Genomic DNA, 57,671 nt, shown 5'->3' with positions numbered 1-57,671 from the left:
AATGATGATCGATGTGATGCCCTTGCCTTTGAGGCCAAGGATCAGGTCCAGCAGGTGCTGGGAATCGGATTCGTTCAAGGCGGCGGTGGGCTCGTCCAGGATCAGCAGCCGAACGGACTTGTTCAGTGCCTTGGCGATTTCCACCAACTGCTGCTTGCCGACGCCGATTTCCTTGATGGGGGTGTCAGGGTCCTCGCGCAGGCCTACGCGGGCCAGCAGTTCCATGGAACGCTTACGTGCTTCCGCCCAGTCGATCACACCCCATTTGGTGGGTTCGTTGCCCAGGAAGATGTTCTCCATGATGGACAGTTCCGGGATCAGGGCCAGTTCCTGGTGGATGATCACGATGCCGGCTGCTTCGCTTGCGCGGATGTCCTTGAACTGCTGCGTCTCGGCCTGGTACACGATGTCGCCCGTGTAGCTGCCGTAGGGGTAGACGCCGGACAGGACCTTCATCAGGGTTGATTTACCGGCCCCGTTTTCTCCGCAGATGGCATGGATTTCTCCGGCCATCACGCGCAGGCTCACATTCGACAAGGCCTTCACGCCCGGGAATTCCTTCGTGATCGAGCGCATCTCCAAGAGGATGGGATCACCTTGCGTGTCGAGGGATGTCATCAGCCCTTACGCCTCCAATGCATGACTTCGTTGTCGGCCCCGCAATGGCGAGGCTGTCTGATCAAAAAGTAAACTGGATCACCCGTCTTGTCGTCAAGACTTGAACGCATGATCCAGCTAACGATTTCGTTACCTACCGGTAATACCGGCATGTTGGAACACCAGGGCGGCTGCTCCAAGCGCTTCCGCACGTGCCCCAAGGGAGGACATTGCGAGGTGGGTCGTCTCTCCCACAACGGGTACTGCATGGCGTATCAAGCCCCTTCGAATGGGGTCCAAAAGGAGGTCACCGAGGCCCGCCAACGGACCGCCCACAACAATGACTTCAGGGTTGATGAGGTTGGAAACGTTGCCCAGCGCGCGGCCTACCGCCAGCCCGGCGTCGTCCACTACGCGTTGGGTGGCGGAGTCCCCGGCGAGGCAATTGCGGACGATGTCCTGCGGCGTCAGCAACCCTTCCTGGCCGCGCCCCAACAGCTCGATCATGGTGGTGGTGGACGCGATGGTTTCAAGGCAACCCCTGTTGCCGCAGCGGCATACCAGGCCGTGTTCGTGGATGGTGGCGTGGCCGATTTCTCCGGTGATGCCAACGTTGCCGTAGTAGGGAAATCCGTTGAGGATCAGACCGGCGCCGATGCCCGAACCGATCTTGAGGAACATCAGATTGGAAACTCCGCTGTGCGGCCCCCAGGTCACCTCGGAGAGTGCGCCCAAGTTCGCGTCGTTATCAACAAAAACGGGGCAGTTCAGCGCTTCCTCAAGCCGGTGGAGGATGTCAATGCCCACCCATTCGGGCAGGATGGCACCTTGCGCCACGGTGCCGGATCGACGGTCAATAGGGCCCGGAATGCCCGCACCGGCTCCCACTACTGCGGTGCGGTCAATGCCGTTTTCACGGAGCAATTTTTCCAGCAGCAGGACGGCGGCGGCGATGCCTTCCTCAGCCTGATGGCCCAGCGGCAATTCGATGTAGTCCTCGGCAATGACGTGATAGCCCAGCGAGGCAAGGACCACCCGCAGATGGCGGCGTCCAAAGTCGATTCCGACGGCTACCGCACCGTTGCTGTTCAACCGCACGTTGGTTGCCCGGCGTCCGGAACTCGTGGTGGGCTCCGTGGACACCAGCCCGGCATCCTGCATGATTTTGACGATGTTGGAAACTGTGGCTGTGGAAAGCCCGGTCTGCCGCGAGAGCTCAGCTTGCGTGGAGGGCCCGCTCAACAGGCATTCGATAATGCGCTGCTGGTTCAGGTGGCGCAGAGCGGACTGTGAGCCGGGTTTTCGTGGGTGGCTCTTCGTTGAGCGCTGCGTTGCGGGCATGACAAGAAGATTGCCCCACAAGCGAGCTTGTAGTCAAGAAGTGAACACAAGGAGTCAACTCTCACCGACATACTCCAACGCAAGAACGCTTGCTACGCACCCCTTGTGGGGCCTGCTGTGCGTGCTTAGATCCCGGTTTGGGGCGTAGAGCGGGCCCCGCAACGCGAGCCCTGTTCCTTGTGGGGCCTGCTATGCGCGCTTAGATCCCGGTTTGGGGCGCAGAGCGGGCCCCGCAGCGTGAGTCCTGTTCCTTGTGGGGCCTGCTATGCGCGTCAAGATCCCGGTTTGGGGCGCAGAGCGGGCCCCGCAACGCGAGTCCTGTTTCTTGTGGGGCCCGTTATGCGCGCTTAGATCGTAGGTTGGGACGCAGGGCGGGCCCCGCAACGCGAGAGGCGGGGGCAATGCGTCCCGCTTCGGCGGCGTGCAGGTCCAATTGCCCCGCTCCTTGCGTCCCGGCGAGGCCTACGCTTGAAGAAGAAACCTCTCGGGCCCATGAGTGAGGCATCGGGAACAGGCGAAACCAAGGTGGTAATGATGCTGCTCTCAGTCCTGCAGGCGAACGCTTCAGTCATGGACGTTGAGGCGAACCTGCGCACAATCGACGACGCCGCACAGCGCGCCGCCCACGCAGGGGCCGGGTTGCTCCTCACTCCGGAGTTGTTCCCCGTGGGATATGCCCCTCTGCGGCTGCATGCCGAACTGGACCCTGCCACCCTGCCTGGCATTCGCCAACGTTTGGCTGACATCGCGCGCCGGCACAAGATCGGTCTGGTGTACAGCCTTCCGGCGCTGAGCCGGCAGGAAGCCGTCAACCAACAACAGGCCACGCACGACGACGCCGCGCAGCCGCCTCACGCTAATGCCGGCTGGAACATCACGGCTACTCTGCTGGACGCCTCCGGCGTCGAGGTCCTCAACTACGCGAAGGTGCATCTCTTCGGCCCCGAGGAGCACAAGGCGTTTGTGGCCGCCCAAGAACCTCCCGCCGTCGTGGATTTCAACGGGATCCGTACGTCGATGCTGATCTGCTACGACGTCGAGTTCCCCGAAGCGGTGCGCGCCGCAGCCACCCGCGGCGCTGAACTCCTACTGGTGCCGACAGCCCTTTCCGCCGGGTTCGACAACGTGCCGCAAGTACTCATCCGAGCCCGTGCCCTGGAGAGCCAACTCAACGTGGCCTACGCCAACCACTCCGGACATGAGGATGTGTACAACTTCCTGGGCGGCAGTGTGGTGGCAGGACCGGACGGTTCCCTGCTTGCAGCGGCGGGAGAGTCCGCTACCCTCCTGTTCGCCGAGGTTGGCACAGAAATGGTGAAAGCTGCACGCAACGAAGTCCCGTACCTGCGTGAGCGCAGGCCGGACCTGTATGGGGAGTGGGACAGGCGCGCCTAGTCGACCGTCCCCTCCGCAGGAAGGCCAGCCACCAGTTCGTCCACGTACTGCAACGCGAACCACAACTCGGCGCGCACCTGTGCCTGGTTAAGGTCCATGTCCAACAGCTCCCCGAGGACGCCAATCTGCCGCCGGACGCTGTTCCTGTGCAGCCCCAACAGCTTGGCGGAACCGTCCCAGCTGCCGTTTTCGCTGAGCCATCCCCGGAGCACAGCCAACAGTGGGTCCCGGCGGTCCGGTTCCAGCGCGAGCACGGGCGCCAGGAGCCGCTCAGCCAGAAGCGTCCCGGCTTCGCGCCCCAAAAGCCCGGCGACGGACCAGGTCACCTCGTCCACGCGTGCGCTCTTACCGGTGGTCACCACACGGCTTCGCAGGGAGCTGGCCCTTTGATAGGCGGCCTGCAGCCCAAGCAGTTCTGTCGGCTCGCCAATCACCAGCCGCCAGCCAAGTTTCTCCACATCGGAGAGCAGTGAGTCGTCCACCTTGAACCGGGTAATGGCGGCGAAGCCGTAGTCGGTGATTTCCACCAGCTTGGTGTCGAACAGCCTCCGCCATTGCAGGAGCTCACGGACCGGGCCATCGTCCGTAGCGCCATCCACCCTGACACCCTGTACCACGCGCATCTGCCCGGATCTGGTGGACGATAGGCTCTGGGCCAGCAGGTCTTTGAGGCCGTTGACGTGTTTGGTGGAGCCGGACACCAGCGAATCCGGGTGGAGCAGTACCGCGGTGGCCAGCTGGCTGGGAGCCAACGAGCCGCTGGTCCGCTGCCGCACCAGCAACTCCAACAGTCCCACAGCGGACTGCACCACGTTGTTCTGGGCGGGCGTCAGTGGTGTGTCCGAGCCGAGGATCAACGCGCCCAAGTTCGCGTCCTTGGTGCTGCGCAGCGGGTGCCCGAACACCAAAGCTGAGCCCGGTTGTTCGAAGCCGTCCATCTCCACCCGCGGACCGCTGCCGGAAAGGAGGCGCTCCAGCATCGGCGCCAACAAAGAATGCTCGACGCCGGTGCTGCCGCCGGCGTCCTGCCCGGCGGCTCGGTGACCGGCGGCTCCCTGCCCGGCGGCCCTGTGCCCGCGCGCCCGGACCCGCCCATCGGCCCCCACAAGGACTGCCCACACCGGAACCCGCTGAACAAGTGCGGCGAGAAGTTCGTGCTCGGGCCTGGGGGAGAGAACCGCCCGCATCAGTTGCCGGTTGGTCTCTGCCAGCTGCCGGAAAGCCTTCGCATTGTCGGTTTCCAGGAGTTGGGAAAACTCCAGCCCGATCGCAGCGAACGGCACGGACTCCGGCACCTCGAACAAGGTGAGGTTGTGCTTCCTGCAGGCGTCCAGCAGGACGTCAGGGACGGCGTCGAAATAGGGCCTGATGCCAAAGCCAAGGGCCGCTACCTTGGCGCCAACAAGTCGCTGAACATAGGCGTCCACCTTGGCCGCCGAGCCGCCCTCCCCAAGGAAAGGCAACCCGGCGGTGAGGAGGAATTCACCCTCCGGCAGGTAAGGCGTGGGGTCCTCAAGCTCGCTCGGTTCCACCCACCGCAGCAGCGAGGCGCCGCTGCCGCCGTCGTGAAGCATTTTCAACTCCGGCGGCAGCTGCTGTAGGAACTGCTCGAGCGTGACGAAACTCAGGCGGGCGGTGGCGGGCTCAGGCGTCATTGACCTGCCCGGCGACGGCCGGCTCCTGGTAGTCGGGGCACTCGTAAGCACTGGAAGCGTAGGCGCGCGGCAAGCGCGGGGCTATTCTGTTGATGATCTCGTCGCCGTGGCTGCCAATGGCCGCGCCCCAGTCGTCCGCGCTCGCAGCGCCGCAAGCAGGATCACCGAACAACACCGCGGTATCACCCACAGATATTCCTGAAGCGTCCGGGCCCAGATCCACCATGAACTGGTCCATGCACACCTTGCCGATCACCGGCACGCTGCGGCCTGCAATGTTCACTACCGAGCGGCCGCTGATGCCCTTGGGGATGCCGTCCGCATAGCCGAGCGGGATGAGGCCAAGGTAGCGGGGCTCGTAGGTGATTGCTTGGTGTTCGTAGCTGACGCCGGTGCCTGCGGGGACCTTCTTGACCATGACCAAGGGGGCTGTCACGCTGAGCGCCGGCCGCAATCCGAAGTCGGCCGGGTTCAGGTGGTCAGCCGGAGCAAGCCCGTAGATGGCCAGTCCTGCGCGCACCATGTCGAAGTGGAATTCGGGCCGGTCCAGGATGTTTGCGGAGCTGGATACGTGCCGGAGTTCGGGGCTGAGCCCCGCTTCGCGTGCCTCGCGGACGGCGTCCTCGAACTCAGCGACGGCGGTGGCATTACCCGGGTGGGCGGGGACATCGGCCCAGGCCAGGTGGGTCCAGAGTCCCCGTACTCGAAGTGTGCCGTCGAGCTCGGCCTGCCGCGCCTGCGCCACAAGTTCAGGCCAGTCTTCCTTCCGTGCACCGCCGCGGCTCAAACCGCTGTCCAGTTCCAAATGCACGACGGCGGGACGGCCAAGGCGCTTGGCGATCCCTGCCAGCACCTGAAGTTGGCTGACGCTTCCGAGGGAAACATCAATGTCATTTTCAAGCGCCTCAAGGATGGTGGCGCTGGTCTGGGATGCCAGATAGAGCCAGGAAAGTATAGGCACGGTGATTCCCGCTTGGCGGAGCGATATGGCCTCGCTGAGCTGGGCCGTCCCCAGCCAGTCCGCGCCGGCGTCCACTGCTGTTTGGGCCACTTCAACCAGTCCGTGGCCGTAGGCGTTGCCCTTCACTACTGCCATGAAAAACGGCGCCTCGGTGCGCTTCTTCAGGGCTCTGACATTCTCTGAAATGGCGGACAGATCCACGGTGACCTGGCCGGAAAGGGCCGCCGGAGCTGCCTCTTGATAGTGTGCATTACGTCTCATGCTTGAACACTATAGGTCATTTTGCACCATGATGAGAGATGGCTCACATGCCAGTCTTGTGGAGGGGAAATCAAAACCACTTTGAAGGGACGTCAAGGGTGACTGTGCCTGTGAACACCAAAAACCCGGCAGCGGCAAGCGGCTCAAGGCCGAGCCTGGGCGCGCAACTTCTGCGCCGCAAGCCCATCGGCCAGATGGTCAACGAGGCCGGAAGCGGCGAAGGCGGTACGCCGTTGGTCCGCAGCTTCGGGGTCCTCCAGCTGACCATGATCAGCGTTGGTGCCACGCTTGGCACCGGCATCCTGGTGATCCTTGGCGAGTCCGTGCCGCTGGCAGGTCCCGCAATCTGGATCTCGTTCGTGATTGCGGGTTTGGCTGCGCTGCTCTCGGCTGTGTCCTATGCCGAAATGGCCGGGCTCGTGCCGGTGGCAGGCTCGTCCTACTCCTACTCCTACGCCACCATGGGTGAAGGCATGGCGTGGATCTGTGGTTGGTGCCTGGTGCTGGAATACGCCGTGTCCGTGGCCGCCGTTGCCGTTGGCGCCGGGCAATACGTGAACGAGACCCTCGCCGCCTTCGGCCAGGTCCTGCCTGAGGCAATGAGCCAGCCACCGGGAGACGGCGGCTTGGTGAACGTTCCGGCCATGGTGATCGTGGTCCTTGCCATGGTGCTGCTGGTCCGGGGAGCCCGGGAGAGCGCCTGGATCAACACCGCCATTGTGATCATCAAGGTTGGCATCCTGATCTTCTTTTGCGCAGTAGCCTTCACTGCCTTCAACGCAGGCAACTTCGAGCCGCTGCTGCCCATGGGCGCAGCAGGCGTCTCTGCCGCAGCATCCAGCGTCTTCTTCTCCTACATTGGCTTCGACGCCGCGTCCACAGCCGGTGAGGAAGCAAGGAACCCCAAGCGCGACCTGCCCCGGGCCATCATGCTCTCCATGGTGATCGTCACCAGCATCTACGTCCTGGTTGCCGTGGCAGCCATCGGTGCACGCCCCTGGAATTGGTTCGACGGGACGGAAGCTGCTTTGGTGCAGATCCTGCACGAGATCACCGGCCAACCCTGGATTGCCTTGGTCTTCTCCATCGGCGCGGTGCTGGCCATCGCCAGTATTGTGCTGACCGTGCTCTACGGCCAAACCCGCATCATGCTCTCCATGTCCCGCGATGGAATGGTTCCCAAAGTCTTCGGCCGTGTATCCCGCCGCACCGGCACCCCGGTGGCCGGCACGCTGATCATCGGCACCGCCGTCGCCCTCACCGCAGGTTTGGTCCCGCTGGGCGCCCTGGCTGACGCCACCAGCATCGGCACGCTCTTTGCCTTCGCGCTGGTCAACGTGGCCGTCATCTACCTCCGACGCAACCGCCCGGACCTCGAGCGGAGCTTCCGGGTGCCGCTGTACCCCATCACGCCGATCCTTGGCACCCTGATGTGCGCGTATCTGATGCTCAACCTCGGCGCCGATACCTGGATCACCTTCGGTGTTTGGATGCTGGTGGGCGTCGCCATCTACTTCGGCTATGGACGCCGGAACTCCAAGGTAGCCGCGCTCAGTGAGCAGGACTACCGTGAACTAACCACCAGGGCCGTGAGCCCGGAACCTGTGAAAGCAGAAAACTCATGACCATCGCCACCGAACTTCCGCTCGCCGGGCCGGCCGCCCCGGACGCGGCCCCCATTACTATGCTGAACCCGGACTTCCCGTTCAGCTACGACCACTACCTGGCGCACCCGGACGGGCTCGGCGCGGTTCCCGAGGAGCTCTACGGCACGGAGGTTGCCATCATCGGCGCCGGCCTGTCCGGGCTGGTCACTGCCTATGAACTGATGAAACTCGGCCTCAAGCCAGTAATTTACGAGGCCGACCAAATCGGTGGCCGTCTGCGGACCGCCAGTTTCCCCTCCGCACCGGGCATCGTGGCGGACCTTGGCGGCATGCGGTTCCCCGTCTCCGGCAAGGCGTTCTACCACTATGTGGATCTGCTGGGGCTGGATACCCGGGAATTTCCCAACCCCATGGCGCCTGCAACGTCCAGCACCGTGATCGAACTCGCCGGTAAGAAGCACTACGCCACCACGTCAGATGAACTGCCGGAGTTCTTCCGCGAAGTTGCCGACGCCTGGAAAGCAGCAGTCAATGACGGCGCCGCCTTCGCCGAAATGCAAGAGGCCATCAAAGCCCGCGACACCAAGCGGATCAAGGAACTCTGGAATGCCCTGCTGCCGGAGTTGGATGAGCAAACCTTCTACGGGTTCATTGCCGCCAGCAAGTCCTTCAAAGAGGCTGGCTTTGCCCACCGCGAAGCGTTCGGCCAGGTAGGTTTCGGCACGGGTGGCTGGGACACTGACTTCCCCAACTCCATCCTCGAAATCCTCCGGGTGGTCTACACCGACGCGGACGACCAGCACCGCTCCATCTCCGGGGGAGCGCAAAGGCTCCCCGAGGCACTGTGGAACCACGCGCCGTCGGGCGTTAAGTACTGGCCGGAAGGCACGTCACTGTCGTCACTGCACAGCGGCTCGCCCCGCGGAGCCGTGGACAACATTCGCCGGTCAGAAAACGGGGACCTGGTTGTCCGCGAGAACTGGGGACGCGAAGCCAGCTACCAGGCCGTAGTGACCACCTGCCAATCCTGGCTGCTCTCCACGCGCATCCACACCGAGGAAGCGCTGTTCCCGGCAGAACTGTGGACGGCGATCGAGCGTTCGCACTACATGCAGTCGTCCAAAACGTTCGTCATGGTGGACCGCCCGTTCTGGAAGGACGTCGATCCGGAGACCGGACGCGAAGTCCTCTCCATGACGCTCACCGACCGCCTCAACCGGGCCACATACTTGCTCGACGACGGCCCGGACAAGCCCGCAGTGATGCTCCTGTCCTACACGTGGAACGACGACGCCCTGAAATGGTTGGCCCTCACCGCGGAGGAGCGCGTCAAGCTCATGCTGCACTCGCTGGAGCAGATCTACCCGGGCGTGGACATTGCCAGCCACATCGTGGGACAGCCCATTACAGTGTCCTGGGAAGCGGATCCCAACTTCATGGGTGCGTTCAAGGCCAACCTGCCCGGGCACTACCGCTACCAGCAGCGCCTCTTCACCCACTTCAAGCAGGACCAGCTGCCGGAGCACCAGCGCGGAATCTTCCTCGCCGGGGATGACGTCTCCTTCACCGCCGGCTGGGCAGAAGGCGCCATTACCACGGGCCTGAACGCCGTGTGGGGAGTGGTGAACCACCTGGGTGGCTCGTCCGCTGCCGGGAACCCCGGACCGGGCGACCTCCTGGACGAGCTCGGCCCCATCAGCCTGGACTAGCTTCCTTACGTTGCGAGGCCCGCTTTACGCCCCAAACCCCTAGGTGAGGGACGCAGAGCGGGCCTCGCAACGCATCAGTTAAGCGTGCATTTCCCGGTGCGCCGCTGCGAGCTCCTTGTAATGGGCGGCGTTGTGCTTCACGCCCTCGAACTCTTCCTCGGTCAGTTCACGGCGGACCTTGGCAGGTACCCCGGCTACGAGGGAGCGGGGCGGGATGACCGTGCCTTCCAAAACCACGGCACCGGCGGCGATGAGCGAGCCCGTGCCGATCACCGCGCCGTTGAGGATGGTGGCGCTCATGCCAATCAGGCAGTCGTCCTCCACAGTGCATCCATGGACCACGGCGCTGTGCCCCACGGAGACACGCTCGCCCACAGTGCAGGGAAAGCCGGGGTCCGCGTGGAGGACTACGTTGTCCTGGAGGTTGGACCCTGCGCCCACGCTGATCGCGGCCGTATCTGCCCGGACGGAGACGCCATAGAAGGCGCTGGAGTCCTGGGCCAACGTTGCCTTGCCGATGATCGATGCCGTAGGTGCCACAAAGGCGGATTCGTGGATGGCCGGAGTGTCCCCGGCAAAAGTGTAAGAAGGAGCCATGCAGCCCAGCCTATTGCCCAGCTGGGGGACAGCACACGTCGTAATGGGCCGTCATTGGAGCGTTTGCTGTCCTCTAGTTGGGTTCAGGGGTGCGGAGGACCAGGAATTGGTAGTGCTGTGACCAGTTTCCCGCTCCAGGCCCGGACTCCACCCCCACACCCTCCGGCCACGTTCGGAAGTGCTCCACCGATCCGTGCTCGCCAAAGATCCGCCGGACGGTGTCGTCGCTGCGCCGGCTGAAGAACCGACGCGGTTCCTCGAGGTCTTCCGGGTTCAGGACTTCACAATCCTCACCTGACCAGAGCCCGACGGCGATCGGCGAACCAGGTGCGGTGACCCGCACAAGTTCGCGGACGACGTCGTGAATTCCCGTGTTGGGGACATGCAGGAGCGTGCTCATGGTCCATGCGGCCGAGAACACAGCATCCGGAAACGGCAGGCTGCGGCCGCTGGCAACGGTAGCGTCCAACCCTGCCGTGCGCGCCAGGTGAACGCTCTCCGAGGACAGATCCACGCCGGTGTAGTGCAACCCGGCGCGGACAAAATCCAGACCCTCCACACCGGTGCCGCACCCCAGTTCGAACAAGGAATGACGGTGTTCGGATTTCAGGAGCCGGACGAACCATGCTCTGCACTCGACGCGGTGCGGCGTCAGTGCCCGGGTGTTCCGCACAGATGCCTGGCGGTCGTAGAAGACAGCCAGATCATCTTCGTGATCCGCCTCAGGGATGCCACGCATACCCTCAGCATAGAAGGGGCGCTAGTTGAACACCACGGTACGGGTGCCGTCCAGCAGAACCCGGTGTTCGGCATGCCATTGGACCGCCTGGGCCAGGGTTCGGCCTTCCACGTCACGGCCCATCTGGACGAACTGTGCGGCCGTGCGGGCGTGGTCCACACGGATGACTTCCTGCTCGATGATCGGCCCCTCGTCGAGGTCCGCCGTCACATAGTGGGCCGTGGCGCCGATGATCTTCACACCACGCGCATGAGCCTGGTGGTACGGCTTGGCGCCCTTGAAGGAGGGCAGGAATGAGTGGTGGATGTTGATGGCCTTGCCGTTCAACTCCGTGCACAGATCGTTGGAGAGGACCTGCATGTAACGGGCCAGGACGGTCAGTTCCACGTCGTGTTCGGCGATCAGCTTCAGCAGCTCCGCCTCGGCCTGCGGCTTGGTTTCAGGTGTCACCGGAATGTGGTGGAACGGGATGCCGTAGAACTTCGCCAACGGCTCAAGGTCGCGGTGGTTGGACACAATGGCCGGAACCTCGATCGGCAACGTGCCGGTGCGCTGCTGGAAAAGGAGGTCGTTGAGGCAGTGCGCGTCCTTGGAGCACAGGATCATGGTGCGGACCTTTTCGCCCACCGGGTTGATCTTCCAGGTCATGCCGAACGATTCGGCGACGGGCCGCAGCGCGGCGCTCAGTTCCGCCTGGGTGCTCGACGTCGTTGCCTCCACGCGCATGAAGAAGTTGCCTGTGCTGGGGCTTCCGTACTGCTGGGAGTCGGCAATGTTGCAGCCGGCCGCAAGGAGGGCTCCGGCTACCGCGTGGACGATGCCGGGACGGTCGGGGCAGGAGAGTGTTACAACGAAAGCGGTGGAGTCAGTCACACGATCAAGCCTACCTGTGCCGCGTTGTTGTACTGTTAACGGGTCGCAACTGGCGTTGGGTGGACTACCACCAGGGAGCGGCAATCACGAAGACCACGGATCGTACGCCTGGGCCGAGGGTCATGTCTTACCGCTGCACGCACGTGACCGATCCCTCCGTTAAAAAAGGGGACGCGGGAATGCTGCTGCCGGTAGCCTGACCTGTAGCACCACCCGTTGCCTAGCCAGGAGATCTCCGTGACTACCACAACCACTTCCGCGTCTGTCAGCAACCAGTCGCTCGCCGATCTCGATCCCGAAATCGCAGCAGTCCTCAACCAGGAACTCGGCCGCCAGCGCGGCACCCTGGAAATGATTGCGTCCGAAAACTTTGCGCCCCGCGCCGTCATGGAAGCCCAGGGCTCCGTCCTGACCAACAAGTACGCCGAGGGTTACCCGGGCCGCCGCTACTACGGCGGTTGTGAATACGTCGACGTCGCTGAGCAGCTCGCCATCGACCGCGTCAAGGAACTCTTCGGCGCCGAGTACGCCAATGTCCAGCCGCACTCCGGTGCCCAGGCGAACGCCGCAGCACTCTCCGCCATGATCACTCCGGGCGATAAGATCCTCGGCCTGTCCCTGGCGCACGGCGGTCACCTGACCCACGGCATGAAGCTCAACTTCTCCGGCAAGCTCTACAACGTAGCTGCCTACCAGGTTGAAGAGGACAACTTCCGGATCGACATGGACAAGCTGCGCGAGCAGGCCATTGCCGAGAAGCCGCAGGTCATCATTGCCGGCTGGTCCGCGTACCCCCGCCACCTGGACTTCGCTGCCTTCCGCTCCATCGCTGACGAAGTCGGCGCCCTCCTCTGGACTGATATGGCGCACTTCGCCGGCCTGGTTGCAGCAGGACTGCACCCCAGCCCGGTGCCGTACTCTGACGTCGTCACCTCTACGGTCCACAAGACCTTGGCTGGCCCCCGTTCCGGTGTGATCCTTGGCAAGCAGGAGTGGGCCAAGAAGCTCAACTCCAGCGTCTTCCCGGGCCAGCAGGGCGGGCCGCTCATGCACGTGATCGCGGCCAAGGCTGTTGCGTTCAAGATCGCCGGCGGCGAAGAGTTCAAGGAGCGCCAGGAGCGTGTCCTTGAGGGTGCCAGGATCATCGCTGACCGCCTGAACCAGTCCGATGTTGCCGAGGCCGGAGTTTCGGTCCTCACCGGCGGCACCGACGTGCACCTGGTTCTGGTTGACCTGCGTAACTCGCAGTTGGACGGCCAGCAGGCCGAAGACCTCCTGCACTCGGCGGGCATCACTGTAAACCGCAACTCTGTTCCGTTCGATCCCCGCCCGCCGATGGTCACCTCCGGCCTCCGCATCGGTACGCCTGCCCTGGCTACCCGCGGATTCGGTGCTGCTGAGTTCACCGAGGTTGCCGAGATCATCGCCACGGCGCTCAAGGCCGGTACCTCGGCAGACGTCGAGTCGCTGCAGGCCCGCGTGGACAAGCTCGCCGCTGACTTCCCGCTGTACCCGCAGCACGAGCAGTGGTAAATCCGCGCCTCCGCGGATAACTAACGCACCACCCGGGCACTGAACCGGGGCTGACGGGACCCGCCGCCGTACCCCACGGCAGCGGGTCCCGTTGGCATGAGCCTCTTATGAGGCTGCCTCACACAGGTCACCCACCAGAAAGAGCAGATGGAATGACACAGTCCACCGCACAGATCCTTGACGGCAAGGCCACCGCCGCAGCCATCAAGGCAGAACTGACCACTCGCGTTTCCGTCCTCGCCGCCAAGGGAATCGTCCCGGGCCTGGGCACCATCCTGGTGGGCTCGGACCCCGGCAGCACCTGGTACGTCGGAGGCAAGCACAAGGACTGCGCCGAGGTTGGCATCCAGTCCATCCGCCGCGACCTCCCCGAGGACATCTCCCAGGAAGGCCTCCTGGACGTTGTCCGCGAGCTCAACGACAACCCTGAGTGCACCGGCTACATCGTTCAGCTGCCGCTGCCCAAGCACATTGACCAGGACGTCATCCTTGAGGCCATGGACCCTGAGAAGGACGCCGACGGCCTGCACCCCATGAACCTTGGCCGCCTGGTGGCGAACGTCAACGGCGAGATGAAGTCCCCGCTGCCCTGCACGCCCAAGGGCTGCGTGGAGCTGCTCCGCCGCCACAATATTGAACTCAAGGGCAAGCGCGTCCTGGTGGTTGGCCGCGGCGTCACCATCGGCCGCCCCATCGGCCTCCTGCTGACCCGCAAGGAAGTCAACGCCACGGTGATCCTGGCGCACACCGGAACGGTGGACCTCCCGGCGGAACTCAAGCAGGCCGACGTCGTGATCGCCGCTGCCGGCGTGCCGCACATGATCAAAGCTGAAGACCTCAAGCCGGGCGCCATAGTGCTCGACGTCGGTGTCAGCCGTGTGGACGACGGCAACGGTAAGGCTGTTGTCACCGGAGACGTGGACCCGGCAGCTGCGGACGTCGCCGCTTGGCTGTCCCCGAACCCGGGCGGTGTTGGACCGATGACCCGTGCCATGCTGCTCGCGAACGTTGTGGAGAGTGCGGAGCGCCAGGCAGGCATCGCGTAGTTCCCACGAACTCATCCGGGCGCCCATCTCGGGGGTTCCCTGCGGAAAATGCCGTGCGCACGGCATCCTGGGCAGGGAACCCCCGAAAAATGGCCTCGCGTAAGTGGGTGGACACTACTAGTCTGCTGAGGGTGCACAATGAAGCAACCCGCTCGCCCACACCGTCATCAACACGGTCGGAATCGTCGCAAGCCGGCATGGACATGAACCCGCCAACCGTCATCAGCGCCCGGAACCTCACCAAGGCCTATGGTGATCTCACCGCAGTGGACAACATCTCCTTCGACGTACCTGCGGGGGAGTCCTTCGGGCTGCTGGGACCCAATGGCGCAGGCAAGTCCACCACCATGAAAATGATTGGTGGCGTCTCCCAACGGACCTCGGGTTCGCTCAGCATCATGGGGCTGGATCCTGAGTCACATGGTCCTGAGGTCAGGGCGCACCTTGGTGTGGTCCCTCAGCAGGACAATCTGGACGAAGAGCTCAAAGTCCGTGAAAACCTGATCGTCTACGGGCGCTATTTTGGCCTGCCGCTGCGGTATTTGAAGCCGAAAGCTGACGAACTCCTGGAATTCGCGCAGCTGACGGATAAGGCCAATTCCAAGGTGGACGCACTCTCCGGCGGCATGAAGCGAAGGCTCACCATCGCACGTTCGCTGATCAACGAGCCCCGGATCCTGCTCCTGGATGAGCCCACCACCGGCTTGGACCCGCAGGCCCGGCACATCCTCTGGGACCGACTCTTCCGTCTCAAGGAAAACGGCGTCACCCTCATTCTCACCACGCACTACATGGACGAGGCCGAGCAGCTTTGCGACCGCCTGATCGTTGTGGACAAGGGCAAGATCATGGCCGAAGGATCTCCTGCCAACCTCATCCGCGAGCATTCGTCACGCGAAGTACTTGAACTCAGGTTCGGGTCCGAGCGGAACGCAACCATCGGCGTCGAACTTCAAGGCATCGGCGAGCGGCTGGAGACGCTGCCTGACCGCGTGCTCATCTACGCGCACGACGGCGAGGCCGCTTTGGAGCAGGTCACCTCCCGGGGGCTGCGGCCCATGACGTCGCTGGTGCGTCGCTCCTCGCTGGAGGACGTTTTCCTGCGGTTGACCGGCAGGAGCCTCGTTGACTAGGGGGACTGTTGACTGACGCGGCGAACAAACCACTCACGACGGCGAAGCAGCCGTTGCGGGCCCACTCACCTGAGGTTTCGGCTGCCCGGGCGAGGCGGTGGGGTGCCTTCTTCTATGCGGAGCAGGTCCTCCGCGTCATGCGCAATTACGGCTGGTCCGTTGTCCTGTACAGCGTGGGTCAGCCTGTGGCGTATCTCTTCGCCATGGGAGTGGGCTTGGCGAGCCTCGTGGATGCCAATAGCGAAGCCGCGTTCGGAGGAGTCAGCTATCTGGAGTTCGTAGCTCCGGCCTTGTTGGTCTCCGCGGCCGTGATGACGGCGTCGGGGGAGTTTTCCTATCCCATCATGGACGGCTTCAAATGGCGCCGCGTGTTCTATGGACCGCATGCCTCACCACTGACACCGCAGCAGATCGCCAGCGGGCACATCATGGCCAGTTCCTTGCGCTTCCTCCTGCAATCGGTGGTCTACTTCGCGGTGGTGGCCATGTTTGGTGCTTCGCCGAGTCCGTGGGGCTGGGTGTCTGCAATGGTGGCAACTGTAGCGGCGCTGTCCTTCGGCCTGCCTCTCATGGCCTATGCAGCCAGTATCACCCAGGACAAGGGGCAGTTTGCCTTGGTGCAGCGCTTCATTGTGATGCCGCTGTTCCTGTTTTCGGGGACGTTCTTCCCGCTGGATTCCCTTCCACTGGCAGTCCGCTGGATCGGCTGGATTTCGCCGGTGTGGCATGGAACCGAGCTGGGCCGGGTCTTCACCTACGGGATGGACCAGAACCCGTTGCTGACCATCACCCACGTAGTGTTCCTGCTGGCCACAGCCACCGCAGGCTGGGTATTGGTGCGCCGCCAATTCGTGAAAAGGATGGGCTCATGAGTGTCCTCACCGGTGGTCACAGCGCCACGGACCTTGCCCGTGAGCGTAAGTTTGGCCCGCTGTACTCCCGTAATGCAAAGGCCGTGGTGGGCCGGGGGCTCATGGCGGCCAAGTCCAGCACATGGCTGGTGATGGTGTCCGGATTCTTCGAGCCGGTGCTGTTCCTGCTGGCCATGGGCGTGGGCATGGGTTCAATCGTGGGCACGGTCCAAGGTCCAGGTGGTGAGGAGATCAGCTACGCCGCGTACATTGCGCCGGCGCTCCTGGCGGTCTCGGCCATGAACGGGGCCATTTACGACTCCACATGGAACGTCTTCTTCAAAATGAACTTCGCCAAGCTGTACCAAGGGATGCTCTACACATCGCTGGGACCCCTGGATGTGGCGATCGGCGAGATCTTCCTGGCACTCCTTCGGGGTCTGCTTTATGCCACGGGATTCACCGCAGTGATGGGCGTGATGGGGTTGATCACCAGTTGGTGGGCCATCCTGGTCATTCCAGCCTCGGTGTTGATCGCTTTCGGCTTTGCAAGCTTCGGGATGGGCATCACCAGCTTCATGAAGACCTTCCAGCAGATGGACTGGATCAACTTCTTCCTGCTGCCCATGTTCCTCTTCAGCGCCACGTTCTACCCGCTCAGCGTCTATCCGCAGGTCATTCAGTGGTTCATCCAAGCCATGCCCTTGTGGCACGGAGTGGAACTCCTGCGCCAGATCAGCGTGGGTTCGTTCAGTCCGGCCACCGCCATCCACGTGGGCTACTACCTGGTGATGATCGCTCTCGGAATCATGCTCACTACTGCAAGGCTGCGCCAACTGTTCCTCAAATAGGGGCAGCCATGAAGGCTATTCGAAGGAAGCCCGTCGGGGATCGTTGGTCCTGGTCTTCCACAGATCCGGTTGATTGACCTTGAACCTTCGCCCGGTCAGCGCCCGGGGCGTCAACCGGATGTAGTTGTCCTTGACTCCAGGCTGCCAAGGTTCAAGACCCAACGCGTCCACCCCGGCCATCTCGTCAGGATCTGTCATCAGCTCCGTATCGCCACGGGCCACCACGCTCCATGCTTCCTGGGTGGGGGCGTCGTATCCGTCGATCTCCAAGACCGCCGGGCGGGACGCCTGGGCCCCCCACAGCTTCCTGCCCGGGCTGCTGCGGAAGACGAGCTGGCGTTGAAACAGGACGTAATTGACAGGGAAGATTTCCGGGTGGTCATCCACCACCAATCCAAGGCGGCCGATGGTTGCAGCAGCGAGCAAATCCCAGCATTCATCAAAGGCCAGGGATGAGTCATCCTGACCCAGGGGGGAGCCGGCGGTCTCCGGGGAATCTGTCATTGTTTCCTCTTCTGTTTTTTACCGCTCCCGAGCTGGCGCCCGGATGTGAAGATCCAGCGGGGCTTCAACGTGCTAATGAGGCGAGCATACCCAGTGGAAGGGCCTGGCCATAGAGGCGAGTTCCCAGTATGTGCTCCTTCCATCAAGGTGGTCCTGCGAGGCTCTGTTCGCCATCCGTGGAAGCGCGCAGGGCACCTTTGCTCATTTGAGAGAATGGGTTCATGCAATCTCTCGGTGACCCGCACCCGTCCACGTCCCCCGCCGGCAAAGGCCTGTTCAAAGGCTTCCGCATCGGCGGTTTGGGGATGACAGTTGTCATCATTGCCTTCCTGGTAGCCGTCATCTTTGCGGCCAACCAGAACGATGTTGTGGGCTGGGTTGTTGCTGTGATTGCTTTCGGGTGGCTCGCGCTTGCCACCTTCGTGGTGCTGAGCATCCGCAGAGCCGCGCAGCGGGCAGGTGCCAAGTTGACCGAAGCGCACAATGCCTTCAATGCCGCAGCCGGCCGCGCGCCGTCGTCGTCCGTTGCTGACAATGGTGGCACGCGTGTGGTTGCCGAGCGGAGCAAATCGGATGAGGTCCGGGACCTCAAACTGGACCATTCGTTCAAGATCGTCCAGGTGCAGGTCCGTGTGGTGGATGAGGAACGGGCCAAGGGCGCGACGGCGGACCAGGACACCATTAACCGGGCGCTGGAAACAATCGCCATTACGGCCACGAATGCACGGGACATGATCAAGTCTTCCGGCGGTTCGGACGAGCCCGTGGCCGGCACCATCATCGACTAGAGTGGACCGGGTGAGTACGGCATTGAAGAAGGACTTCCTTCGCATCGCATCAGTTAACGTCAATGGCCTGCGGGCTGCCTACAAGAACGGCATGGCGGAATGGCTGGAGCCGCGCGAGGTGGACATTCTCTGCCTGCAGGAAGTCCGCGCCCCTGACGACATCGTCCGGAAGCTGATCGGCGAAGGCTGGCACATCCTCCACACCGAAGCCGAGGCCAAGGGCCGTGCCGGTGTGGCCATCGCTTCCCGCGAGGAGCCCACTGCCACCCGCGTCGGGATCGGCGATTCCTATTTCGACACCTCGGGACGCTGGGTCGAGGCCGACTACACCGTCACCAACGCGGCGGGCGAACCCACCACCCTCACCGTTGTCAGTGCTTATGTGCACTCCGGTGATGTGGGAACCCCCAAGCAGGATGACAAATTCCGTTTCCTGGATGCCATGACCGTCCGCCTGCCTGAACTCGGCAAACACAGCGACCACGCATTGGTGGTTGGCGACCTGAATGTCGGACACACAGAACTCGACATCAAGAACTGGAAGGGCAACGTCAAGCGTGCCGGCTTCCTCCCGGAGGAGCGTGCATACTTTGACCGCTTCCTCGGTGAAGAAATCGGATGGAGGGATGTCCACAGGGGCCTGGCAGGTAATGTCGCCGGCCCCTACACCTGGTGGTCCCAGCGCGGTAAGGCCTTTGACACTGACACAGGCTGGCGCATCGACTACCACCTGGCCACTCCGGACCTCGCAGCAGCCGCATTCTCTGCTGTTGTGGACCGTGCGCCTTCGTGGGACACCCGCTTCTCTGACCACGCACCGCTGGTAGTCGACTACCGGCTCTAAGCTTCCTAAGGTATTGCTCCATGACTAGTTCCACCACGACCCAAACCGGCGCATCGGCTGCAGCTGCGGCCCAACCGCAGCCCGCCACGTCCACCAAGCTTGCCGTTGGCGCCAAGCACCGGGTCCTTTCCGGCATGCAACCCTCCGCCGATTCCCTGCACCTTGGCAACTACCTGGGCGCACTGGTCAACTGGGTCCGGATGCAGGAGGAGTACGACGCCGTCTACTTCATTCCCGACCTGCACGCCATCACGGTGCCGCAGGATCCCGCGGAACTCGCCCGCCGTACCCGCGTCACCGCAGCCCAGTACATCGCAGGCGGCGTGGACGTGGACAAGTGCACCCTCTTCGTCCAGTCCCAGGTTCCCGAGCACGCACAGTTGGCGTGGGTCCTGAACTGCATCACCGGCATGGGTGAAGCCGCCCGCATGACACAGTTCAAGGACAAGGCACAGAAGCAGGGTTCGGACCACGCCAGTGTTGGCCTCTTCACGTACCCCATCCTGCAAGCTGCCGACATCCTCCTGTACCAGCCGCACGGCGTGCCGGTAGGTGAAGACCAGCGTCAGCACGTGGAACTCAGCCGGGACCTTGCGAACCGCTTCAACAGCCGCTTCGGCGAGACGTTCCAAGTGCCCGAAGCCTTCATCCAGAAGGAATCGGCCAAGATTTACGATCTCCAGAACCCCAACGCCAAGATGTCCAAGTCAGCGGAGTCACCGGCGGGCCTGATCAACCTGCTGGATGATCCCAAGACCGTGGCCAAGCGCATCAAGTCAGCTGTCACGGACACCGAGACGGAGATCCGGTACGACCGTGAGAACAAGCCGGGCGTGTCCAACCTGCTGACCATTTACTCGGCCATCAGCGGCACGCCGGTGGAGAAGATCGTGGCCGACTATCAGGGCAAAATGTACGGCCACCTGAAGGTTGATCTCGCTGAACTGGTCTCCGGGCATCTGGCACCTATCCGGGAACGCGCCAACGAGCTCCTGGCCGATCCCGCCGAACTGGACCGCCTCCTGGCCCTCGGCGCAGACAAAGCCCGTGAGATTGCAGCTGCAACCCTCGCGGACGTCTACTCCAAGGTAGGGTTCCTGCCGTACCGCGGCGATTCCGCCCACGGAATTCAGGGAGTCCGCTAAGCTCATGTGCTCCGCTGGCCAGCTCAACGTCAAGACCGGCACCCGACAGGGTGCCGGTCCGGACGACTCCCGCCAGCCCGCTGTTTCCGGCAATGATTGCGGCGAGGGCGACACCCTGTGTGTTGGGGTCATTCTCGGTTTCCCGCCGGAGATCGCCCAGGAACTCCAGGAATGGAGGGCGTCCTTCGGTGATCCCATGGCTGAGGTCATTCCCGCGCACATCACCCTGATCACCACCACGCCTACCCAGGACTGGGCAGCTACCCGGGAGCATGTCCGGGAAGTTGCCCGGACCCAGGAACCTTTCGACATCACTATTTCCGGCACGGGTTCCTTCCGCCCCGTTTCCCCTGTGGTGTTCGTCAACGTGGAGGAGGGCTTTGAAGAGTGCGTGAAGTTGCACGAGAAACTTCAGTCCGGACCACTTGAGCGGATGTTGCCCTTCCCGTACCACCCGCACGTCACTGTGGCCCACGACGTCGCCCAGGAAAACCTCGACGAAGCCGAAACGGTCCTCAGGGATTACCGGGCGACGTTCCCTGTGGTTAGCATGGGACTTTACGAGCACGACACCAATGGAATTTGGCAGCTACGGGAAGAGCTCGACTTTGGCGGCGATACTGACGAAGCACAGCAAGCGGATCCAAGCCACAGAGGCGGACGTTCCTCCGCTGCCAACTGAGCTGGCAAAACTCAAACTTCAACTTCTCCGTAAGAGGCAGGAATGGGGTCATGCCAAGCGTGCCGGTGCGGGGCTGCCAAAAAAGCTGGGCGCTTTCTTTGCTCTCTTCCTCGCCAGGCTGAACACTAACCGGGCACTGCGCTCCTTCCAGCACTACACCCGGCAACACGGGCCGCTGCTGAGCGCCGGCATCGGCTTCAACATGTTCTTCTCGGTCACTGGTCTGCTCACTACGGGCTTTGCCATTGCGGGCATTGTGTTGGGTGGCAACCCCGCACTTCAGGACGCCGTGATCGACAGCGTGGCCGCGGCCGCGCCCGGACTCCTCCAGGTTAATGGAGGTGAGGGACTGGTGGACCCGCAATCCCTGCTCAATCCGTCCGGACTTGGATGGACGGCCCTCATCGCCGCTGTGATTACGGTCTTCGTTTCCTTGGGCTGGATCGCCAGCATCAGGGAAGGGCTCCGCGGGGTCATGAACGCTGACCCTCTGGTGCGCAACCCGATTGTCCAAAAACTCATCGACGCCGGCACCCTCCTGCTCCTCGGCGTCATTCTTGTCATCAGTGCAGGTGTCTCGCTCGTCTTTGGCACCGCAGCGGACTGGCTCATTAACTTGCTTAAGCTGGACGAAGGCGTCACCGAGCCCATTGCGGCCACCGTCAAAATTGTGGTTCCGCTCCTCCTTAACTGCGCGACGGCGGCAGTACTGTTCCGCATTGCGGGTGGCCTGAAGTTGGGGCGCCGCGCGTTCCTGGAGGGGGTGGTCTTGGCTGGCGTCGGGACTACCGTGCTGCAATTCTTCAGCACAGAACTTCTTGCACGCTCCGGCAACAACCCGGTCCTGGCTTCGTTTGCCATCATCATCGGCCTGCTGATCTGGTTCAACCTTGTGAGCCAGGTGTATCTCGTCTCGGCGTCCTGGTCGGCTATTCGCGAGGCTGATACGGAATCGGGGGAGTCCCCGCGCAGGAAAGTGCTCGGCTCGCGTCGGGTAGCGCCACGCACCTGAGATTTTCAACCTGGAGGCCTGCATGAACAACCAACTGTGGATCGCTTGTCTCCTCGGGGCAGCGGCCGGACTCATTGTTGGCCAGTTGGTTTTCAATTCGCCGTTCCTCGGCATCCTGATCGGTGTTGGAGTCGGTGCACTCGTTGGCGCTGCAGTGGGACCCCGCCGCAGCTAGCCGCGGACGGGCTTAGGGCGCCCGCACCAGCCCTTCCCAAGCCACGGTCCAGCCCTCCGGGAATCCCGGCGCGTGACGTTCCGGTCCGTTGTCCCAGCCGGCGGCCATGAGTGCAACGGCAGCCAGAAGCCCACCGTTTCCCGGCAAGTAGAGCGGCAGCGAGTCGGTTTGGCGGTTGTGGCCATTGGGGAGGACCGTGTTCTTGCCGGCGTCCAGGAGGAGCGCATCAACTGCCGCCTCCGGGTCCTCCAGCCGTGCTGCGGTCATGGCCATGACCGGGTAGTCCCAACCCCACGTGCTGGCCCAGTCCCAATCGGCCAGGACGTCTGAGAGCGTGGCACGCATGACGGCGGGATCAATGAGATCGGTCTGCGGGAGAACACCGAGTGCGCAGAGCATGGACGGGTGGTCCGTGCGGATGGTGAACGGCTCCACATCGATCGCTGCGTATCCGCCGTCAATAGCCCGCGGCGGCACCATGCCATCGGCCACCTCCAGCCATTCCTGCACAGGTTCCAGGCCCATCCGCTCCCGCCAGGCGGCAGCAGTGCCCAGGCCCCACTGCCAGTACGCCAGTTCAAAAGTGGGGTTGCTGACCTTGGCTCTGATGGAACCGTAGCTCTCCTGTGCCGGGATCAGGGGCGGACCCAACTCGAATCCCCGTGTAGTGGGGTGCGCGAAGCTGGCCATGAACGCAGCAGATTCGAAGACGATTTCCGCGAATTCCTCCAACACTTCACGACTCGGATCTGCGCGGTACACCAGCTCGGCCAGGTAGATGGGGTGCGGTTGCTGCCAGATCAGGAACGTACCGATAGGGCTGGGGCTTTCCCGCCCGTCCGGACCCACCTGCTTGGGCCAGCGAACGCCGTCGAATCCTTGCGCCTTGGCTGTCTGCCGTGAAGTCTCCAGAACTGTGGAGTACCACCGGAGCGAAGGAAGCAGCAGCTCCGCACGATTCCACTGCGCAAAGTGGGCGGCATGCCACCAGTGCATCTCCAAGTGAAAACGGCCACGCCAGGAATTGCAGACCAGCCCGGTCTCCTGCGGCGGCAACGAGCCTGAGCAGTTGACGGCGGTCAGGTATTGCGAGAGCACTATCCTGCGTTCGAGTTCCTTGGCTCTGGGATCATCCGTGGCATCAAGCTCCACCGCGCCTCCGGAAGACCAAAAGGCAGGCCAATACGCCGCGGATGCGTTCTCCACCTGACGCGCAGGAGAGGGCTCGACGCCGGTGCGGGCGTTCGTGCCGGAGCCCGCCTCAGGTGTGGGGCCTGCCAGCCTGTTGTTGCCTCGCGGGAGGCAGTCGCCGTCCCCTGCGGACACGAAAGCAACCGCGAGCTCCATGGTGCTCACGGACGGGGAGCTTGATACTCGGAGCCGGTGTTGCCCGGTTTGTTCTACCTCAATCTCCTGGCCTGTGATGATCACCTGGTAGCGGGAATCGTCCAGTTCGCGGCGGACGGTCCACGTGGGGGCGCCATTGGTTTGATCCGAACGTTCCGGGCCTTGGACAGTGGTGTTGTGGGACTCCGGCTGGTTCCAGTCCGCGGCGTCATGCCACGCCTCTGACCCGTATGGGAAGGCGACGCCCACCACCAAGCCGGCCCCAAGCGCCGGCGACTCAACGCGGAAGGCGAGCTCGTCGCGGTCCGGATGGCACGCCGTCGTGACCTTGACCGGGTGTCCAGCCACAGCGAAGCGGCTTGTCACCACTCCTGTCCAGAGGTCGAGTGTTTGTTCAATGTCAGCGATGTCGGCGGGGACGAGGGGACGTTCGGCTCCGTCCTCCATCCAGCGGAAGCCAATGCGCCCCAGGTCCAGCCGATGGGAGTTAGCGCGGAGCCATGTTTCTGCTTGGGAGGTGTCCGTCTCGCGGTCGTTGACGATCTCGCCCACCATATCCACGTAGGGCACAGGGCCTCGCGGGGAATCGTAGAGGACTGTGGAAGCAGCGAGGTCGTAGGGCTCCGCCGGCGGAACGGAGTGCCAACCCCACTGGGCTTGCGTACCGAGCAACGTTCCCGGCGGGAGCTCGTCACGGGCGCCCACGGGGTAGGCCTCCGGCAATGACTGCAGGCCGGTGAGATCCATGGTGAACGCAAACTCGCCGTTGCCCACCGAAACGGGGCTTCGAGGGTCGAGGTGTTCCTGACGGACGTTGTGGCGCTGGACCAAGGCCTTGCGGTCGATGGGAGAGTTTCCGGAAGGGGCGCCCGACTCCAGGACCACCGTGTCTTCAAGCTCTCTGAGCGGGAAGAACGCGGCCCGCTCATGCGGACTCTTGTTGGGCTGGTGGAGCGTCAGGAACAGGCTGCCATCCAATGCGCGGCCTATCATGCCATGGCCGCCGTCGGTGCCCCACAGTGGCTCTTCCTCTTGTGTCCACGGGCCCACCACGGTTCCGGATTCGCTCCGGGCAATACCCATGGAATAGCCACGGTCTCCAAAGCTGGACCAGAGCATGATGAGCCTGCCGCTACCCAGTCTGAACAAGAAAGGGCCGTCGGTGACGTATGCGGGGAACTCCCTGTCGCGGACGGAAGGTAAATCCAGTGCTCTGGCCCATGGCGCTTCCGAAGCGCTGAACAGGAAGACCGGCTCCCCGATCGCATGCCTCAGGTCAGCGCTGAGGCGTTGGGCCATGATGGTGCCGTCATGGACCTGTTTCCACTCGTGGCAGAACACCATCCATGGGTCCCCTGCTTGGTCGATGTGGAGTGTTCCGTCAAGGCATTCCCAATCATGGGGGGTAACGGGGCCGTCGCTCCACGGTTCGTAGGGACCCTCGGGCATGCTGGCGGAAAGTATCTGCGTTCCACGGCAACGTCCTGGAGCGGTGAACGTGGCAAACATGAAGTACCGGCCTTGGTGTTCATGCACCTCAGGCGCCCAAAACTGTTTCTGGCTCCAGAACCCTGCAGGCGGACGAAAGGCCTCGATGGGGCCTTCCCAAGTCCGAAGATCACTGCTTCGGTAGCAGTCGAAGCCGGTGGCAGGTCCGGACCAGATGTTCTCATCAGTGCTTCCAAAGAGCAGGTATTGCCCGGATTCCTGCAGCGTGACAACAAAGGGATCCCGGATCTGGATCTGGTCCAAGTGGTAGGTCAAAGCGTGCTCCTTTGCAGCCCTAAATAGTTCACGGTGGAAACTATTGACGAATATACACTGCCTTGATACGTTTCAGGAACCGTTTTCTTGAGTCTGAAAGAAGCTTACCCAATGGCGCGTAAATCTCTCCGTAGTATCCGAAAATCCATTGCTTTCATCACCGCGGTAGGGCTGCTGGGCCTTACCGCGGCATGTTCGAGCCCGTCGTCCAATCAGCCCGAGGATGGCCCCGTAGAGATCCGATTCTCGTGGTGGGGCAACGCCACCCGGGCCGAGCTGACTAACAAGGCCATCAAGGAGTTCGAGGCAGCCAACCCCAACATCAAGGTCAAGCCGGAGTACGGGGACATCGGAGGCTACTTCGATAAACTGGCCACCCAAGTAGCCGCAAACGACGCCCCGGATGTCATCACCATGGGTGGCGCCTACCCGGCGGAGTACGCCAACCGTGGCGCGCTGCTTGATCTCTCCAAGGTTGAGGGGTCCTTGGACCTCTCCAAGATGGACAAGGGAGCCCTCGAAAACGGCCAAGTGCAAGGCACGCAATATGGTGTCTCCACTGGCGCCAATGCCTTGGCTATTGTGGTCAACCCGGCCGTGTTCCAGGCTGCCGGCGTAGCCCTTCCGGATGACAGCAAGTGGTCCTGGGACGACTTCGCCAAAACTGCTGCCGACATCACCGCGAAGAGCCCCAAGGGGACCTACGGTACGGCCACAGTCCTAACGCACGACTCCCTGGATGCCTTTGCCCGGCAACGTGGCGAATCCCTGTACACCCAGGACGGCCAGCTGGGACTGGGCAAGGAAACCGTTCAGGACTACTTCGATTTCTCCGTCAAACTCAGTGAGTCAGGTGCAGCCCCCGGCGCATCGGAAACCGTGGAGAAGCTCAATGTCAGTACCGAGCAGACCCTCATGGGCATGGGGCAAGCGGGCATGATGCTCACCTGGACCAACTCTTTGTCTGCCCTCAGCAAAGCCTCCGGCGCTGAACTGAAGCTGCTGAAACTTCCCGGCGAAACCCCCACGCCGGGCATTTGGCTTCAGTCTTCGCAGTTTTACACCATCTCCGCCCGCAGCAAGCACACGGATGCTGCCGCTAAATTGGTCAGTTTCCTGGTCAACAATGAGGCCGCAGCAAAGGTCATCCAGAGCGACCGTGGCGTTCCCAGCAACTCCGGGATGCGCACGGCCATCCAGGACCTTCTGACACCCCAAGGCAAGGTTGAGGCCGCCTACATCGATGAGATCGGCAAGATGGAGTTCGCGCCAACCTTCATCGGTCCCACCGGTTCAACCGCGGTTTCGGAGATCACCGCCCGCATCAACACCGAGGTCCTGTTCAAGAGGCTGAGCCCGGAGAAGGCTGCCGAGCAGTGGCTCAGCGAAAGCAAAGCGGCCATCGGCAAGTAGGCACCCAACTAGGTGACAGCAAACGCTCTACTGAGCCGTCAGTAGAGCGTTTGCTGTCACCTACATGGGCGGGCGGGGCCCTTAGCCGGCGTCCCGGACCTCAAGGTACGGGTCTGCCCATGCGCTGATGATCCGAGCGACCCGCGCCGCCTGCCCCTTCCCGGTGAGGAGGTGCTCGCTGCCCTCCAAGGAGATAAAACTCCGGGGGTGACGCGCAGTACGGAAAATCTCGCTGGCGTTATCGATCCCCACAGTGTTGTCGGTGGGGGAGTGCATCACCATGAGCGGCTTGTGAAGGGTGCGGATGCAGTCCCGCAGATCCGCGCGTTCCACGTCCTCCACAAAGTGGCGTCGGACCTCCATGGGTCGCCCGCCAAGATCCACCACAGCGCTGCCGTCCCGGAGGATGGAATCAATCTCCGTGTCGAACATGTGCTCAACATGCTTGGGCTCGTAAGGCGCGCCCACGGTCACCACGGCGTTCAGGCCAGGGATGTCGCGGGCTGCGGCCAGTACGGCGGCACCCCCGAAGGAGTGGCCCACCAGCAGCGAGATTCCACGGCCGTCCTCCGTCATGAACGCCGCTGCGAGGATGGTGTCCGCTACCTTGACGCTGAAGGAGCCCGCCGACCATTCACCGGCCGAGCCGCCCAAACCCAGGTTGTCGAAGCGCAGCATGCCAACTCCCTGCTCAGCGAGCCCTTTGCAGATGCGCGAAGCCGCGGGGCTGTCCTTGCCCAGGGTCAGGCCGTGGGAGTACACGCCCCAACCGCGCACAGGTCCCTCCGGGACGTCCACGATGCCTGCCAAGGTGTCGCCGGTGCTTCCGGTAAAGCTGATTTTCTCAGGGCGTGACACGCTGGTCTCCTTGCGTTGGGGTGCGGATTGCGCTGAACGTTCCGGCTACAGCCGGTCCTCGCAGTTGATTAACGACGACGGCGCCACCCACCACTTGGGTTCTAGCGGTCGTTGCAACACCCTAGATTTTTGGGAGTTGCAACGACCGTGCCGCATTTAAGCGATGTTTCCTCGGAGTCCCGGAAGTTTGCGAGATCTACCCCTGAGCAGAGGGAGGCTTGTCGCCCAGGAACTCAACGGCCGCCCACGCAAAACGCTCGACTGGGATACCCCAGCCGAGCGTCTGCGTGATCTACTAATGACCACATAACACCAGCAGTGTTGCAACGACCACTAGAAACCGCCCCATCAGTGGTGAGCGGCGCCGTCGTCGTGCTTGTTCTAAGTTCTGCTCGTTCCCAGGGAACGATCAACTAGATCTTGCGGGCCAGAATGGCCTGCTTGACCTCGGCGATAGCCTGGGTCACCTGGATGCCACGGGGGCATGCTTCCGAGCAGTTGAAGGTGGTGCGGCAACGCCACACGCCTTCTTTGTCGTTCAGGATCTCAAGGCGCATGTCGCCGGCGTCATCGCGGGAATCGAAGATGAAGCGGTGGGCGTTGACGATCGCGGCCGGACCGAAGTACTGGCCATCGGTCCAGAAGACCGGGCAGGACGAGGTGCAGGCGGCGCACAGAATGCACTTGGTGGTGTCATCAAAGCGCTCACGGTCCTCAACGGACTGCAGGCGTTCCTTGGTGGGTTCATGGCCCTTGTTGATCAGGAACGGCATGACTTCGCGGAAGGACTGGAAGAACGGCTCCATGTCCACAATCAGGTCCTTCTCCACAGGGAGGCCCTTGATCGGCTCAACAGTGATGGGCTTGGTGGTGTCCAGGTCCTTCAGCAGCGTCTTGCAGGCGAGGCGGTTGCGGCCGTTGATGCGCATGGCATCGGAGCCACACACGCCGTGGGCGCAGGAGCGACGGAAGGAAACGCTGCCGTCAATCTCCCACTTGACCTTGTGGAGGGCATCCAACACGCGGTCCGTGCCGTACATGGTCAGCTTGTAGTCATCCCAGCGTGCTTCGTCCGAGATTTCGGGATCGTAGCGGCGTACGCGCAGCGTGATGTGGAAGGTGGGAATTTCACCGTCGCCTGCAACGCTTGCCGGGAGCTCGATCTTGGAAGCGGGCTCTGCCATTTCGGTCGTCATTAGTACTTACGCTCCATCGGCTCGTAACGGGTGAAGATGACGGGCTTCGTCTCAAGACGGATGCCCGCAACAGATTCCGCCGAGGAGTCGACGGTGACGGAAGTGTCCAGGTAAGCCATGGAGTGCTTCATGAACTTTTCGTCATTGCGGTCCGGGAAGTCCTCGCGGTAGTGGCCACCGCGCGACTCTTCACGGTGCAGTGCACCAACGGTCATGACCTTGGCCATGTCCAGGAGGAAGCCCAGCTCAACTGCTTCCAGGAGATCCAGGTTGAAGCGCTTGCCCTTGTCCTGAACGGTGACGTGCTTGTAGCGCTCTTCGAAGGAAGCGATGTCGCGCAGTACCTGTTCCAGGGATTCCTTGGTGCGGAACACCTGCATGTTGGCGTCCATGGTGTCCTGCAGTTCCTTGCGGATCTGCGCAACACGCTCGGTGCCGTTGCCGGTCAGCAGTCCGTCCAGGATGCCGCGGGTCATTGCCTCCGGGTCCTCGGGCAGCTCAACGTAGTCGGCTGTCTTTGAGTACTCCGCAGCAGCGATACCGGCGCGCTTGCCGAAGACGTTGATGTCCAGGAGCGAGTTGGTTCCGAGACGGTTGGAGCCGTGAACGGACACACAGGCAACTTCACCGGCTGCGTAGAGACCCGGGACGATCGTGTCGTTGTCCTGGAGCACTTCAGTGGTGATGTTGGTGGGGATGCCACCCATGGCGTAGTGCGCGGTGGGGAACACGGGAACGGGATCGGTGAACGGTTCCACACCCAGGTAGGTGCGGGCGAACTCCGTAATGTCCGGAAGCTTGGCTTCGATGTGCGCCGGCTCAAGGTGGGTCAGGTCCAAAAGGACGTAGTCCTTGTTGGGACCACAACCGCGGCCTTCTCGCACTTCGTTGGCCATGGCACGGGCCACGATGTCACGGGGCGCAAGGTCCTTGATGGTGGGGGCGTAGCGCTCCATGAAGCGCTCACCTTCGGAGTTACGCAGGATGGCACCTTCACCACGTGCACCCTCGGTGAGGAGGATGCCCAGGCCGGCCAGACCGGTCGGGTGGAACTGGAAGAACTCCATGTCTTCCAGGGGGATGCCGCGGCGGAACGCGATGCCCATGCCGTCACCGGTGAGGGTGTGTGCGTTGGACGTGGTCTTGAAGACCTTGCCTGCGCCGCCGGAGGCGAACACCACGGACTTGGCCTGGAAGACGTGCAGTTCACCGGAAGCGAGGTCGTAGGAGACCACGCCGGCAACACGCTTCTGCTTGTACGGTGTGCCGTCTTCGCGCACTGCGTCTTCTTCGACGATCAGCAGGTCAAGGACGTAGTACTCGTTGTAGAACTCAACGTTGTGCTTGACGCAGTTTTGGTACAGCGTCTGCAGGATCATGTGGCCGGTACGGTCAGCTGCGTAGCAAGCACGGCGAACGGGTGCCTTGCCGTGGTCACGGGTGTGGCCACCGAAGCGGCGCTGGTCAATCCGGCCCTCGGGCGTGCGGTTGAACGGCAGACCCATCTTTTCCAGGTCCAGCACGGCGTCAATGGCTTCCTTCGCCATGACCTCGGCGGCATCCTGGTCAACCAGGTAGTCCCCACCCTTGATGGTGTCAAAGGTGTGCCATTCCCAGTTGTCTTCTTCGACGTTGGCCAGTGCTGCGCACATTCCACCCTGGGCCGCACCTGTGTGCGAGCGGGTGGGGTAGAGCTTGGTCAGTACCGCGGTGCGTGCTCGCTGACCGGATTCGATCGCGGCGCGCATGCCGGCGCCACCTGCACCGACAATGACGACGTCGTACTTATGGACCTGCATACCAGATGCTCTCTCTTTCAAAAATTCAGATGGTCGGCGGAGGCTGCTCCGCTACGTCAGGCGAACCGGTTCACTCGGTGAGTGTGCCGGTAGGCGCCGCTACGGGGCCGGGCAGAAACCGCCAGGCAACTGAACGCCGTCGACGACGGGGCACGGGTTGAAGGTGAAGATCACCAGCGTGCCAAGGATGATGATGACCAGGGTGGCCGCGTAGAGGACCATCTTGAGCCAGAAGCGCGTGGAATCCTTCTCGGCGTAGTCGTTGATGATGGTGCGGACGCCGTTGGTGCCGTGCAGCATGGCGAGCCACAGCATGGCCAGGTCCCAGAACTGCCAGAACGGATCGGCCCACTTGCCGGCAACAAAGCCGAAGTCGATCGCGTGGATGCCCTCGCCTACCAGCAGGTTCACGAACAGGTGGCCGAAGATCAGCACCACCAGGACGATGCCGGAGAGACGCATGAACAGCCAGGCGATCATTTCGAAGTTGCCGCGGCTGGAGCCGGTGCGGTTGTACTTCGGAGCGATCTTGCCGCTGCGTGGGGATTCGATGGTTGTCATGGCTTAGTGGCCTCCCAGCGCGAGGGAAAGGTGGCGGATAGCGAAGCCTGCGAACGTGACAAGCCACAGTGCAAGCACGACCCACAGCAACTGGCGCTGGTACTTCGCGCCCTTCTTCCAGAAGTCGATGGCAATCACACGCAGGCCGTTGAAGGCATGGAAGATGATCGCGGCGACCAGGCCCGTTTCACCCAGGGCCATGAGGGGGTTCTTGTAGGCACCAATAACAGCGGTGTAGGCCTCAGGGGACACGCGCACCAATGAGGTGTCCAGCACATGGACCAACAAGAAGAAAAAGATCACTACACCTGTAATGCGGTGTCCAACCCAGGACCACATGCCTTCACGGCCGCGGTACAAGGTGCCAGCTGGTTTTGTCGGCACTGATTAAACCTTCCTGCAACACAGCGGCGCTGGCATGGGATCCACGCGGGGGGAACGCCTGCTGCGAGAGCACTCGTAGCTCACGCCTAAATCTAGGCTTCGCTAACAGCATATTCAATTTAGGACGGGCTTCTTTGCTTGTTAATTCCATGTTTCCTGCCCATATTCAGGCGATTTTCGGCACTGTCTGAGACGAACGCCACACGTGTGTCCTGCTGCAGGGCTTCCCGTCGGCACAGGATAAAGTGTTGCGGTGAGTACAGAAGACGCGAAATACCCGGAATCGCCATTAAACCGCTTCCATGCGGTTATTCCGGCGGGCGGTGTGGGGACCCGGCTATGGCCACTCTCGCGTGCCGCTGCGCCCAAGTTCCTCCACGACCTGACCGGTTCCGGCAGCACGTTGTTGAGGGCTACCTATGACCGCTTGGAACCGCTTGCCGGTGAAAGGGTCCTTGTTGTTACCGGCGAGGCACATCGCGCCGCCGTGTGCCGCCAACTCCCCGAGATCGGGGACGATGAATTGGTGCTGGAAAGCGAGCCCAAGGACTCCGGCGCCGCAATCGGCCTTGCCGCCGCCATCCTTTACCGCCGCGATCCTGACACCATCATGGGTTCCTTCGCTGCGGACCAGGTCATCAGCCCGGACGATCTCTTCCTGGAGACCGTGCGCGAGGCTATCTATACCGCGGCCACCGGCAAGATCGTCACCATTGGCATCAAGCCCACCCACCCCTCTACCGGATTCGGTTACATCCGCTCCGGTGCTGCCCTGAACGTGGAGGGCGCCCCGAACGCGCTTGCTGTTGCGGAGTTCGTGGAGAAGCCCAGCCAGGAAGTGGCCAACAAATATGTTGAGGCAGGGGACTACGTCTGGAACGCCGGCATGTTCGTGGCTCCCGTTGCGCTCATGCTCAAGCACCTTGAGGCCAACCAGCCGGAACTGTTCAAGGGCCTGCAGGAAATCGCAGAGGCCTGGGACACTCCGCAGCGCACGGAAGTGACGTCGCGCGTGTGGCCGACGTTGCCGAAAATCGCCATTGATTACGCCGTTGCGGAGCCCGCAGCGGAAGCCGGAGATGTCGCCGTCGTGCCTGGCACTTTCCGTTGGGACGACGTCGGTGACTTCGCCGCGATCGGCCGCCTCAACAACGCAGGTGACGTCGATGAAGTAACGGTTCTTGGCGAAGGCGCACGTGTTTTTGCCGAGAACGCCAGCGGTGTTGTGGTCTCCGATACCAAGCGCGTCATCGCCTTGATCGGTATCAAGGACGTGGTCATTGTGGACACTCCGGACGCCCTTTTGGTCACCACCAAGGAGCATGCGCAACTGGTCAAGGGCACTGTTGATGCCCTGAAAGCCAGTGGCGATACGGACGTGCTGTAGTACATCCTGCTTATACCGTGAGCCACCTCTTTGGTTGTCCTGCGTCTGAACGCGGCGTAACCAAGAGGTGGCTTTCGTTCTTCGGGAGCCGTGCATGGCTAGAGTTGTGACGTGCGCAATTACACCACTGAAACCGAGCCCGCTCCCGTTGTGAGTCCTTGGGTTGATGAACTGCTCCCCGGACTCATTGAATTCCGGCGTGACCTCCATGCGCACCCCGAGTTGTCCTTCAAGGAATTCCGCACCACGGACAAGCTGGTGGAGCGCCTGGAAGCAGCAGGGCTGAAACCGCGGCGGTTGGAGGAGACCGGGTTAACGGTAGATGTGGGCGAGGGGCCGATTGCTACGGCCCTCCGCGGGGACATTGACGCCCTGCCGATCATTGAGGAAACCGGCCTGCCGTTTGCTTCAAAGAACCACGGCGTTACCCACGCTTGCGGTCACGACGTCCACACCACCGCCATGCTCGGCATCGCTTTGACGTTGCAGCGGATGCACAAGAATAATCCGTTGGGCGGCACGGTCCGGATCATTTTCCAGCCTGCCGAGGAAACCATGCCTGGCGGCGCGTTGTCCTGCATTGAGCAGGGCGTGCTTGAAGGGGTGCCGCGCATCCTGGCGCTGCATTGTGACCCCCGGATCAATGTGGGCCAGATTGGTACCCGCATCGGTGCGATCACGTCGGCCTCGGACACCATCAAAATTGAGCTTTCCGGCCGGGGCGGCCACACGTCACGGCCGCACCTGACCGAGGACCTGGTGTTTGCGCTGGCGCAAATCGCGGTCAACGTTCCTGCTGTCCTTTCCCGCCGCGTGGATGTCCGCAGTGGTGTTTCAGTGGTGTGGGGCCAGATTTCAGCCGGCTCAGCGCCGAATGCTATCCCGGGCTCCGGCTACATGGCCGGCACCATGCGCTGCCTGGATCGCGATGCCTGGCACAGCGCGGGGGAGTTGCTGGACGACGTCGTGCGGCAGGTCGCCGCGCCTTACGGCGTGGACGTCCACCTTGAACACACCCGCGGCGTGCCTCCCGTGGTGAATTCCGAGCACGAGACCGCCCTCATCGAGGCCTCCGCCCGCGCTGAGCTGGGTGAAAACGCTGTGGTCCTTACGCCGCAGTCCATGGGTGGCGAGGACTTCGCCTGGTTCCTGGCTGACCTTCCGGGAGCCATGATGCGCCTGGGCACGCACACCCCCGGCGGCGAAGAGTACGATCTCCACCGCGGCGACTTCATTGTTGATGAACGTGCCCTCGGCTACGCCATCCGCGTCCTGACCGCAGCTGCCCTGCGCACCATCCGCGACCTCGAGCAGTAAACCCAACTGGGGGACAGCTCCTGTCCTAATGAGCACTCATTGGAGCAAGTGCTGTCCCTTAGTTGGGTACGAACGGCCGGGATGAGTTGTGCACAATTGAATTGTGCACTATCGTTTTAGTCATGAGTGATGCACCCCGCCTCCGCCACCAGGTCTGCTTTGCGCTGTACTCGGCGTCCAAAGCCGCGACGGCGGTCTACCGCCCCGTGCTGGAGGACCTCGGCCTGACGTACCCGCAGTACTTGGTGATGCTGGTCCTCTGGGAGCAGGAGCCCCGCAGCGTCCGCGAACTCGGTGCGGAACTCGGCTTGGACTCGGGAACGTTGTCACCTCTGCTCAAGCGCCTGGAGGCCATGGGGTTGGTGGAACGCCACCGCTCGGCCGAGGATGAGCGCCGTGTGGATGTGGTCCTCACCGACGCCGGAACGGCCTTAAGCGACCGCGCCCAGGCTGTACCCCAGCGCCTCGCTGACGCCGCCGGACTCTCGCCTGAGGAAATCGGGCAGTTGCACGCCACGCTCGGCAAGCTCACAACAGCCCTGAACAGCTCGCTCTGAGAACAGCTCACTTTGAAATACTTCCCGGAAAATCCCGGGATATCCCTTCCCAAAGAGAACGGAAACACCATGAAGACTCTTTACACCGCTGAGGCATTGGCATCCGGCGAAGGCCGCGACGGCAACGCCCGCACCAATGATGGCAAGCTGGATGTCGCACTTGCCAGCCCCAAGGAGCTTGGCGGCAACGGCGAAGGCACCAACCCGGAGCAGCTCTTCGCTGCCGGTTACGCTGCCTGCTTCCACTCCGCTCTCCGCCTGGTGGGCCGCAAGGAGCGCGTGGACCTGACCGACTCGGCCGTCGCAGCCAGGATCCACATCGGCGCGCTGACCGACAGCGAAGGCTTCGGCCTGGCTGCCGAACTCGAAATCGCACTGCCCGCCCTGGACCGTGAAACGGCAGAGCAGCTCATGCACAAAGCACACCAGGTTTGCCCCTACTCCAACGCCACCCGTGGCAACATGGCAGTAGACCTCAAGCTCGTGGAGTTCGCAGCATGAGCGCCGTTTCCACGCCCGCAGAAACCCGCGAAATCCAGCTGGCCTCCCGCCCGGTTGGCCGTCCGGCCCCGGAGAACTTCCGCCTCACCCAGGCCCGGCTGCCTGAGCTCGGCGACGGACAGATCCTGGTCAAGAACCAGTTCATGTCCGTGGACCCCTACATGCGCGGCCGCATGAATGACGTCAAGTCCTACTCGGCTCCGTTCCAGATTGGTGCAGCGCTCGACGGCGGTGCAGTCGGCGAGGTCATCGCGTCCCGTTCGGACGCGCACAAGGTGGGTGACGTCGTCGTGCATCAACTCGGCTGGCGTGAGCACGCCGTAGTGGACGCTGCGGCAACTACGCCGGTTCCCTCAGGGCTGGCCCCCACCTCCGCGTTCCTCGGCGCGTTGGGCATGACCGGCCTTACCGCCTACGCCGGCCTGCTCAAAGTGGCCGAGTTCAAGGAAGGCGAAGTTGTCTTCGTGTCCGGCGCCGCGGGTGCCGTGGGATCCATGGTGGGCCAGATCGCCAAGGCCATGGGCGCTTCCAAGGTCATTGGCAGCGCCGGCTCGGCCGAGAAAGTGGCCCGCCTGCTGGAACTCGGCTTTGACGCCGCCTTCAACTACAACGATGGTCCGGTTCTTGACCAGCTGCGTGAAGCAGCAGGGGAGCGCGGGATCGACGTCTACTTCGACAACGTCGGTGGCGAGCACCTTGAGGCTGCACTGGCAACGTTGACTGTGGGCGGGCGCATCGCCATGTGCGGTGCGATCGCACAATACAACTCCACCGAGCCGCCGGCGGCTCCCCGCAACCTCATGCAGGCAATTGGCAAGCAGCTAACCATGCGCGGATTCCTGGTGGGTGGCCAGCGTCAGCACGCTCCCGAGTTCGCCCGGAAGATGGCCGGCTGGTTGGCCGATGGATCCGTCAGCTACGACGAAACGATCGTTGACGGTTTGGAAAACGCCCCGCAGGCGTTCATGGATCTCCTGGACGGTGCGAATACAGGAAAGATGTTGGTTCGCCTCTAATCCACAGGTAAATCGCCTGTGACTTGCACACTCAGCTACTGCTTGGTAACAAAAGGTCAACAATCTGACCTGGAGGGATCATTTGTGGTAGCTGGGTGTGTTCCAGGCCACTAGTGTTGGTGTCATCAATGCGCTTCGGCGCAGCTGCGAGCATCAGTGAAAACAGAATTTCTGCCTCAGGTATAGGAAACGGACACTCATTGACCATCCGTCGTAGCGCCAATCACTTTCTTCCTGGAGGAAAATTGAAGAAACCACTGCGTGCCACCCTGAAGCGCGGTTCAATGGCCGGTGTTGCCACGTTCGGTGCAGCAGCACTCCTGCTGACCGGCTGTGGACAGGCTCCCGACGCCGGATCCGGCGCCGCTACCAAGAGCGACTTTGTTGGATGTATCGTTTCCGACTCCGGTGGATTCGATGACCAGTCCTTCAACCAGTCCTCGTTCGAAGGCCTCAAGAAGGCTGAGTCTGATTTGGGCATCACCGTGAAGTCGGCCGAATCCAAGGCCAACAGTGACTTCGAAACCAACCTCAACGGCATGGTCTCCGCCGGCTGCAACCTCACGGTTACCGTTGGCTTCCTCCTGGGCGATGCCACGAAGGCTGCTGCGGCGGCGAACGCTGACAAGCACTTCGCGATTATCGACTACTCGTACGAAACCCCCATCACCAACGTCAAGCCGATCGTCTATGACACGGCACAGGCGGCTTACCTGGCCGGCTACGCGGCTGCGGCTACGTCCAAGACCGGCAAGGTAGGTACCTTCGGCGGTATCAAGATCCCCACGGTCACCATCTTCATGGATGGCTTCTATGACGGCGTCCAGGCCTACAACAAGGCCAAGGGCAAATCCGTCCAGGTTGTCGGTTGGGATAAGAACACCCAGGACGGCTCGTTCACTGGCGACTTCGAGAAGCAGGACACCGGCAAGCAGGTCACCATTAACCTCCTGGACCAGGGTGCGGACATCATCATGCCCGTTGCAGGGCCGGTGGGTAAGGGTGCAGGCGCCGCGCTGAAGGAAGCCAAGGCAGGCGGCAAGGACGTCAAACTCATCTGGGTTGACTCCGACGGCTACCTCACTGCTCCCGAGTACAAGGACCTGATGCTGACCTCCGTGGTCAAGCAGATGGGCGAAGCCGTTGAAACCGTGGTGAAGGACGACACCGAAGGCAAGTTCACCAACGAAGCCTACGTCGGCACCTTGAAGAACGATGGCGTTGCGATCGCACCGTTCCACGATCTCGACTCCGCTGTCACCGCTGAAACCAAGTCCGAGCTCGATGCACTGAAGACTGACATTGTCTCCGGCAAGCTGGTTGTCGAATCGGCAGCGAGCCCCAAGAAGTAAAGCAATTCCTGGACGCGCCGCCAGTACCGAGCCCCGGTACTGGCGGCGCGTTTTTGCCCTGACTAGGCTGGGCCCAAAGCCAGTGGCTTTGGAGCAGTGCAGCCGTCCCTCGGACTCACAGAACGGTGGGAGTTGTGAAACTCGAATTGAAGGGGATCTCGAAAGCCTTCGGGACCTTCTACGCCAACCAAGACATCGACCTCGTGGTCGAATCCGGCCAGATCCATTGCCTTCTCGGAGAAAATGGCGCCGGCAAATCAACCCTTATGAACGTGCTGTACGGGCTGTATGAACCCACAGCGGGCCAGATCCTGGTAGATGACCAGCCGGTCAACTTCCGTGGACCCGGTGACGCAATGGCGGCCGGCATCGGCATGGTGCACCAGCACTTCATGCTGGTTCCCGTCTTCACCGTGGCAGAAAACGTTGCCCTCGGCGCTGAGCCCACCACCTTCGGCGGTGTCCTCAGCATGGATGAAACCCGGAAGAAAATCCGGGAGATTTCGGACCAGTACGGCTTTGATGTGGATCCTGATGCCCTGGTGGAGGACCTCCCCGTAGGTGTTCAGCAGCGGGTGGAGATCATCAAGGCGCTGGTGCGCGAAGCAAAGGTCCTCATTCTTGATGAGCCCACCGCCGTGCTGACGCCGCAGGAAACCGATGAACTCCTGGACATCATGCGGCAGCTCAAAGCCGGCGGCACGTCGATTGTGTTCATCTCGCACAAGCTCCGTGAAGTAAAAGCAGTCTCGGACGTCATCACGGTGGTCCGCCGCGGCAAAGTAGTGGGGGACGCTCCACCCACGGCATCAGCTACTGAACTGGCCTCCATGATGGTGGGCCGCCCCGTCAGCCTGAGCCTGAACAAAGCCCCGGCCCAGCGGAAGGAAACCACGTTCGTGGTGGAGAACCTGACGGTGCGGGCAGCCAATGGCACCAACGTGGTGGACGGGATCAGCTTCGACATCGCCCAAGGCGAGATCCTCGCCGTCGCCGGTGTCCAAGGCAACGGCCAAACGGAACTGACCGAAGCCATCCTGGGAATTCAGGACCACGTGACCGGTTCGGTGACGCTGGACGGCAAGCAACTGCTGGGCCTTCCCGTCAAGGACGTCTTGCGGTCCGGCGTCGGCTTCGTCCCCGAAGACCGGACAGTGGACGGGCTTGTAGGGCCGTTCTCCGTGGCAGAGAACCTGGTGCTGGATCTGTACGACCAAGCCCCGTTTGCCAGCGGTATCAGCATGAAACCGGCCAAGGTTGCCGAGCATGCCAAAGCCAAGATTGAAGAATTTGATATCCGGACGCCTTCCGCAGGCTCGGCCGCCGGAACACTCTCCGGCGGCAACCAGCAGAAAGTGGTGATGGCCCGTGAGCTGTCCCGCCCGCTGCGGTTGTTCATCGCCAGTCAGCCCACGCGCGGCGTGGATGTTGGTTCCATCGAGTTCCTGCACAAGCGGATCGTTGCCGAGCGCGACGTCGGAACCCCGGTCATGATCGTTTCCACCGAACTTGATGAGGTCATTGAACTCGCAGACAGGATTGCCGTGCTGTACAAGGGCAAGCTCGTGGGGATTGTCCCCGCTGGAACACCCCGCGACACCCTTGGTTTGATGATGGCCGGCGTCGGCCCTGAAGGAGGCTCCGATGACTGAGAAGAATCAGTCCAACAACGAGCAAACACCTGCACTGTCTACCGGGGACCAGTCCGCAGCGGACCTCCGTGCGGCAGATGTCTCACTCGATACCGCAGGGGGCATGCTTGAGCCCTCCATCGTGCCGGTGTCCTCCCAAAGCGGAGACTCGGGGCCGCATCAGAACACTCTGGTACGCAGAATTGTGATGGGCAACAGCTTTGTCTCCGTCCTTGCGGTCATTGTGGCGCTGTTCCTCGGCGGGCTGCTGATCGCCAGTACGGATGCCCAGGTGGCCAAAACCGCAGGTTATCTTTTCGCCCGGCCCACGGACTTCCTGAGCGCGTTGTGGTCAGCCATGACGGAGAGCTACGTGGCCCTCTTCCAAGGTGCTGTCTTCAATCCGCGCGAGGGTTTCAAGCCCGTACTGGAAACCATGACCGTGGCAACGCCGCTGATCTGCGCCGGCCTGGGTGTTGCACTGGCATTCCGCGCCGGCCTGTTCAACATCGGTGCCCAGGGTCAGATCATCATCAGTGCCACACTCGCTGCCTATGTAGGGTTCGCCTGGCACCTGCCGTTCGGCCTGCACCTGCTGGTAGTCATCATCATGGGCGTCCTTGGCGGTGCTCTTTGGGGTGCCATTGTTGGCATCCTCAAGGCGCGGACGGGTGCGCATGAGGTGATCGTGACCATCATGCTGAACTACGTGGCCCTGTTCCTGCTGGACTTCCTGCTGAACACGGCTGCGTTCCGGCGGCCGGGGGACAACAGTCCCATTTCGCCACGCCTCGACGAATCGGCCACGTACCCCGTCATCATTCCCGGGTCCAGGCTCCATGTTGGCTTCCTGGTGGCCATAGCCCTGACGTACGGCGTGTGGTGGTTGCTGAACAGGTCCACCATCGGCTTCGAGTTCCGTGCCGTCGGCGCAAATCCCATCGCGGCACGGACCGCCGGCGTCAAGGTTTCCCGCGCCACCATTTTGGTGATGGCCATGGCCGGTGCCCTCGCTGCATTCGGTGGTATTGCCCAGGTGGCCGGTACTGAAAAGGTGCTGACCGGCGGCGTCGCTGCCCAGATCGGTTTTGATGCCATCACTGTTGCCCTGCTGGGACGCAGTACGCCTTGGGGGACGTTCTTTGCTGGCCTGCTGTTCGGAGCCTTCCGCGCAGGGGCCGTGCAGATGCAGATCCAGACGGGAACGCCAATCGACATCGTGCTGGTGGTGCAGTCCCTGATCGTCCTGTTCATCGCCGCACCGCCGCTTATCAAGTCGATCTTCCGGCTTGAGCCCAAGAAGAAGAACAAGACACCAAAAGCGGCTCCCAAGGCTGCCCTGGTCAACGCCTCCGGAGGTGCCAAATGAGCGCGACAACCACCGCTCCGAAGTCGGGTTCAACGGCGCTGCCGGCGTTCCGGCCGTCCATGAAAGTTCCACTGTCACTTGGCGTCCTTGCTCTCATAGCCTTGGTCTTCTTCGGCTTCCTGGGCCCGGACCAGACCGCGGAGATGAAGATCAGCGACGCCGGCGACGCCGTTGCCGTGCCTGCCCTGATGATCCCGGGACAGGTGGGCGGGGTGGTCTTCGGCATTCTGCTCCTTGCCATGGCCGCTTACTCCATCTACCTCTGGACGCAGGGAGAGCGGTCACCCAAGTGGTTGCCCATCGCCTTCGCGGTGGTGTTCGTCTTCGCCCTCCTGGTGTGGATCGTCGCAGGCGCCCGCCAGCCCTCCATCTCGCTGGCCGGCTTGGTGGCCGGCTCGGTGACGCTGGCAGTGCCACTGGTCTTCGGCTCTCTTTCGGGCGTGCTCTGCGAGCGTGTTGGCGTAGTGAACATCGCCATTGAGGGTCAGCTTTTGGGCGGTGCCTTCACCGCTGCGCTGGTAGCCACCATGACGGGCAGCCCCTACATCGGCCTGATAGCCGCGGCTGCCGCAGGTGCTGCCGTGTCCATGGTTTTGGCGGTCTTCAGCATCAAGTACTTGGTCAACCAGATCATTGTGGGCGTTGTGTTGAACGTGCTGGTCTCCGGCCTCACGGGCTTCCTGTACGGCACTTTGATGGTTCCCAACAAAGAGCAGTTCAACACCCCGGGCCGGCTCGATATCCTGCCGATCCCGCTGCTTTCGGACATCCCCATCATTGGCCCCATCCTGTTCGAACAGTCCATCGCGGGTTACCTCATGTACATTGCCGTTGCGGTGGTGTGGTTTGGCTTGTTCAAAACCCGATGGGGACTTCGGGTCCGCGCCGTCGGTGAGCACCCGCAGGCTGCTGACACGCTGGGCATCAACGTCAACGCCACCCGCTTCTGGAACGTCACCCTTGGTGGCGCCATCGCAGGCATCGGTGGTGCTGTTTTCACCCTGGTGACCATCGACTCCTTCACCAAGGACATTTCCGGCGGTCGCGGCTTCATAGCCTTGGCGGCTTTGATCTTTGGCCGGTGGAATCCGATCGGAGCGTTCCTGGCATCGCTCCTGTTTGGCTTCGCCTACAACCTGCAGTCGATCCTTGGCATCATCGGTACGCCGGTTCCGAGCCAGTTCATGGCCATGCTGCCGTATTTGGTGACCATCTTCGCCGTCGCCGGTCTGGTGGGTAAGTCGCGGGGACCGGCGGCCAGCGGCATACCGTACGTGAAGGGTTGACGATGCCGGCGAATGACATCGATTGGCAAGCGCTGGAAGAGGCAGCAAAGCAGGCCATGCTCAATGCCTACGCACCATACTCCAAGTTCCCGGTGGGGGCTGCGGCCCTCACCGAGGACGGCCGGATCATCAGCGGCTGCAATGTGGAGAATGCCAGCTACGGGCTAACCCTATGTGCCGAATGCGCCCTTGTTGGCCAGCTCCACATGACAGGGGGCGGAAGGCTCGCCGCGTTTTACTGTGTGGACGGCCAGGGCAATATCCTCATGCCGTGCGGGCGGTGCCGCCAGTTGCTCTACGAGTTCAGAGCTCCCGGGATGCAGCTTATGACAACGCAGGGAATCAAATCCATGGACCAGGTTCTGCCTGATGCCTTTGGTCCTGAACACCTGGAGGAAACCGCGTGACCAGCACCGAAGCGTTCGACGCCGTCCAGATCATCTCCATCAAGAGGGATAAAGGAACGCTCAGCCCCGAGCAGATTGACTGGACCATTGATGCCTACACCCGCGGGGTGATCGCCGAGGAACAGATGGCGGCCCTGAACATGGCCATCCTGCTCAACGGCATGGACCGCGCCGAGATTGCCCGTTGGACTTCGGCCATGATCGCCTCGGGCGAGCGGATGGACTTCTCGTCGCTGACAACGCCCGACGGCGGCCGGAAGGCTACCAGCGACAAACACTCCACCGGGGGCGTGGGGGACAAGATCACCTTGCCGCTGGCGCCGCTGGTGGCCGTGTTCGGCGTCGCGGTTCCGCAGCTTTCCGGTCGCGGGCTGGGCCACACGGGCGGCACCTTGGACAAGCTGGAGGCAATTCCCGGGTGGCGGGCCAACCTCAGCAACGACGAAATCATGGCTCAGCTCCAGGAGGTGGGTGCCGTCATCTGTGCAGCGGGTTCCGGGCTCGCTCCAGCGGACAAGAAGCTCTATGCCTTGCGCGACGTCACAGGCACCGTTGAGGCTATTCCGCTCATTGCTTCTTCGATCATGAGCAAGAAAATTGCTGAAGGAACAGGTTCTCTGGTGCTTGACGTCAAGGTGGGTTCCGGCGCCTTCATGAAGGACGAAGCCCGGGCCCGGGAGCTGGCCGAGACCATGGTGGCCTTGGGCAAGGATGCCGGCGTGCATACCGTCGCTTTGATCACGGATATGTCCACGCCGTTGGGCCTGACCGCCGGAAACGCTATTGAGGTTGAGGAATCCGTGGAGGTTCTTGCCGGCGGCGGTCCGGAAGACGTCGTCGAGCTGACTGTCCGGCTGGCCGAGGAGATGCTGGCCGGTGCAGGTATCCACGACGCCGATCCCGCAGCCGCGTTGAAGGACGGGCGTGCCATGGATGTTTGGAACCGGATGATCGAAGCACAGGGTGGAGATCCGCGTGCAGCGCTTCCGGTGGCAAAGGAGTCCGAGGTCATCTACGCTCCGGCGGACGGCGTCCTGGTGGAACTGGATGCGCTGTCTGTGGGCGTAGCCGCTTGGCGCCTCGGAGCCGGCCGTGCCCGCAAAGAGGATCAAGTCCAGGCCGGAGCAGGTGTGCGCCTGCATGCCAAGCCCGGTGCCCTGGTCCGGGCGGGCGAGCCACTGATGACCCTTCTGACGGACACCCCCGGGAAGTTCGAAAGGGCCAAGGAAGCGCTCCAGGATTCCGTGGTGATCGCTCCCGAGGGCTCACGCCCGGCGCATCAGCTCATCATCGATCGCATCGCCTAGGCTTAAGTGTTCCGGGCTGTTTCCTTAAAAGAACAGCCCGGAACACCAGTCATCCGGCGCCTGTGGGGAGCCGGCTACCGTAAGGAAACCGTGCAGGGCATCAACGATTTCATCCTCGCAGCGGCCGAGCAGCCATGGGTGTTGTTCCTGGTGCTGGCCTGCTGTGTGATTGATGGATTCTTCCCGCCCATCCCCAGCGAATCCGTGGTGGTAGGGCTCAGCGCGGTCTCCGGAAGCAGCGGCTCGCCCAACGTGTGGTTGCTCGGCTTGATGGCAGCGCTGGGGGCGTTCTCCGGAGACAACATCGCTTACATACTCGGCCGACGCATCGGAGTCCAACGGTGGCGGTGGATGCGCACCCAGCGGATGCAGGGCGCCTTCCGTTGGGCAGGCAAGGAACTTCGACGCCGCTCGGCCTCGCTGATCATGGTGGCCCGGTTCATTCCCATCGGCAGGGTGGCGGTTAACCTGACGGCCGGCGCCACACACTTCCACCACCGGCGCTTCGTGGCCCTCACGGCCATGTCCGCCATCCTGTGGGCCACGTATTCGGTGATCCTCGGCTATTTCTTCGGCGTCTGGTTCGAGGACAACCATCTCCTGGGAGCCGTCATAGCTATTGTGGTTGCAGTGATCCTGGGCATCATCATTGATCGGATCATCAGCAAAGTCCGCGGATCCGTGCCCTTGGACGGCAAGAACATCCCGGAAGAAGACGCCCCTACTCCACCCACGGTATGACGCATCCGCCCCGGGAAGATCAGCCCGGCGGTTGACGACGGCACGTTATCACCACCTATAGCGTTAAGCGTGTGATCCCGGGGCTGGGGCGTAGCGAACGACGTCCCGGCCATGGGACACTAAGAGCGACTTCCGTCACACTGTCAAGTCATATTCGTCTAGGAGCTACCGCCGCGTGGAGTCTTTGAACCAAATGCTCGAGCATGCAGCCGGGCAGCCCTGGATATACCCGGTACTCCTGGTCTTCTTCTTCATTGACGGTTTTGCCACCATCCTGCCCAGTGAAACAGCCATTGTTGGTCTCTCGGCGCTGTCCCTTCACAGCGGAGAACCCAACCTGTGGATTCTGGGGGCCACTGCGCTGGTAGGTGCCATGGCCGGGGACAACATGGCCTACATGCTGGGCCGGAAAATCGGCCTCACCCGCTGGAAGTGGATGCGCAGGCCAAAGGTCCAGAAGATGTTCGCCTGGGCGCAATACGAGCTGGATAAGCGCGGCGCGGTCCTCATCTTCACGGCCCGGTACATTCCGTGGGGCCGGGTTGCGGTGAACTATGTTGCCGGACAAACCGGGTTCCGCCACCGGACTTTCTTCTGGCTGGACGCGTTCGCCTGCGTCACTTGGGTTGCCTACTCCATCGGCATCGGCTTGCTTGCAGGCCAGTGGGTGCACAATAACCCGCTGCTGGGCGTTGGAATTGCGGTGGCTTTCGCCGTGATTCTGGGCATCGTGGTAGATCACGCCCTTCGCTGGTGGCACAAGTACCTGGAAAAGAAGGACCTGGCCCGTGACGCGGCTGCAAGCAACCTGGCACCGGCTGCGCAGCCTACCGAGCTGCCGCACAAAGCGGCCGCCGGTGTGGACCTCTCCAAACCCGCTGGCTAAGCTCCTGCCGTCCCCCTACAGTTAGTACGTGACTGAGCCCATTCTTGACGCTGCCCCTGCCCTCGACTTCGATTTGAAGAGCCTGCCCAAGGTTTCCCTCCACGATCACCTGGACGGAGGACTCCGCCCGGCCACCATCATCGAGCTGGCCGAGGCCGCCGGCCACACACTGCCCTCCACCGATCCCGTAGCGCTGGGCGAATGGTTCCGCGAATCGGCGGACTCCGGTTCGCTGGTCCGCTACCTCGAAACCTTTGACCACACCATCGCTGTCATGCAGACCAAGGAAGGCCTGTTCCGGGTAGCCAAGGAATTCGTGGAAGACCTGGCCGAGGACGGCGTGGTGTACGGCGAAGTCCGCTGGGCCCCCGAACAGCACCTGCAGCAGGGCCTCACCCTGGACGAAGTTGTGGAAGCAGTCCAGACCGGTCTTGAGGCCGGCATGGACGCCGCTGAAGAACGCGGCCAGCAGATCCAGGTGGGGCAGCTCATCACTGCCATGCGCCACGCAGACCGCGGCCAGGAAATCGCCGAACTCGCTGTCCGCCACCGTGCCAACGGCGCAGTGGGCTTCGACATCGCCGGCGCTGAAGACGGCTTCCTGCCGTCCCGCTTCAAGGACGCCTTCACCTACCTGGCCGAGAACAACTTCCCGGCAACAGTCCACGCCGGCGAAGCCGCCGGCCTGGAGAGCATCCAGTCCGCTTTGGTGGATGGACGGGCTTTGCGCCTGGGCCACGGCGTGCGGATCGCCGAGGATATCTCGGTGGAGTTCGAGGACAACTCCGACGACGACGGCGAGGACACCGTAGGCATGGTGACCATCGGCAGTATTGCCGCCTGGGTCCGGGACCGGGGAATTGCCCTGGAAATCTGCCCGTCTTCCAATCTGCAGACGGGTGCAATCTCCGGCTTTGGCGACGGGATCGAAAGCCACCCGGTGGACATGCTCTTCCAGCTCGGCTTCAACGTCACCATCAACACTGACAACCGTCTCATGAGTGGTGTCACCCTGACGGACGAGTTCGAACTCCTGGTGGAGACCTTCGATTACGACCTCGATGATCTGCTCGAACTGACACTGAACGCCGCAGAGGCAGCCTTCCTGCCGCTGGACGAGCGCGAAGCCCTGGTTGAGTTCATCAACGATGCCTACGCCAACCTCGGCTAACGACTCCCACGGGGCGGCGCACAAGAACGCCGGCGAGGTCCCTGAGCTCCTGGAGCTGTTGGGGACCATCGCGGCGCTGCGTGAGCACTGCCCTTGGATGGGTGCGCTGACGCACGAGTCGCTGGTTGAGTACCTGATTGAGGAAGCCTACGAAGTGGTGGACTCGATCGAAGCGGGTGCTGTTGACCATGAGCTTCGCGGCGAGCTGGGCGATGTGCTGCTTCAGGTAGTGCTTCATGCCCGGCTCGCCGAGGAGCGCGGCAGTTTTGATTTTGCTGCCGTAGCCCGCGGCATCAACGCCAAGATGGTCCGACGCAACCAGCACGTGTTCAAGGCGGACGGTTCCCTGCAGGAAAGTTTTCCAGCCAGCGTCGAGGAAATCATCGTCAAGTGGGATGCCGCCAAACGCGCCGAGAAGCCGGAGCGGGAGGACCCCTTTGAAGGCATCCCGCCACACCTTCCTGCATTGGCAGCGGCACAGAAGTCCATTGACAGGGCAGTCCGCGCAGGCCTGTCCGTTGAAGCGGCAGGCGCGCCGGCCGCCGTCGGGCTTCCTGCTGTTCCGGCCACGGAAGAGGCGCTGGGTGAGCTGCTGCTCGCCGTCGTCGCCGGGGCCAGGGAACAAGGACTCGACGCCGAACGGGCCCTTCGTGCAGCGGTCCGATCGTTTCAGAACACCCAGGCTCCGCCTTCATGACGTGAGCTGTTGGAAGCCGTGCCGTAACCTAAGCCACTCTCGACTACGCTAGTAGCGACGAGGACGTTGAGAATTTCCCTCCACATTCCTGTAATTCGCCCATAAGGAGCACATCCATGGCGCTTATCGATGCCATCCACGCACGCGAGATCCTTGATTCCCGCGGAAACCCGACCGTAGAAGTTGAGGTCCTGCTCTCCGACGGCCAGATCGGCCGCGCAGCAGTTCCCTCCGGTGCCTCCACCGGCGAGCACGAGGCCGTTGAGCTTCGCGACGGAGACAAGGGCCGTTACCTCGGCAAGGGTGTCCAGAAGGCCGTTGACGCCGTCATCGACGAGATCTCCCCGGCCCTGATTGGTTTCGACGCCACCGACCAGCGCAGCATCGACCAGGCCATGATTGACCTGGACGGCACGCCCAACAAGGGCAAGCTCGGCGCCAACGCCATCCTGGGTGTTTCCCTGGCCGTTGCCAACGCTGCCGCAGCTTCTGCTGACCTGCCGCTGTACAAGTACCTGGGCGGCCCGAACGCCCACGTGCTGCCCGTTCCGCTGATGAACATCCTCAACGGCGGTTCGCACGCCGACTCCGACGTGGACATCCAGGAATTCATGATCGCCCCGATCGGTGCCGAGACCTTCTCCGAAGGCCTCCGCTGGGGCGTTGAGGTTTACCACAACCTCAAGGCTGTCCTCCAGGAAAAGGGCCTCTCCACCGGCCTCGGCGACGAAGGTGGCTTCGCCCCCAACCTGCCGTCCAACCGTGCGGCACTGGACCTGATCCAGGAAGCCATCAAGAACGCCGGCTACACCCCGGGCACGGACATCGCCCTTGCACTGGACGTTGCATCTTCCGAGTTCTACAAGGACGGCGCTTACCAGTTCGAAGGCAAGGCACTTTCCGCCACCGAGATGAGCGCCTACTACGCTGAGCTCGTTGCCGACTACCCGCTGGTCTCCATTGAAGACCCGCTGGACGAGAACGACTGGGAGGGCTGGAAGACCCTCACCGACACCATCGGTGACAAGGTTCAGCTTGTTGGCGACGACCTCTTCGTCACCAACCCGGTCCGCCTGCAGCAGGGCATCGAGACGGCCACGGCCAACTCCCTGCTGGTCAAGGTCAACCAGATCGGCTCCCTGACCGAGACGCTGGACGCAGTTTCCCTGGCTCAGCGCTCCGGTTACACCACCATCACCTCGCACCGCTCCGGCGAAACCGAGGACACCACCATTGCTGACATCGCCGTTGCCACCAACGCGGGTCAGATCAAGACCGGTGCCCCGGCCCGCTCCGAGCGCGTAGCCAAGTACAACCAGCTGCTGCGCATCGAAGAAGAACTCGACGACGCCGCACGCTACGCTGGCCGCAGCGCGTTCCCGCGTTTCAAGGGCTAGCCTTCAGCGAAAACAGCTAACCGGTGGCTATGGTGGAAAGACCATGGCCGCCGGTTCTGTTTAACGCCGGTTCCGCTTCACACAGGCCAGGTCAGAAACAGCAAGCGCAGCAAACCGCCAGGCAAGCACCGGGCATTACAGGAGTGTCATGGCCACCCGTCGTCCAAAGGTACCCAGGGCCGACGCCCTTGGCAGCCAGCCCAGTGGCAGCCGCACTCCCGGTGCCAGCCGCCCTTCGAGTAGTTCCGCTCCGTCCGGCGACGGCGGCAAGCCATCCTCGGGGGCCGAGGTCATCAAGGCTGAGTTTGGCGGTGAGCGTGCAACGCCAAAGACGTCGACGCCGGTTGGCGGCAAAGCGCCTGCCGGCGTTAAGACTCCAGCGGGCAAGAAGCCGGCGGGGACGTCATACAAAGTTGCGGACTCCAATACTGCGAATAAGCGCCAGGGCTCCGGGAAACCGGGCACTGCCAAGGATGACCGCGACCTCGATCCGGTACCGGCAAAAGCATTCTCCGGCCGGATGCTTGCACTGGCCGTGGTGATGATTGCCATCACTATCCTGCTGGCCCCCACCGTGAAGATTTTCCTGGAGAAACGCGCCGAAATTTCCGCGCTGGAAGCGGAAATCGCCGGCAGGAAAGCTGAGCAAACAGAGCTGAACAAACAGCTTTCCCGGTGGCAGGACCCCAACTACGTGAAACAGCAGGCCCGCGACCGCATTAACATGGTTATGCCGGGTGAAACAGGTTACTGGGTGTTTGGGGGAGAAGAAGCCGCCGGCACACCGGGTGGCCGCACCGGCTCCGGATCGTCGGCCAACCCGGAGAATCTGCCCTGGGTGGATGCTCTCTGGGAGTCAATCAGACGATCGGCAACTGACTAGACGCGGTGCCCGCCGCCGTCGTGTCCGCATGGGACATGACAAAAGGGGCAGGAAGGTTGGCAGCGCAAGTGGAAGAGAACACGGCAGCCGTGCCGCAGGAATCCCGCCAGCCATCAGCACACGATCTTGAGGTTTTGAGCCGCCAGTTGGGGAGGCCGGTCCGGGATGTTGTAGAGATCCCGGCCAGGTGCGTCTGCGGCAACCCCTTGGTGGCGGCTACGGCTCCCAGGCTCAGCAACGGAACCCCGTTTCCCACCACGTTCTACCTGACCCACCCGGTGATCACCTCCGCAGTGTCGCGGCTTGAAGCGGGCGGCCTGATGAACGAGATGAATGAGCGGCTGACTGCCGATCAGGAGCTCGCTGCTGCCTATCATGGAGCCCACGATGCCTACCTTCAGGCCCGCAATGAGATTGCGCACCGTTCCGGCACGGGAGCGGTGCCGGAGATTGACGGCATTTCAGCAGGCGGCATGCCTACCCGCGTGAAGTGCCTCCATGTTCTGGTGGGCCACTCGTTGGCTGCCGGTCCGGGCATCAATCCTCTGGGTGATGAGGCACTGGCCTCCATTACCGAGTGGTGGACCAAGGACCGTTGCTATTGCGACGGCGCCTGGGACACGGCCGGCGAGGCACCATCCCGGGACTTGAGCCGCCATGGTCCGCAGGGACTGCCGGAGATCGTGGGGCGTCCCGCGCCGGTACGGAAGCCGAAGACCGAGTCGGAAAACTTGCAGGAGGGCAGCGCATGAGCCGGGTGGCCGCCATTGATTGCGGAACCAACTCCATCCGTCTCCTCATTGCCGATGCTTCCCCGGAAACTTTGGAGAGGGATGCAACGGGTCCCCTGACCGACGTCGTGCGGGAAATGCGCGTGGTCAGGCTTGGCCAGGGCGTGGATGCAACGGGTGAGCTCGCTCCCGAGGCCCTGGAGCGCACGTTCGCGGCCGCGCGCGACTACGCGGAACTGATCAAGGAACACGGCGCGGGACGTATCCGCTTCGCCGCTACGTCGGCCACGCGCGATGCCAGTAACCGCCAGGTCTTTGTGGACGGCATCCGGGAACTCCTGGGAGTGCAGCCGGAGGTGATCTCCGGGGACGAAGAAGCTGCGCTGTCCTTCGCCGGCGCAAGCAGTGTCCTGCCCGCCATGGGGAATGATCCCATCCTGGTGGTGGACCTCGGCGGCGGCAGCACCGAATTCGTGCTGGGCGACTCCCGCGGAGTGATCGCGGCGCGCTCGGTTGATGTTGGCTGTGTCCGGCTCACTGAACGTCACCTTCGCAGTGATCCGCCCAGTGCTGCCCAAATCGCCGCGGCAGAGGCCGACGTCGACGCCGCGCTTGATCTTGCCGCGCAGACGGTGCCGCTGGACCGCGCCACGGCCGTGGTGGGCGTTGCCGGTTCCATCACCACCATCACCGCGCACGCACTTGGCCTGAGCGAGTACCAGCCCAACCGCATCCACGGTGCTTCGCTGGATCTGGAAACCATTACGGATGCGTGCACCAGCCTGTTGGAAATGACGCGGGACGAACGTGCCGCTCTTCCGTTCATGCACCCCGGGCGAGTGGACGTCATCGGCGCGGGCGCCTTGGTGTGGCGTCGTATCCTGGGCCGCTTGGCTTCGATCAGCAACGGATTCATCCGCGAGGCCGTGGCCAGTGAGCACGACATCCTTGACGGAATCGCCTTGAGTATCCGGGACGGCCAATGACATTGCGCCACCGACGCACCATCTCCGCTGCCCTTGCCACCGCACTGGCAGGCGGGGCGCTGGCAGGTGCGCTGATGTGGGCACCGGCCGCCAACGCGGACGCATGGCGGGACAAGGAGTACTGGCTCAAGGAATCAGGAGTCACCAACGCCTGGCAGGTGTCCAAGGGTGCTGGGGTGAAGGTCGCCATCATCGACAGCGGTGTTGACGGAAGCCACCCGGACCTCAAAGGCGTGGTGGTGGGTGGAACGGATGTCTCCGGTGCCGGTGCCCCCAACGGACAAAAGAGCATCGGTGCCAACACCGAGCACGGCACCCTGGTGGCCACCATGCTGGCCGGGCGTGGTCACCCGGCACCTGCGCCGCCCCCTTCAGCCTCGCCATCCGCTTCGGCGTCGCCTGCTCCCACGCCTCCGCCGCCAACCGCTCCGCCTGCCGGGGGACCGGACGGAATCACGGGAGTGGCGCCCGAGGCGGAGATTCTGGCCATCTCAACCTGGCTCGGCTCGCCCAACCCGGGCGGTAAAACAGACCAGGAACAGATACCGGAGGCTGTGCGCTGGGCGGTTGATAACGGCGCCAAGGTCATCAACATTTCGCTCGGGAGCACTTCGCCCGATTGGCCGCAGAGTTGGGACGCAGCGTTCCTCTACGCGGAGCAAAAGGATGTGGTGATTGTTGCCGCCGCGGGAAACCGGGTGGGCGGCAACGTCCAGGTTGGTGCCCCCGCAACCATTCCCGGCGTCCTCACGGTAGCCGGGCTGGACGGTGAAGGGCGCGCCAGCGTGGACTCCTCGTCCCAGGGCATCAGCATCGGCGTGGCTGCCCCTGCGGAGAAACTGGTGGGCGGTATCCCCGGAGGTTCGTACGCCGAATGGGCAGGCACGTCCGGAGCGGCCCCCATCGTTTCAGGTGTGGCAGCACTGATCCGTTCCAAGTGGCCGGAAATGAGCGCCACCCAGGTCATCAACAGGATTGTCAGCACGGCCAAAGATGCCGGCGCTCCCGGCAAGGACCCCATTTATGGTTACGGCATTCTCAATGCCGAGGCCGCGTTGAAGAATGACGTGCCCGTCACCGACTCCAACCCGCTGGGTTCCATCGGAGACTGGATCCGTGTCCACCGGCGGGGGGTCTTCAGCGAACCGGAACCGGCGCCCGTGGCAAGTCCAACCAGTGCCGCGCCTACGCTGGCCGATCCCACCGTACCTGTTGCAAAAACCCCGGCCACCATGGACGACGCCCTTCCCGCCGCCGTCGTACTTGGTTTTGGCGCGTTGTTTATTGCTTTGGTAGCCGGTGCGGCGATTCAGCTGCGAAGGATTTCAAAAAACCCGCCGGCAGTGCCCGAAGAGCCCGAAACGGGCGCCCTTTTGAAGGTGGATCCGCCCACCCGGACGTAGTTAGTGAAGATTTTCACAAAGTACGGTACTCTGGGGTTATGGCAACCACCCCAGAGCTCATTGACCGTCCCCGGGTTCTCGTCGTCGGCGGCGGCTACGTCGGCCTCTACGTAGCCCTCAAATTGCAGAAGAAGATCGCGAATGCCGGTGGCATCGTCACCGTCGTGGATCCACTGCCGTACATGACTTACCAGCCCTTCCTCCCGGAAGTTGCCGGCGGCAACATCGAGGCACGCCACGCCGTCGTCTCCCACCGTCAGCACCTCAAGCAGACTGAGCTCATCCAGGGCCGCGTCACCAGCATCGACCACGCAAACCGCACCGCAGTGATCGCCCCCTCGGATGGCGGCGAGAACTTCGAGATCCCGTACTTCGACGTCGTGATCGCAGCAGGCGCCATCACCCGCACGTTCCCCATCAAGGGCCTCGCGGACAAGGGCATTGGCCTCAAGACCATCGAGGAAGCCGTTGCACTGCGCAACAAGGTGCTGGAGCGCATCGAATCCGCTTCCACCATGACTGACCCCGCAGAACGCGCCAAGGCACTGACCTTCGTTGTTGTTGGTGGCGGTTTTGCCGGCATCGAGTGCCTCACCGAAATGGAAGACCTCGCCCGCGCCGCTGTGCGGAACAACCCCCGGGTTCGTCAGGAAGAAGTCCGCTTCATCCTGGTCGAAGCCATGGGCCGCATCATGCCCGAGGTCACCGCTTCGCAGGCCGAATGGGTTGTGGAGCACCTCCGCAGCCGCGGCATCGAAGTACTCCTCAACACCTCCCTGGACAGCGCCGAGGGCAACCTCAAGCTGATCAACCTCCCGGACAAGACCCCCGCCGGTGAAGTCGAATCAGACACCCTGGTGTGGGCTGCCGGTGTGCAGGCCAACCCGATGATTCGCTCCACCGACTTCCCGCTGGAACCGCGTGGCCGCGTCCGCGTCCTCCCGGACCTCCGCATTGCAGGGGACGAAGGCATTGTGGAGAACGCCTGGGCAGCCGGCGACATCGCCGCTGTGCCGGACCTCACGGGCAAGGGCCTGCCGGACGGCACCTGCGTCCCCAACGCCCAGCACGCACTGCGCCAGGCCAAGAAGCTCGCCAAGAACCTCTGGGCTTCCCGCTGGGACAAGCCGCTGCACGACTACAAGCACAAGAACCTTGGTGCTGTAGCAGGCTTCGGCGAGTGGAAGGGTGTTGCCAACATCAACCTGCTCGGCCGCATCGGCCTCAAGGGCGGCCTCGCGTGGCTGGCACACCGTGGTTACCACGGCATGGCTATGCCCACGGTGGAGCGCAAGTTCCGGGTGATCTTCGGCTGGATCCTGGCCTTCTTCGCCGGCCGCGACACCACGCAGCTGATGGACCTGGACAACCCGCGCGGTGCATTCGTTGCCGCTGCAACTCCGGCTCCCAAGCCCGCTGCCGCTCCGGCGCCGGTGGAAGCCAAGCCGGTTGCCGAGGAAGTCAAGACTCCGGTAGCTGCTGACGCAAAGTAGTACACGCCCGACGGCGGCTGTCCCCTTGAGGGGATGGCCGCCGTCGGCGTTTAACCAACACGCGTCCCGGCTGCCCCCTAGACTGTCCTCATGTCCGGTGAAACCGATGTGAAGACCCTCCTGGAATCCCTTCATCCCGTGGCCCGCGACGGCGAGTACGTGTATGCCCTGTGGCCGCACGGACGGCCATTGGAGGGCGGCATCGAGGCAGCCGTTCGGGAGGCCGAAGGCCTGACGGTTGTCCTCCACCGCGACGAAGCGGACTCCTTGGGTCTTCGCTATGACTTTGTGGCTACGTGGATCACGTTGCAGGTCCACTCTGCCCTGGAAGCGGTGGGATTGACCGCGGCGGTCAGTGCTGCGCTCACGCACGCGGGAATCAGTTGCAACGTCCTTGCCGGTTTCCACCACGATCACCTCCTGGTGCCATCGGCGGACGCGGACAGGGCCATGGAAGTCCTGCGGCTTCTGGCGCGTGGCGTGGTCCTGCGGACCGAGCGGCCTGAAGACCGGGCCGAGATCCTGGAACTCACTGCCCGGGCGTTTTCCGTCTCGCCGGTGACTGGTGAACCGGTCACAGGAATGCCCCTCGAAGTAGGGCTCTTGAAGGAGCTTTTTGAGTGCAGCGAGTACATCCCTGAGCTGAGCATCGTGGCGGAGATGGGTGGTGAGATCGTGGGCCACGCCATCAGCACCAGGGGTTGGGTGGACGATCTGGAGCTAGTCGGCCTGGGACCCATAGGAGTGCTGCCACCCTTCCAAAGGCGCGGAGTGGGTTCTGCGTTGATGCGCGAGACGGCGGCCCGCGCCACGGCCCTTGGCGAACCCGGGATCGCTTTGCTGGGCAGCCCTCTTTACTACCCGCGCTTCGGTTATGTTCCGGCCACCTCGTTGGGCATTGAACCGCCTGAGGCGATGTGGGGCGAGCACTTCCAGCTGCTGGCTTTGCCGGGATGGCCCGACGACGTCCATGGCACCTTCCGCTACGCCGGTCCGTTCAACCGGCTGTAGCTGGGATACCATGGTCCGGGCGCCCCAGTAGCCCAATTGGCAGAGGCAGCGGACTTAAAATCCGCGTGTTGTGGGTTCGAGTCCCACCTGGGGCACAGAGGCAAGGTGAGAGCTCTTTCTCCCTTCCAGTGCACGGTTCTTCTCTTCGGTGTCTTTTCCCAGCAAGCTCGTAGATTCCCCACAGGCAACGAGTGTTATAGGGATGTGACCTGAATCACTTATGTTCGCCGGGCAATTGCACTAGTTTGAGTCTTAATCAGGAACACCTGAGTAATCGCATCAAAGGCAGTTCGCACCTTTCGATCGAGGAGACAACGAATGTTTGATCTTTCCCCAGCGGCGCCCCGAGCCGCCAAGCTAACAGCGCTTGGCATTGGGGTCGCTCTCTTGGCCACAGCTTGTGGTGGGTCTTCGACGCCTACCCAGACTGGGTCTTCATCCGCCGCCGCGGCAGGTATCTCCTGCCCGGCACCGAGCGGCGGGGCGGGAGCCGGCAACAGCCAGGCTGCCACCAACACTGGACCTGTGCCTCCCTCGACCACCACCACGGCTACGCCGCTTAAGCTTGGATCGCTCCTGCCGACAACGGGGTCGCTGGCGTTCCTTGGCCCGCCCGAAATCGCGGGCGTCAACCTTGGCATCAAGGAAGTCAATGACGCCGGTGGCGTTTTGGGTGCCCCTGTTGAAGTGACCCACCGCGACTCCGGTGATACCAAGACCGACATCGCCACCCAGTCCACCACGGCCCTGCTGGGTCAGGGTGTGAGCGCCGTGATCGGTGCTGCCTCGTCCGGTGTTTCCAAGACGGTCATCAACCAGATCACCGGCGCCGGTGTCATCCACTTCTCGCCGGCGAACACTTCGCCTGACTTCACCACGTGGGACGACAAAGGCCTCTACTGGCGCACCGCACCCTCGGACGTCCTGCAGGGCAAGGTCCTCGGCAACTACATGGCCACCTGTGGCGCCCAGACCGTTGGCATGATCGTTCTTAACGACGCTTACGGAACCGGCCTGCAGAAGAACGTCAAGGAAGCCTTCGAGGCAGCCGGCGGCAAGGTTGTTGCTGAAGAACTCTTCAACGAGGGCGATTCTCAGTTCAGCAGCCAGGTGGACAAGGTCCTCGCAGCCAAGCCGGATGCGATTGCACTGATCACCTTCGACCAAGCCAAGAGCATCGTTCCCCTGATGACGGGCAAGGGCGTCAAGCCCACGCAGCTGTTCATGGTTGACGGCAACACCTCGGACTACAGCAAGGACTTCCAGGCAGGCACCATGAAGGGCGCACAGGGCACCATCCCCGGTACGTTCGCCAAGGACGCCTTCAAGAAGAAGCTCCTCGCGATCGATCCCGCCCTGAAGGATTACAGCTACGCAGGCGAGTCCTACGACGCCGTGAACCTGATCTCGCTGGCCTCTGAGGCAGCCAAGAGCACCAAGGGAACGGACATCGCAGCCAAGCTCAAGGAAGTTTCCGAAGGCGGCGAGAAGTGCACCGACTTCCCGTCCTGCGTCACCTTGCTCCGCCAGGGCAAGGACATTGACTACGACGGCCAGTCCGGTCCGGTAACGTTCTCCGATGCCGGTGACCCCACCGAGGCATACATCGGTATCTACGAATACCAGGACGACAACACCTACAAGCCGGTCCGCGAAGAGTTCGGCAAGCTCTAAGCTGAACGCAGTCTAGACCGCAGTTGGTAACGGGTCCCCTTCCTCACAAGGAAGGGGACCCGTTCTGCGTTGGCCATCGACGTCCCACCCCATGCGTTGCGGGGCCCGCTCTGCGGGCTTGGGAGTGGGTTTGGGGCGCAGAGCGGGCCCCGCAACGCGTCCTTGGACTGTTGCCCGGGGGAAGGTTCGACGACGGCGCAGCGGGGGTTCCGCCGTCGTGACTCTTCTACGGACCGTGCGCGGCCTGTGTCTCCACCACCTACTTTGACTCCGCGGCCTGCCTGACACGCCGCATTCCCAGGGTGTCGGGCCGAGCTTGGGCCCAAAGAAGGTGATGGTGGCCCGGCTTGCCGTGTGACGAACCGACTCCTGTCCCACCCCATGCGTTGCGGGGCCCGCTTTGCGGGCTTGGGAGTGGGTTTGGGGCGCAAAGCGGGCCCCGCAGCGGCAGCACGAAACCAAGCCCGCACAAGGGAAAGGAGGGGCCCAGGGATGCGATCCCGTGGCCCCTCCTGTGCGTGCCTGTGTAGGTGCGCCTAGACTTCGTCCGCCAAGGTACCCAGGTACAGCTGAATAACCTTGGGGTCCTTCATGAGCTCACGCCCTGTGCCGGTGTACGCGTCCTTGCCCTGGTCCAGGACGTAGCCGCGGTCGCAGATCTGCAGGCAACGGCGGGCGTTCTGTTCCACCATGATCACCGAGACGCCGGCACGGTTGATCTCGTGGACACGGAGGAACGTCTCGTCCTGCTTGACGGGGGAGAGGCCTGCCGACGGCTCGTCGAGCAGCAGCACAGCCGGATCCATCATCAGTGCCCTGCCCATGGCCACCATCTGGCGTTCGCCGC

The 57,671-nt window shown here is 62.7% G+C and carries 53 protein-coding genes, 1 tRNA gene, 1 pseudogene and 1 riboswitch (2 of these 56 cut by a window edge); of the genes and pseudogenes, 39 read left to right on the top strand and 16 right to left on the bottom strand.

Going from position 1 to position 57,671, the window contains the following annotated elements:
- Positions 1–618, bottom strand: the beginning of a protein-coding gene (gene mmsA, locus BACI9J_RS15650; RefSeq protein WP_159735186.1) for a multiple monosaccharide ABC transporter ATP-binding protein. It extends 939 nt beyond the left edge of the window; 618 of the gene's 1,557 nt are visible here — the first part of the coding sequence; its start codon is at positions 616–618; its stop codon lies beyond the left edge, outside the window.
- A gap of 129 nt (positions 619–747) precedes the next feature.
- Complete coding sequence (locus BACI9J_RS15645) at positions 748–1,938, bottom strand: ROK family transcriptional regulator (RefSeq protein ID WP_159735185.1); 1,191 nt, start codon at positions 1,936–1,938, stop codon at positions 748–750.
- A gap of 531 nt (positions 1,939–2,469) precedes the next feature.
- Between BACI9J_RS15645 and BACI9J_RS15640 the strand changes: the two genes are divergently transcribed.
- Positions 2,470–3,333, top strand: coding sequence for a carbon-nitrogen hydrolase family protein (locus BACI9J_RS15640; RefSeq protein ID WP_201296688.1), 864 nt, complete (start codon positions 2,470–2,472; stop codon positions 3,331–3,333).
- Here the strand turns inward: BACI9J_RS15640 and BACI9J_RS15635 are convergent.
- Together BACI9J_RS15635 and alr are read right to left on the bottom strand one after the other, a co-directional pair.
- On the bottom strand, positions 3,330–4,988 hold the full coding sequence (locus BACI9J_RS15635) for a PucR family transcriptional regulator (RefSeq protein ID WP_159735184.1): 1,659 nt from the start codon (positions 4,986–4,988) through the stop codon (positions 3,330–3,332). The genes BACI9J_RS15640 and BACI9J_RS15635 overlap by 4 nt on opposite strands.
- A complete protein-coding gene (gene alr / locus BACI9J_RS15630; protein ID WP_236558713.1) occupies positions 4,978–6,210 on the bottom strand; it encodes an alanine racemase in 1,233 nt (410 codons plus the stop codon). The genes BACI9J_RS15635 and alr overlap by 11 nt, the downstream gene beginning before the upstream one ends.
- A gap of 110 nt (positions 6,211–6,320) precedes the next feature.
- On the opposite strand from alr, the gene BACI9J_RS15625 reads away from it, so the two are divergent.
- Entirely contained in the window at positions 6,321–7,835 is a 1,515-nt protein-coding gene (locus BACI9J_RS15625) for an amino acid permease (protein ID WP_159735183.1), read from the top strand.
- Positions 7,832–9,526 (top strand): flavin monoamine oxidase family protein, encoded by a 1,695-nt coding sequence (locus BACI9J_RS15620; RefSeq protein ID WP_201296591.1) that lies wholly within the window; start codon positions 7,832–7,834, stop codon positions 9,524–9,526. The genes BACI9J_RS15625 and BACI9J_RS15620 overlap by 4 nt, the downstream gene beginning before the upstream one ends.
- 78 nt (positions 9,527–9,604) lie before the next feature.
- Here BACI9J_RS15620 and BACI9J_RS15615 read toward each other — a convergent pair whose 3' ends face one another.
- The 3 genes from BACI9J_RS15615 to purU form a co-directional block, all read right to left on the bottom strand.
- Positions 9,605–10,123, bottom strand: coding sequence for a gamma carbonic anhydrase family protein (locus tag BACI9J_RS15615; protein WP_159735182.1), 519 nt, complete (start codon positions 10,121–10,123; stop codon positions 9,605–9,607).
- Positions 10,124–10,196: 73 nt separating this feature from the next.
- Positions 10,197–10,862, bottom strand: a complete 666-nt coding sequence (locus tag BACI9J_RS15610) for a class I SAM-dependent methyltransferase (protein ID WP_159735181.1) — start codon at positions 10,860–10,862, stop codon at positions 10,197–10,199.
- Between the two features lie 21 nt (positions 10,863–10,883).
- On the bottom strand, positions 10,884–11,735 hold the full coding sequence (purU, locus tag BACI9J_RS15605) for a formyltetrahydrofolate deformylase (RefSeq protein ID WP_159735180.1): 852 nt from the start codon (positions 11,733–11,735) through the stop codon (positions 10,884–10,886).
- Positions 11,736–11,770: 35 nt separating this feature from the next.
- Positions 11,771–11,856: riboswitch (ZMP/ZTP riboswitch) on the top strand.
- 116 nt (positions 11,857–11,972) lie between these two features.
- Between purU and glyA the strand changes: the two genes are divergently transcribed.
- From glyA to BACI9J_RS15580, 5 genes are all read left to right on the top strand, one after another.
- A complete protein-coding gene (gene glyA / locus BACI9J_RS15600; RefSeq protein WP_159735179.1) occupies positions 11,973–13,268 on the top strand; it encodes a serine hydroxymethyltransferase in 1,296 nt (431 codons plus the stop codon).
- Between the two features lie 152 nt (positions 13,269–13,420).
- Complete coding sequence (locus tag BACI9J_RS15595) at positions 13,421–14,314, top strand: bifunctional methylenetetrahydrofolate dehydrogenase/methenyltetrahydrofolate cyclohydrolase (RefSeq protein ID WP_159735178.1); 894 nt, start codon at positions 13,421–13,423, stop codon at positions 14,312–14,314.
- Positions 14,315–14,517: 203 nt separating this feature from the next.
- Positions 14,518–15,447, top strand: coding sequence for an ABC transporter ATP-binding protein (locus tag BACI9J_RS15590; protein ID WP_159735177.1), 930 nt, complete (start codon positions 14,518–14,520; stop codon positions 15,445–15,447).
- 8 nt (positions 15,448–15,455) lie between these two features.
- A complete protein-coding gene (locus tag BACI9J_RS15585; RefSeq protein WP_236558712.1) occupies positions 15,456–16,319 on the top strand; it encodes an ABC transporter permease in 864 nt (287 codons plus the stop codon).
- The gene (locus tag BACI9J_RS15580; protein ID WP_159735176.1) at positions 16,316–17,149 is read left to right on the top strand and encodes an ABC transporter permease; all 834 of its coding nucleotides are present in this window, start codon (positions 16,316–16,318) and stop codon (positions 17,147–17,149) included. Before BACI9J_RS15585 ends, BACI9J_RS15580 begins: the two co-directional genes overlap by 4 nt.
- Positions 17,150–17,164: 15 nt before the next feature.
- Here the strand turns inward: BACI9J_RS15580 and BACI9J_RS15575 are convergent, their stop codons facing one another.
- Entirely contained in the window at positions 17,165–17,653 is a 489-nt protein-coding gene (locus tag BACI9J_RS15575) for a pyridoxamine 5'-phosphate oxidase family protein (protein ID WP_159735175.1), read from the bottom strand.
- A 221-nt stretch (positions 17,654–17,874) separates the two neighbouring features.
- Here BACI9J_RS15575 and BACI9J_RS15570 point away from each other — a divergent pair, with 221 nt between their 5' ends.
- The 6 genes from BACI9J_RS15570 (at position 17,875) to BACI9J_RS15545 (ending at position 22,299) form a co-directional block, all read left to right on the top strand.
- On the top strand, positions 17,875–18,441 hold the full coding sequence (locus tag BACI9J_RS15570; protein WP_159735174.1) for a hypothetical protein: 567 nt from the start codon (positions 17,875–17,877) through the stop codon (positions 18,439–18,441).
- A gap of 10 nt (positions 18,442–18,451) precedes the next feature.
- Entirely contained in the window at positions 18,452–19,285 is an 834-nt protein-coding gene (locus BACI9J_RS15565) for an exodeoxyribonuclease III (protein WP_159735173.1), read from the top strand.
- Between the two features lie 20 nt (positions 19,286–19,305).
- Complete coding sequence (trpS, locus tag BACI9J_RS15560; protein ID WP_159735172.1) at positions 19,306–20,430, top strand: tryptophan--tRNA ligase; 1,125 nt, start codon at positions 19,306–19,308, stop codon at positions 20,428–20,430.
- Positions 20,431–20,434: 4 nt separating this feature from the next.
- Entirely contained in the window at positions 20,435–21,112 is a 678-nt protein-coding gene (locus BACI9J_RS15555; protein WP_159735171.1) for a 2'-5' RNA ligase family protein, read from the top strand.
- An 85-nt stretch (positions 21,113–21,197) separates the two neighbouring features.
- A complete protein-coding gene (locus BACI9J_RS15550; RefSeq protein ID WP_159736496.1) occupies positions 21,198–22,124 on the top strand; it encodes a YihY/virulence factor BrkB family protein in 927 nt (308 codons plus the stop codon).
- A gap of 22 nt (positions 22,125–22,146) precedes the next feature.
- A complete protein-coding gene (locus BACI9J_RS15545; RefSeq protein ID WP_159735170.1) occupies positions 22,147–22,299 on the top strand; it encodes a glycine zipper domain-containing protein in 153 nt (50 codons plus the stop codon).
- Between the two features lie 12 nt (positions 22,300–22,311).
- Here BACI9J_RS15545 and BACI9J_RS15540 read toward each other — a convergent pair whose 3' ends face one another.
- Both BACI9J_RS15540 and BACI9J_RS24785 read right to left on the bottom strand, forming a co-directional pair.
- Positions 22,312–24,492, bottom strand: a complete 2,181-nt coding sequence (locus BACI9J_RS15540; RefSeq protein WP_201296687.1) for a hypothetical protein — start codon at positions 24,490–24,492, stop codon at positions 22,312–22,314.
- A gap of 102 nt (positions 24,493–24,594) precedes the next feature.
- Positions 24,595–25,398 (bottom strand): annotated as a pseudogene (locus BACI9J_RS24785) (glycoside hydrolase family 43 protein); the annotation flags it as partial.
- A 123-nt stretch (positions 25,399–25,521) separates the two neighbouring features.
- On the opposite strand from BACI9J_RS24785, the gene BACI9J_RS15530 reads away from it, so the two are divergent.
- Positions 25,522–26,823, top strand: coding sequence for an ABC transporter substrate-binding protein (locus BACI9J_RS15530; RefSeq protein ID WP_159735169.1), 1,302 nt, complete (start codon positions 25,522–25,524; stop codon positions 26,821–26,823).
- A gap of 81 nt (positions 26,824–26,904) precedes the next feature.
- On the opposite strand, the gene BACI9J_RS15525 is transcribed toward BACI9J_RS15530, so the two are convergent.
- The 5 genes from BACI9J_RS15525 to sdhC form a co-directional block, all read right to left on the bottom strand.
- Positions 26,905–27,681, bottom strand: coding sequence for an alpha/beta hydrolase family protein (locus tag BACI9J_RS15525; RefSeq protein WP_159735168.1), 777 nt, complete (start codon positions 27,679–27,681; stop codon positions 26,905–26,907).
- 413 nt (positions 27,682–28,094) lie between these two features.
- On the bottom strand, positions 28,095–28,877 hold the full coding sequence (locus BACI9J_RS15520) for a succinate dehydrogenase iron-sulfur subunit (protein WP_011773975.1): 783 nt from the start codon (positions 28,875–28,877) through the stop codon (positions 28,095–28,097).
- Entirely contained in the window at positions 28,877–30,676 is a 1,800-nt protein-coding gene (sdhA, locus tag BACI9J_RS15515; RefSeq protein WP_089594136.1) for a succinate dehydrogenase flavoprotein subunit, read from the bottom strand. Before sdhA ends, BACI9J_RS15520 begins: the two co-directional genes overlap by 1 nt.
- 99 nt (positions 30,677–30,775) lie before the next feature.
- Positions 30,776–31,237, bottom strand: coding sequence for a succinate dehydrogenase hydrophobic membrane anchor subunit (locus BACI9J_RS15510; protein WP_017197835.1), 462 nt, complete (start codon positions 31,235–31,237; stop codon positions 30,776–30,778).
- 3 nt (positions 31,238–31,240) lie between these two features.
- Positions 31,241–31,621: a succinate dehydrogenase, cytochrome b556 subunit gene (gene sdhC, locus BACI9J_RS15505; protein WP_011773978.1), complete on the bottom strand. Its 381-nt coding sequence runs from the start codon at positions 31,619–31,621 to the stop codon at positions 31,241–31,243.
- Positions 31,622–31,874: 253 nt separating this feature from the next.
- On the opposite strand from sdhC, the gene BACI9J_RS15500 reads away from it, so the two are divergent.
- The 24 genes from BACI9J_RS15500 to BACI9J_RS15385 all read left to right on the top strand — a co-directional run bounded on the left by BACI9J_RS15500 (position 31,875) and on the right by BACI9J_RS15385 (position 56,824).
- On the top strand, positions 31,875–33,008 hold the full coding sequence (locus tag BACI9J_RS15500; RefSeq protein ID WP_159735167.1) for a mannose-1-phosphate guanylyltransferase: 1,134 nt from the start codon (positions 31,875–31,877) through the stop codon (positions 33,006–33,008).
- Between the two features lie 111 nt (positions 33,009–33,119).
- Entirely contained in the window at positions 33,120–34,325 is a 1,206-nt protein-coding gene (locus BACI9J_RS15495; RefSeq protein ID WP_024820064.1) for an amidohydrolase, read from the top strand.
- A gap of 122 nt (positions 34,326–34,447) precedes the next feature.
- The gene (locus tag BACI9J_RS15490) at positions 34,448–34,882 is read left to right on the top strand and encodes a MarR family winged helix-turn-helix transcriptional regulator (protein WP_159735166.1); all 435 of its coding nucleotides are present in this window, start codon (positions 34,448–34,450) and stop codon (positions 34,880–34,882) included.
- Positions 34,883–34,951: 69 nt separating this feature from the next.
- A complete protein-coding gene (locus BACI9J_RS15485) occupies positions 34,952–35,383 on the top strand; it encodes an organic hydroperoxide resistance protein (RefSeq protein WP_062066863.1) in 432 nt (143 codons plus the stop codon).
- Positions 35,380–36,399 carry an NADP-dependent oxidoreductase gene (locus tag BACI9J_RS15480; RefSeq protein WP_159735165.1) on the top strand — a complete coding sequence of 340 codons (1,020 nt, stop codon included), beginning with the start codon at positions 35,380–35,382 and terminating at the stop codon, positions 36,397–36,399. The genes BACI9J_RS15485 and BACI9J_RS15480 overlap by 4 nt, the downstream gene beginning before the upstream one ends.
- Before the next feature lie 245 nt (positions 36,400–36,644).
- The gene (locus BACI9J_RS15475; protein WP_442858645.1) at positions 36,645–37,751 is read left to right on the top strand and encodes a BMP family lipoprotein; all 1,107 of its coding nucleotides are present in this window, start codon (positions 36,645–36,647) and stop codon (positions 37,749–37,751) included.
- Positions 37,752–37,885: 134 nt separating this feature from the next.
- Entirely contained in the window at positions 37,886–39,403 is a 1,518-nt protein-coding gene (locus BACI9J_RS15470; RefSeq protein WP_159735163.1) for an ABC transporter ATP-binding protein, read from the top strand.
- On the top strand, positions 39,396–40,751 hold the full coding sequence (locus BACI9J_RS15465; protein ID WP_159735162.1) for an ABC transporter permease: 1,356 nt from the start codon (positions 39,396–39,398) through the stop codon (positions 40,749–40,751). The genes BACI9J_RS15470 and BACI9J_RS15465 overlap by 8 nt, the downstream gene beginning before the upstream one ends.
- Positions 40,748–42,037 (top strand): ABC transporter permease, encoded by a 1,290-nt coding sequence (locus tag BACI9J_RS15460; protein ID WP_159735161.1) that lies wholly within the window; start codon positions 40,748–40,750, stop codon positions 42,035–42,037. Before BACI9J_RS15465 ends, BACI9J_RS15460 begins: the two co-directional genes overlap by 4 nt.
- 2 nt (positions 42,038–42,039) lie before the next feature.
- Positions 42,040–42,444: a cytidine deaminase gene (locus BACI9J_RS15455; RefSeq protein WP_159735160.1), complete on the top strand. Its 405-nt coding sequence runs from the start codon at positions 42,040–42,042 to the stop codon at positions 42,442–42,444.
- Positions 42,441–43,751 carry a thymidine phosphorylase gene (locus BACI9J_RS15450; protein ID WP_159735159.1) on the top strand — a complete coding sequence of 437 codons (1,311 nt, stop codon included), beginning with the start codon at positions 42,441–42,443 and terminating at the stop codon, positions 43,749–43,751. Before BACI9J_RS15455 ends, BACI9J_RS15450 begins: the two co-directional genes overlap by 4 nt.
- A 90-nt stretch (positions 43,752–43,841) precedes the next feature.
- On the top strand, positions 43,842–44,492 hold the full coding sequence (locus BACI9J_RS15445; protein ID WP_159735158.1) for a DedA family protein: 651 nt from the start codon (positions 43,842–43,844) through the stop codon (positions 44,490–44,492).
- 193 nt (positions 44,493–44,685) lie between these two features.
- On the top strand, positions 44,686–45,378 hold the full coding sequence (locus BACI9J_RS15440; protein WP_159736494.1) for a DedA family protein: 693 nt from the start codon (positions 44,686–44,688) through the stop codon (positions 45,376–45,378).
- A 28-nt stretch (positions 45,379–45,406) separates the two neighbouring features.
- The gene (locus tag BACI9J_RS15435; protein ID WP_159735157.1) at positions 45,407–46,549 is read left to right on the top strand and encodes an adenosine deaminase; all 1,143 of its coding nucleotides are present in this window, start codon (positions 45,407–45,409) and stop codon (positions 46,547–46,549) included.
- The gene (locus BACI9J_RS15430) at positions 46,527–47,246 is read left to right on the top strand and encodes a MazG nucleotide pyrophosphohydrolase domain-containing protein (protein ID WP_442858644.1); all 720 of its coding nucleotides are present in this window, start codon (positions 46,527–46,529) and stop codon (positions 47,244–47,246) included. The genes BACI9J_RS15435 and BACI9J_RS15430 overlap by 23 nt, the downstream gene beginning before the upstream one ends.
- Before the next feature lie 116 nt (positions 47,247–47,362).
- Positions 47,363–48,643: a phosphopyruvate hydratase gene (gene eno, locus BACI9J_RS15425; protein WP_026542844.1), complete on the top strand. Its 1,281-nt coding sequence runs from the start codon at positions 47,363–47,365 to the stop codon at positions 48,641–48,643.
- Positions 48,644–48,791: 148 nt separating this feature from the next.
- Positions 48,792–49,526, top strand: a complete 735-nt coding sequence (locus BACI9J_RS15420) for an FtsB family cell division protein (protein WP_159735156.1) — start codon at positions 48,792–48,794, stop codon at positions 49,524–49,526.
- Positions 49,527–49,594: 68 nt separating this feature from the next.
- Positions 49,595–50,278 carry a DUF501 domain-containing protein gene (locus BACI9J_RS15415; RefSeq protein WP_201296590.1) on the top strand — a complete coding sequence of 228 codons (684 nt, stop codon included), beginning with the start codon at positions 49,595–49,597 and terminating at the stop codon, positions 50,276–50,278.
- Positions 50,275–51,243 carry a Ppx/GppA phosphatase family protein gene (locus BACI9J_RS15410; RefSeq protein WP_159735154.1) on the top strand — a complete coding sequence of 323 codons (969 nt, stop codon included), beginning with the start codon at positions 50,275–50,277 and terminating at the stop codon, positions 51,241–51,243. Before BACI9J_RS15415 ends, BACI9J_RS15410 begins: the two co-directional genes overlap by 4 nt.
- Positions 51,240–52,646 (top strand): S8 family serine peptidase, encoded by a 1,407-nt coding sequence (locus tag BACI9J_RS15405; RefSeq protein ID WP_159735153.1) that lies wholly within the window; start codon positions 51,240–51,242, stop codon positions 52,644–52,646. Before BACI9J_RS15410 ends, BACI9J_RS15405 begins: the two co-directional genes overlap by 4 nt.
- A gap of 38 nt (positions 52,647–52,684) precedes the next feature.
- Entirely contained in the window at positions 52,685–54,139 is a 1,455-nt protein-coding gene (locus tag BACI9J_RS15400; RefSeq protein ID WP_159735152.1) for an NAD(P)/FAD-dependent oxidoreductase, read from the top strand.
- A 90-nt stretch (positions 54,140–54,229) separates the two neighbouring features.
- Positions 54,230–55,150 carry an N-acetyltransferase gene (locus BACI9J_RS15395; protein WP_159735151.1) on the top strand — a complete coding sequence of 307 codons (921 nt, stop codon included), beginning with the start codon at positions 54,230–54,232 and terminating at the stop codon, positions 55,148–55,150.
- 21 nt (positions 55,151–55,171) lie between these two features.
- Positions 55,172–55,245 (top strand) — tRNA-Leu (locus BACI9J_RS15390).
- Between the two features lie 223 nt (positions 55,246–55,468).
- On the top strand, positions 55,469–56,824 hold the full coding sequence (locus BACI9J_RS15385) for an ABC transporter substrate-binding protein (RefSeq protein ID WP_159735150.1): 1,356 nt from the start codon (positions 55,469–55,471) through the stop codon (positions 56,822–56,824).
- A gap of 536 nt (positions 56,825–57,360) precedes the next feature.
- On the opposite strand, the gene BACI9J_RS15380 is transcribed toward BACI9J_RS15385, so the two are convergent.
- Positions 57,361–57,671: the 3' portion of an ABC transporter ATP-binding protein gene (locus BACI9J_RS15380; protein ID WP_159735149.1), read on the bottom strand. Its footprint extends 460 nt past the window's final position; 311 of the gene's 771 nt are visible here — the last part of the coding sequence; its start codon lies beyond the right edge, outside the window — the gene reads right to left on this strand; the stop codon is at positions 57,361–57,363.

This window comes from Arthrobacter sp. 9V, assembly GCF_902506065.1.
Classification (GTDB): Bacteria; Actinomycetota; Actinomycetes; order Actinomycetales; family Micrococcaceae; genus Arthrobacter.
Note: the sequence above shows the minus strand (reverse complement) of the source record. Positions and strands in the feature narration are given on the sequence as shown.

What these genes read in the sequence shown, in the direction of transcription:
- BACI9J_RS15410 (WP_159735154.1), top strand. Translation starts at nt 50,275, where the DNA reads ATGAGCCGGGTGGCCGCCATTGATTGCGGAACCAACTCCATCCGTCTC.
- BACI9J_RS15575 (WP_159735175.1), bottom strand. Translation starts at nt 17,653, where the DNA reads ATGACAGATTCCCCGGAGACCGCCGGCTCCCCCCTGGGTCAGGATGAC.
- BACI9J_RS15640 (WP_201296688.1), top strand. Translation starts at nt 2,470, where the DNA reads ATGATGCTGCTCTCAGTCCTGCAGGCGAACGCTTCAGTCATGGACGTT.
- sdhA (WP_089594136.1), bottom strand. Translation starts at nt 30,676, where the DNA reads ATGCAGGTCCATAAGTACGACGTCGTCATTGTCGGTGCAGGTGGCGCC.
- BACI9J_RS15465 (WP_159735162.1), top strand. Translation starts at nt 39,396, where the DNA reads ATGACTGAGAAGAATCAGTCCAACAACGAGCAAACACCTGCACTGTCT.
- BACI9J_RS15405 (WP_159735153.1), top strand. Translation starts at nt 51,240, where the DNA reads ATGACATTGCGCCACCGACGCACCATCTCCGCTGCCCTTGCCACCGCA.
- BACI9J_RS15580 (WP_159735176.1), top strand. Translation starts at nt 16,316, where the DNA reads ATGAGTGTCCTCACCGGTGGTCACAGCGCCACGGACCTTGCCCGTGAG.
- BACI9J_RS15385 (WP_159735150.1), top strand. Translation starts at nt 55,469, where the DNA reads ATGTTTGATCTTTCCCCAGCGGCGCCCCGAGCCGCCAAGCTAACAGCG.
- BACI9J_RS15420 (WP_159735156.1), top strand. Translation starts at nt 48,792, where the DNA reads ATGGCCACCCGTCGTCCAAAGGTACCCAGGGCCGACGCCCTTGGCAGC.
- BACI9J_RS15570 (WP_159735174.1), top strand. Translation starts at nt 17,875, where the DNA reads ATGCAATCTCTCGGTGACCCGCACCCGTCCACGTCCCCCGCCGGCAAA.
- BACI9J_RS15595 (WP_159735178.1), top strand. Translation starts at nt 13,421, where the DNA reads ATGACACAGTCCACCGCACAGATCCTTGACGGCAAGGCCACCGCCGCA.
- BACI9J_RS15490 (WP_159735166.1), top strand. Translation starts at nt 34,448, where the DNA reads ATGAGTGATGCACCCCGCCTCCGCCACCAGGTCTGCTTTGCGCTGTAC.
- trpS (WP_159735172.1), top strand. Translation starts at nt 19,306, where the DNA reads ATGACTAGTTCCACCACGACCCAAACCGGCGCATCGGCTGCAGCTGCG.
- BACI9J_RS15460 (WP_159735161.1), top strand. Translation starts at nt 40,748, where the DNA reads ATGAGCGCGACAACCACCGCTCCGAAGTCGGGTTCAACGGCGCTGCCG.
- BACI9J_RS15395 (WP_159735151.1), top strand. Translation starts at nt 54,230, where the DNA reads ATGTCCGGTGAAACCGATGTGAAGACCCTCCTGGAATCCCTTCATCCC.
- BACI9J_RS15610 (WP_159735181.1), bottom strand. Translation starts at nt 10,862, where the DNA reads ATGCGTGGCATCCCTGAGGCGGATCACGAAGATGATCTGGCTGTCTTC.
- BACI9J_RS15620 (WP_201296591.1), top strand. Translation starts at nt 7,832, where the DNA reads ATGACCATCGCCACCGAACTTCCGCTCGCCGGGCCGGCCGCCCCGGAC.
- BACI9J_RS15440 (WP_159736494.1), top strand. Translation starts at nt 44,686, where the DNA reads ATGCTCGAGCATGCAGCCGGGCAGCCCTGGATATACCCGGTACTCCTG.
- BACI9J_RS15480 (WP_159735165.1), top strand. Translation starts at nt 35,380, where the DNA reads ATGAGCGCCGTTTCCACGCCCGCAGAAACCCGCGAAATCCAGCTGGCC.
- BACI9J_RS15615 (WP_159735182.1), bottom strand. Translation starts at nt 10,123, where the DNA reads ATGGCTCCTTCTTACACTTTTGCCGGGGACACTCCGGCCATCCACGAA.
- BACI9J_RS15430 (WP_442858644.1), top strand. Translation starts at nt 46,527, where the DNA reads ATGCCTACGCCAACCTCGGCTAACGACTCCCACGGGGCGGCGCACAAG.
- eno (WP_026542844.1), top strand. Translation starts at nt 47,363, where the DNA reads ATGGCGCTTATCGATGCCATCCACGCACGCGAGATCCTTGATTCCCGC.
- BACI9J_RS15645 (WP_159735185.1), bottom strand. Translation starts at nt 1,938, where the DNA reads ATGCCCGCAACGCAGCGCTCAACGAAGAGCCACCCACGAAAACCCGGC.
- BACI9J_RS15455 (WP_159735160.1), top strand. Translation starts at nt 42,040, where the DNA reads ATGCCGGCGAATGACATCGATTGGCAAGCGCTGGAAGAGGCAGCAAAG.
- alr (WP_236558713.1), bottom strand. Translation starts at nt 6,210, where the DNA reads ATGAGACGTAATGCACACTATCAAGAGGCAGCTCCGGCGGCCCTTTCC.
- BACI9J_RS15485 (WP_062066863.1), top strand. Translation starts at nt 34,952, where the DNA reads ATGAAGACTCTTTACACCGCTGAGGCATTGGCATCCGGCGAAGGCCGC.
- BACI9J_RS15635 (WP_159735184.1), bottom strand. Translation starts at nt 4,988, where the DNA reads ATGACGCCTGAGCCCGCCACCGCCCGCCTGAGTTTCGTCACGCTCGAG.
- BACI9J_RS15530 (WP_159735169.1), top strand. Translation starts at nt 25,522, where the DNA reads ATGGCGCGTAAATCTCTCCGTAGTATCCGAAAATCCATTGCTTTCATC.
- BACI9J_RS15510 (WP_017197835.1), bottom strand. Translation starts at nt 31,237, where the DNA reads ATGACAACCATCGAATCCCCACGCAGCGGCAAGATCGCTCCGAAGTAC.
- BACI9J_RS15400 (WP_159735152.1), top strand. Translation starts at nt 52,685, where the DNA reads ATGGCAACCACCCCAGAGCTCATTGACCGTCCCCGGGTTCTCGTCGTC.
- BACI9J_RS15520 (WP_011773975.1), bottom strand. Translation starts at nt 28,877, where the DNA reads ATGACGACCGAAATGGCAGAGCCCGCTTCCAAGATCGAGCTCCCGGCA.
- BACI9J_RS15545 (WP_159735170.1), top strand. Translation starts at nt 22,147, where the DNA reads ATGAACAACCAACTGTGGATCGCTTGTCTCCTCGGGGCAGCGGCCGGA.
- BACI9J_RS15590 (WP_159735177.1), top strand. Translation starts at nt 14,518, where the DNA reads ATGAACCCGCCAACCGTCATCAGCGCCCGGAACCTCACCAAGGCCTAT.
- BACI9J_RS15555 (WP_159735171.1), top strand. Translation starts at nt 20,435, where the DNA reads ATGTGCTCCGCTGGCCAGCTCAACGTCAAGACCGGCACCCGACAGGGT.